The sequence below is a fragment of the Chitinophaga sp. sic0106 genome, assembly GCF_019219075.1.
Taxonomy (GTDB): domain Bacteria; phylum Bacteroidota; class Bacteroidia; order Chitinophagales; family Chitinophagaceae; genus Chitinophaga.
The window spans coordinates 403,418-461,088 of record NZ_JAHUWJ010000002.1 but is presented as its reverse complement, the minus strand read 5'-3'; the positions used below and the strand labels follow the sequence as shown (position 1 = coordinate 461,088).

Genomic DNA, 57,671 nt, shown 5'->3' with positions numbered 1-57,671 from the left:
CATCGGCACCGTCACCAACCAATATGGCTTTTACTCCATCACCCTGCCCGCAGGGGAGCAGGAATTGCAATTCAGCTATATCGGTTATACCAATTACAAAACTACTGTCAAACTTCAAAAAAATATTACCCTGGATGTGAAGCTGGAAGCCAGCTCCAGCCAACTCAATGAAGTTACCATCAAAGGTGATAAACAGGAAAAAGCCATTAATACCATCAATACCAGTATCAACCGCCTGGATATTGCACAAATGAAGGCCATGCCTACTTTCATGGGAGAAGTGGATGTATTGCGCGCCATTCAAACCCTCCCGGGCGTGGCTACCGTAGGGGAAGGTGCCTCCGGCTTTAACGTTCGTGGAGGTAACAGCGACGAAAACCTCATCCTGCTGGATGAAGCTCCGGTATACAACTCCACCCACATGCTGGGCTTCTTCAGCGTATTCAATCCGGATGCGGTAAAAAGCCTGAATCTGATTAAAGGCGGCTTTCCGGCCGAATATGGCGGTCGCACCTCTTCTGTACTTGATATACGTATGAAAGATGGCAACAACCAGAAACTTGCTCTAAATGGGGGTATTGGTAATATTTTCAGCCGCCTGTCCTTAGAGGCGCCTATCGTAAAAGATAAATCATCCTTTATCGTAGCCGCCAGAAGATCCTACATCGATGTGCTGATGAAACCTTTCGTAAAAGGAGATATGAAAGATACCAAGCTGAATTTCTATGACCTCACCGCAAAGGCTAACTATAAATTTAACAGCAATAATACCCTGTTCCTCAGTGGTTATTTCGGAAGAGATGTATTTGGTTTTGGGAAAGATGTAAATATGAACTGGGGAAATGCCACCGCCACCCTGCGATGGAACCATGTATTTACCAACAAACTTTTTTTAAACCTGACCTCCTACTATAGCAAATACGATTATAGTCTGCAGTTCAGCAATGGAAGTAAAAAATCAGACAGTGAGCCTTCACAGAGCTACGACTGGACCTCCAACATCATCAACTACGGCCTCAAACCATCTTTCACCTACTATATCAACTCCGCTAATACACTGCGTTTTGGCGTTCAGGGCATTTACTATACCTTCAAACCTGGTACCGGGATTGGCACAGAGGGGGATGACCAGCATATCAAAACCATTCCTGATAAACATGCACTGGAATCAGCTGTGTATGTGGATCATGAGTATAAACCAAACAAGCATTTCGGTATCCAGTACGGCGTGAGACTTTCCAATTACCAAACACTCGGAAGCGGTACTGAATACTATTATGCAGATACTACCCCAGGCATCAGAAAACGCCTGATCGGACAAAAAGATTTTGGCGCAGGAGAAAAAATGACAGCATACAGCTATCTCGAGCCACGTGCAAGCATCCGCTATGCGTTCAACGACTTACACGCTGTGAAAGTGGCCTTCAGCCGTACTTCCCAGTTCATGCACCAGCTCTCCAATACGGCATCTCCAACACCGCTCGACATCTGGACACCAAGCAGCAACAACGTAGCGCCAATGGTTTCTAATCAGTATACCATCGGTTATTTCTTTAATGCGCCAAACGATAGTTATGAGCTGTCCGGTGAAGTTTTCTATAAAACCACCGATAACCAGCTGGACTATATCGACAATGCCAACCTGCAACTCAATCCTCAAATTGAGGCCGACCTGCTGCCTTCACAAGGCCGTGCTTATGGTGTGGAATTATATGCCAAGAAAGATATTGGAAATACCACCGGCTGGATCAGCTATACCCTGTCAAGAACAGAGCGTAAAACGCCTGGAATCAGTCTGAATGAATGGTTCCTCAACCGCTACGATCGTACGCATAATGTAAACATCGTAGTGTCCCATACGTTCACAAAACGAATATCTGCCTCTGCTAACTGGGTATTTGCATCCGGCACACCGGCAACATTTGCAGATAACCGCCTGGAATTCCAGGACTGGGATATTCCATACAACAGTACAGAAAAACGTAACAACTACCGGTTGTCGCCCTACAACCGCCTGGACCTCTCCATGACGCTGAAAGGTAAGCAACTGAAACGCTGGAAAGGAGAATGGGTGTTCTCGCTGTATAACGTTTATGCACGCCGCAACGCATACACCGTTTACTTCCGTCAAAATCCGGATAACCCGGATGTTAAGGAGGCGGTTCGCTTTTCTATCATCGGTACCATCGTGCCTGGTATCACTTACAACTTCAAGTTCTAACTGCTAAACGTGTAGCCATGAAAAAGTTTCTCTTTTATATATTACTCATTATCGCCGGTGCTTTTACTGCCTGCGATGATCCTATCGACCTAAATGTGCCTGCGGGGCAATCCTTTCCAGTGCTGGATGGCTGGATTACCAACGAAGCAGGCGTGCAGAAAATCCGTATGACCATGAGCGTGCCCTATACCCAGCAGGACCCGGCACCGGTGGTAAACGACGCGAAGATCACCCTTCACGATCTTACCAGCGGAGAGAGCTACCCTTTTAATTACAACAACGGCTATTATACCTACGATGCCAGTGCAAAAGCCATTGGTGTAATAGGCCACGTGTATAAACTGCACCTCGAATACAAAGGAGAAATACTGGAAGGCCTGGATACCCTGAAACGTACCACCCCAATAGATTCCATCACCTATGAATACAAAACACAGGAAGAGTCTATTTCCGGTAAAGAAGGCTACTATGCACGCTTTTATGCAAAAGACCCCGCAGGTGCCGTGGACTATTACTGGGTAAGGTCCTACAGAAATGATACCACCGCCCGCCTCGAAGATGCCTTTTCAGTAGACGGAGGTTTTGATGAAGGAATTTATGACGGTGCTTCCTTTATTCTGCCAATTCAACAGAGTATTACCGATTACGATAAACCGTTCCAGGTCGGGGAAAAAATAATTGTAAGAATTAAATCTCTCTCTAAACCCAGCTATGACTTTTTAACCCAGGTAAATGAGCAGGTAAACGCAGGTGGACTGTTTGCTAAAGTATTGGAAAATGTGAAAAGCAACATGCAGAATACTACTGCAAACGGGAAAGTGAAAGTATTAGGTCGCTTTGGTACATCTGCGGTGAGCAGAGCCGAGGTTTCTGTGAAATAAAAGCCTCCGCTGTAGTCAGGGGCCCTATGTCCCTCCTACCCGGAAAAAGGTCGAAGCCGTTGGCTTCGACCTTTTTTTATGCCATCAAAATTCAGTAACTTAATGAAAATACTTCCACCTTATGCCTCCGCAACTCATCATATATGCTATTCCCGGTTTTGTGCTCCTGATTCTCGCGGAGATCATCATCACTACTATCGACAACCGGCACCGTTATCAGACAAAAGATGCTGCCAGCAGTATCGCGATGGGACTGGGCAATGTGTTTACCGGCCTGTTTACCAAAACAATCATATTAGGCACCTACATGCTGGTGTATGATAAAATCAGGCTGTTTACACTTGGTTTTGAATGGTGGGTGTGGGTTTTATGTTTTTTTGCAGATGATTTCAGCTACTACTGGTTTCACCGCATCAGCCATAGTGTAAGGTTTTTCTGGGCGTCGCATGTCATTCACCACTCCTCTGAGCAATATAATCTGGCTACGGCCCTACGCCAAACGTGGACGGGCAATTTCACCGGCACCTTCCTATTCTGGCTCTGGATGCCCCTGATGGGCTTCCATCCGATTATGGTGATGACCATGCAGGCTATCAGTCTCATTTATCAGTTTTGGATTCATACAGAAGTCATACATAAGCTGCCAAAGCCTTTCGAATATATCCTCAATACCCCTTCGCACCACCGGGTACATCATGGGTCCGACCTGAACTACCTGGATAAAAACCATGGTGGTATCCTTATTATCTGGGACCGGCTGTTTGGTACTTTCATGGCGGAGCAGGAACGGCCCACCTACGGACTCACCTCCAATATCAGGACTTATAATCCACTACGTATAGCCACACACGAATGGGTGGCCATCTGGCAGGATGTACGGCATGCCAAATCACTAAATGAGGCCTTACACTACCTGTTTGATTCCCCCGGGTGGAGTGCGGACGGGAGTCGCAAAACTACCAAGCAATTGCGACAATCACAACAAAATCAATGATTTACAATTTTACCTGAAAAATATTTTGCAATTACGAAAACTATCGTACATTTGTTTACGAAGATATTCGTAGATGTTCGCGCATCGTATTATCAAGTACACATTTCATCAACATAATCGCATAAAAGTGAAACAGCAAAAACCTACAGAAAGTGAGTTGGAGATCCTGGGGATTCTTTGGGAGAAAGGTGCCAGCACGGTTCGTGAAATTCACGAGAAGCTGGCCGAAACCAAGGACGCAGGCTACACCACTACGTTGAAGCTGATGCAGATCATGTTCGAGAAAGGCCTGCTTACCCGTGATGCCAGCAGCAAAACGCACGTATATGCGGCGGCGGTATCGCAGCAGGAAACACAACAGCAACTGCTCAGTAAAATGATAGACACCGTGTTCGGTGGTTCTGCAAGCCAGCTGGTGTTGCAGGCCCTGGGACACCATAAATCGTCGGATAAGGAACTGGATCAGATCCGTCAATACCTCAACGATATCGAAAAACAACAGCGATAACTATCTAAATCCTGCCAAATGACTTTCTTACCTCTCACTGCAGACCTGGTACGTGCGTTAGGATGGACCATTTTACATTCTACCTGGCAATCCCTGTGCGTATTTGCAGCCTTGCGGATCGTGCTGGCGCTGTGGCCGATGGCTTCTGCCAGGATAAAATACAACCTATCCGTGCTATCGCTGGGCGGAATTTTCACCTGGTTCGTGATCACGCTATATCAGCAGCTGACGGCTTTCCAGGCTGCCAGGGAGATAGTAGAAGCTGCAGTGGCCAACCTGCAACTGACGGCAGCAGTGCCCGAAGGGTTGGTGGTAGAAACCATGTATAAAAGTCAGGACGGACTCACCGGATTTTTTCCACAGATGGAGAACTGGTTCCCCGTGTTGGTAACGCTGTATGTGATCGGTTTCTGTATCATGACGATCAAATTATTTGCTGATCTGGCGCAGTTACAGCGTATCAGAACAGATAAAACGAGTCCGATGGACGCAAGCTGGGAACAAACCCTGGCAAGGCTTTCGGCTCAGCTGGACATTTCCCGCCCTGTAAAATTGCTTGTATCCGGATATATCCAGGTACCGGTGATGCTGGGCTTTCTGAAGCCTATTATTTTGCTGCCGGTAGCAATGGTCAACAACCTTTCTACCGAACAGCTGGAAGCCATCCTCCTCCACGAGCTGGCGCATGTTAAACGCAATGATTATCTGTTGAATATCTTCCAATCAATTGTTGAAACAATTCTGTTCTTCAATCCCTTTGTATGGCAGATTTCCAGAATTATCCGGCAGGAGCGCGAACACTGCTGCGATGATCTGGTGGTCAACTCCGTACATCCCCTGCATTATGCCAAAGCCCTGGTGGCACTGGAAGAATACCGGTTATCATCCAATTCACTGGCCATGGCTGCTGCAAACAACAAACAGCATCTGTTTAATCGCATTAAACGTATCATGGAAATGAAAACAAAAAATCTCAACTATAGTCAAAAATTTCTTGCAGTAATGATCATTGCCGCCGGCCTCGTTTCTATCGCCTGGTTAAATCCGGCGAAGGTGAAAGCCTCGGAGAAAAAGCCAGCTGCCATGGAGGCACCAGCCGCTGAGGTCATTACATCTGCCCAAACCACTACTACTGAAGCAATAGCAAGTGTGCACGAAAATGCCACTGAAAACACCGCAATAGCAGACACCCTGCCGCCTCTGCCGCCGCCGGCACCAGGAACACCGGCAGCTCCGCCAGTTCCGGATGCACCAGCCATACCGGCACCACCAGCACCACCAGTACCGGGAGATGCCGACTTCCCCGTACCTCCTGCTCCGCCTGCACCACCAGCAAGAGTAAAAGGCTCCTACGTATACACCACCAATGGCCTTTCACCTGCACAACAGAAAAAGCTCGAAAAGCAAATCCGTGACGCAGAACTTACTATCCAGAAAGCGATGGCCCAACTCAACGAGGTGGATATGAAAAAGATTCAGGCAGAATCTAAAGCAGCCCTCGATAAAGTGGATTGGAAACAAATGAATGCTGATATACTGGCCGCGCAAAAAGAAGCCAGGGAAGCACTTAAAAACATCAATTTCGATGAAATGATGGCTTCTGTAAAAAGCAGCGTTAATGTAAACGTGAACGTGGATTCCATTCGCAACTATGTGCACCACCAGGTGAGTAATTTCAAATACGGTGGGCAGCACCAGTATTATTACAGCACTTCCGGCGACACTACCGGCCTCGCTACCGCTGAAGCCGGACGCCTGAAAGCCGAACATGGCCGCCTGGCCGCTGAAAGGGGTCGACTGGCTGCTGAGAAAACCAGGATGGCTGCCGACAAACAAAGAATTGCCACTGACAGAAACCGGGAACTGGCGGATAGAAACAGACAGCTTGCTGAAGAAAACAGGGGCCGTGCTGAAAAGAACCGTGAAGTTGCCACCGCCCGCTCCAACAAATATCACGCTATCATTGATCAGATGGCTGCCGATAAGCTGCTGGATAAAAACAGCAACTACGAAATTGAATACAGCAACAATACCTTACGTGTAAACGGTGTTACGCAACCAGACAACGTTACCCGTAAATATAAATCCCTGATCGAAGAAGATAACCTGAAGATTTCAGGCGGTAAAGATCACCTGAGCATCTCCACTTCCAAATCCAATAATCAGTAAGAGGATTTACCGGCTGTACCATCAGGAAGCAGCACTGCTCCCCCCTAATGCTATAGCTACCAACTACTTTTTCAAATTCGTTCTTCATTTATAAAATAGCACTGTTTGCTAAGGCAGACAGTGCTATTTTTGCAGTAGCAACAATTAACTTTAGCCAACATCAGCAATCTACTGCATTATGAAATCAATCTTTCTCGCGTTTCTCTTAACCGGCACTGTGGCAGCTTATGCACAGGACAGCAGCCTGGTAAATGGAAAACTCAATGCCACCACTGCCGTAAAAAACCAACAGGCTACCGGCACCTGCTGGTGCTTTGCCACCACCTCCCTGATAGAGTCAGAGTGTATCCGTAAGGGTGAGTCCACTCCCGACATCTCCGAGATGTTTACCGTAAGAAATATCTACATCGAAAAAGCAAAAAACTATATTCTCCGTCAGGGATTCGCCCGCTTTGATGAAGGTGGTTTAGGACACGATGTGATCCAGGCCATCGCGAAATACGGTGCAGTACCTGAAAACGCGTATACCGGACTGACCAATGGCGCCACCTCTTTTAGCCACGGCAAAATGGTGAAAGAGCTGAAAGCTTACCTGGACTCCGCCCTGAAAAAACGCCGTCCGGTAAATGATAACTGGCTGGACAGCACCATCGTGATCCTGGACAAATACCTGGGTGCGCCTCCAGCTTCTTTCGAGTATAAAGGAAAAAGCTATACGCCGCAAACCTACGCCAAGGACATCCTTAAGTTTAATGCCGACGATTATGTGGGCCTGACTTCCTTCACACACCATCCATTTGATGAGCGCTTTGTATTGGAAGTACCGGATAATTTCAGCAATGGCGCTTACTACAATATTCCGCTCAATGAACTGGTGGAAGCCTGTAAATCAGCCGTGAAGAAGGGTTACACTGTTGCCTGGGATGCGGATGTATCCAACCGTGGATGGTCCATGGGTCGTGGTTACGCACTGGTACCTGCGGTGGATTCACTCATGCGCGCCAAACCACTTAACCCAGACCAGGACGAGAACGTGGTTACCCAGGAATCACGCCAACGGTTATACGAAGAACTGGTTACCGAAGATGATCACCTGATGCACATTACCGGTATTGGTCAGAGCCCTAAAGGCAAAACCTTTTTTGTGGTGAAGAACTCCTGGGGTCAGGCGGGGCCGTATCATGGCTACCTGAATGTTTCGGAGGCCTATTTCTCTAATAATACAATTTCGGTGGTAATACCCAAGGCTGCACTGGACAAGGCGCTGAAGGCAAGAGTAAGCAAATAGCATATCAGTACCAGTTCCCAAAGGGCCGGAACTAGTACTATAGTACTAGTTAAAAATGCGGTTTTCCTTCGGGCGGGATGTCATCAAACCGTCCGAAGGAAAACGCTCTGCCACAGCGCTGTGGCAGTTGAATACAATAATAATTTCGGGTGCTCCCGTGCTGTTAATGAAGGATAAGAAAGTCTTTAAGATGCAGTACATCTCCTGGCACCACCACCATTTCACTGACTTGTGCAGGTCTTGGCCCATTGCGGCACCATTTCAAAAAGGTTTCCATTACTTCTGCAGTAGCTTCTGCCACAATAGTGACGCTTCCATCGGATAAGTTTTTGACGCTTCCCTGAACACCCAATAAATCGGCGACGTGTTTGGCATTAGCGCGGTAGCCTACTCCCTGTACAAGACCTTTAATGAGGATCTTATTGTGTACAATTGAATTTGTTGCCATGGCAATAAAATAGGAAATAAAGTTACTAGCAAGAATCAACCAACAGGACAAATTTTACGCCCTCACACACTGTATGGTTACTTCAGTTTATGGGGAACAATTATTATCTCTTTATGGCTTTTTTGAGACTTTTGTAATACTAAAATCCAATAAGCGGAATTATGGTTGAATTATATTTCCACTAATTTAAGTCTAATTACAATACGTCTCAAAAGAATTCTGGCTATCATGGTTTCTAAAAAGGTTAATGGGGTAGTAAGTACTGCTTACTTTGAGGGTTGGGATCAAACAAACATGGATGAACAATGGACGCTAAAGTCGGCTTTGCAATAATTTTGAAAGCATTACTCCACAGGCCCTGACTGGAACCGGTAGGTAGTGATGGCTTTGGTTTTACAGGTATACGTTTATGCCCGCCCACACCCCACACCATGCAATGCATTCCCGTCCGCCATACTCCCGTACAGCAGGGCATATGATGCAATCCTACGCCAAGGCATGCAAAAATTCCAGACTTCCGGTCAGCGGAAACGTAGGCTGCCACTAAATTTAAAGGGCAGTAAAAGATAAAGGAGTTAACCGGGGATGTATTTAAGCAGCATAATTGAACAGAGAGCCTACCATATGCTCGATATCGCCGAAGACAAAATCGCGCACCCGCTCATACTTTCCTCCCGAAGAAGGACGACGGAGCAAACTGAAACAATGACAATTAAAACTACGCACAAACATTTGCTGGGACAGCTGCGGTAACAAACGGGATAAGCCCGGATGTTCAATACGACCTGCCACCATAATATGCGGCCGGTAATCCTGCTGAGGCAGATCAAAGCGCTGCAATAACGCACGCTGTAAACTAACAAGTGGCTTTACATTGGCCACATTTACGAAAATACTACTCCGCCCATCAGCATGCTGATGACTGTCGATCCGGGAGGTGTACACCGCAAACCCTCCCTGCTCCTTCGCAATCCCCTCCAACGTTTCCATGAACACCTCCTGGAAACGCTCCGGAAAAACAGAACGAAACAACGGAATCTGTACGGAAGGATTCACCATCCCCTCATCTCCGATCTCTCTCCCAATAAACTGCCGGATGCGAACGATATCCTTCGACACCAGTACATCTGGATTTACGACAACCAGATAATCATATAAGACTTCTGAATTTTCAATACTCGTATTCATAACAGTTTCTTTTAAATCTGTTTGTTAGAATGACAATACGAATATACAACCTTTTCTTTGAAATACTAATTTTTTTAGCATTTTTTACTAAAAAAATACGCAGACATATATAATCTGCGTATTCTCAATTTATTAAGCCAGTTTGCTGATAATGGCTGTAAAATCAGCCGCCACCAAAGAAGCACCACCGATCAATCCGCCATCCACATCCGGGCAGGCAAACAACTCCGCCGCATTACCCGGCTTAGCACTGCCACCGTACAGTACAGACATGCGCAGCGCAGCCTCACGGCCAAACTTAGCAGCAATCTGCGAACGGATGTAAGCATGCATGTCCTGCGCCTGCTGCGCACTGGCAGTTAAACCAGTACCAATAGCCCAGATCGGCTCATACGCAATCACCACATTTTTCAGCTGCTCCTCAGTCAGGTGATACAGACTCTCTTCCAGCTGCTTTGCCACATACTCATTCTGCGTTTCCGCCTGGCGGATTGCCAGCGGCTCACCACAACAGAAAATAGGCTTCAGCCCATAAGCCAGCGCCTGATCTACCTTCTTAGCCAGCATCTCATTGCTCTCCTGAAAATATTCTCTTCTCTCGGAATGACCAATAATCACATAATCCACACCAATTGACTGCAGCATCTCCGCAGATACCTCGCCGGTATAGGCACCGGATTTCTCGCTGTAGCAGTTCTGCGCACCTGTGAAAAAGCCAGGATAGTTCTTCAGCATAGACTTCGCCTTCACCAAATACGGGAAAGGTGTGGAAATCACCACTTCCTGACCTTCTCCCAGCTTCAGTCCTGCAGCCAGAATATCATTAATCAGTTGTTCGCCCTGTGCCAGCGTGAGGTTCATCTTCCAGTTCGCTGCGACAATTTTTTTTCTCATAGTATAAATTGTGGTATTAAGTTTTTAAAGTTCTGTACGATCGGTACGCTGATGCAATCCACGTAAAATAGCAGCATCCGCAGGCGTCAGTTCCTGCCCCTTCAGCTTCATCCAGGCAGCCGCATCTTTCAATGCTTCCTCCCCCCGGTAGCGGGATACAGTATCCCCCTGCGCCCAGCTGAAAGATGGCAGGTACTTCGGCGGCATCTGGCCACCAAAAATATTGCAGGAAACGCCAACCACCGTGCCTGTATTCAGGTTTGTACCAATGCCTGTGCGACTATAATCACCCATCAGTACCCCACATTTCAACCCCGCTGATTCAGTTTCATTCTTCGACTCCATCCATACACGTACGGCAGAAGCATTGTTTTTCATATTACTGCAATTAGTACCACCTCCCAGGTTACACCACTCGCCAATCACGGCATCACCCAGGTACCCCTCATGTGATTTATTGGAGTAACCAAACATCACCACATTCTTGATCTCCCCACCTCCTATACAATAAGGCCCCAGCGTGGTAGCCCCATATACTTTACTGCCCATTTTAAGCACGGCCCGCTCACCCATGGCAAACGGCCCACGCACCAGGCTACCTTCCATTACAACGGCATCCCTGCCTATGTAAACAGGCCCGGAAGAGGCATTTAACACACTACACTGCACACTCGCCCCCGGCTCTATAAATACCTGCTCCGCACCAAGCACCTGGTTACCCGCCGGCACCGGCTCTGAAACCCGGCCCTTCGTCAGCAACCGGAAATCCTCCCGGATCGCAGCATCATTGAGCGCAAAAATATCCCAGGGTTTATGAATTCCCAATACCTTGCCCGTATAATTTTTTCGGGCATTGGCCGGCAGCAGATGTACCTCCATCCCCCTGACTACCTTGGCAATCAGATGGTTGTCGTGATACAACTCCTCCTCCGGTTGCAAAGCCATTATAGCTGCCACCAGCTGCTCATCGGGCAGCAAATGCCCGCTGATCAATATATTAAGGGTGTCGGCAGTGCCCTGGTGTAATGGGAACTTTTCTTGTAGATGCTGTACGGTGAAATGACTAACTCCTGCACCCAGCCATTTTTCCCATTTCTCCTGTATGGTAAGTATACCTACGCGGCAGGCTGAAATGGGTCTGGTATGTGTAAAGGGGAATAACAAATCACGTACGGGCGTGTCAAATAGTATATAGTTACGCTCCATAGGTGCTAAAAATAGAAAATCCCATCGATTAACCGATGGGATTCTCTGAAAAAATATTTTCGAAAACTACTAAGCTTTCTTAGCGTAGCGTTTGTTGAATTTATCGATACGTCCTGCAGTATCCACCAATACATTCTTACCAGTGTAGAAAGGGTGAGAAGTATTGGAAATTTCCAACTTAATCAACGGATATTCGTTACCATCTTCCCATTGAGCAGTTTCTTTGGTAGGAGCGGTAGAACGGCTTAAAAAGCTAACACCGTTTGACATATCTTTAAATATCACAAATCTGTAACTTTCTGGATGGATTCCCTGTTTCATATCAAAATTTTGTAAATACAGAGTGCAAAGGTATATCTTTTTTCTTAAACACTCAAAGATTATTCAAAAAAAATCAGGATTTCATGTTGATATACTGTAAAGGAATTCCCAGGTTGGAGTTCCTCGCCAGTGCTATAACTTCCTGTAAATCATCGATTTTTTTACCAGTTACCCGTACAATATCGTCCATTATAGCGACCTGTACCTTTATCCCGGAATCTTTGATCATTTTCACGATCTTCTTGGCATCTTCCTGTTTGATCCCATTTCTTACAGGAATTTCCTTTTTGTAGACTTTACCACTCTGATAAGGCTCCTTGCTCTGGTCGTAAATGCTGGCATCCAGTCCCTGACGCATCGTGCGACTCACCAGTACATCCAGCACCTGCCCCAGTTTCATATCACTATCCACTTCCACCGTGAGCGACAATTCCTTCTTATTCAGCTCGATATTGACATGTGAATCCTTGAAATCAAATCGATTGGTAATTTCCTTTTTTACAGTGTTAATGGCGTTATCCAGTGTCTGTAAATCAACTTTGCTAACAATATCAAAGGACGGCATAATTGACAAATTTTATTTTATAAGCGGCTTTCTTACAGCAGCAAATATAAAGCTATTTGTCATTTTACCCTATATCCTGCTTACAGAAGCGCCTCCGGAGGTGGATTTGTTTACAGCAGGCTCTCCTTTATATCTTACATTACTGCCACCAGAGCAGCTTGCATTCAGGGATTTCACTGCATTCACTGATACAGAGGAACCGCCGGAAGTACCAGCATTTACCGCATCTGCACGCAGGTCAGTCGCTTTTACATTCGCTGCACCGGAAGTACCGAAATCGGCATTGGATGCATTACCGCTAACGTTTAATTGCGCTGCACCGGAGAGGCCGGCATTCAGACTACCAACAGCCACATCCAGTTTGCTTTGGGCTGCACCGCTCAGGGAAATCTTCAGCTTGTCACCCTTAATCTGATTGGTACCTTTAAAACCACTGGCACCGCTGGCTTCCAGTTCCGAAATGCTTTTGGCGGTTACATATATAGTAATGTCTTTTTTCGGTTCGATGTTATAGCCTCTTTTGGTGTGAATATCCAGGCGCCCACGGGATACTTCTGTTTCAATATATGGCAACAGGTTGTCCTCTGCTTCCACACGTACTTTCTCTTCATTACCCATGGTGAGCACCACGTGGTAAATCCCCGATGTACTGATTTTTTCAAACCCGGATACAGAACGATTTTCTTCTTTCACATTGCCACTACCTTTGATACGCTCGTTAAAGCCAATGGCGGGGATAGTTTTGAAAGCGGATAATACCATGGCTACGGCCAATACAGGTACTATCATCAGGCTGTATAATGCTACTTTTTTCATGACGTTTTTTTTATAAAGATGTTATTACAAATGAGGGTTATTCTGCTATTAATTTTACATCGCTGTTGGTGCCAGCCACACGGAGGATGCCTGACTGCTCTCCTGCGCCACCAGCATAGGCGCTATAGGAAGTATTAACGCCATTTCTAACTGACTGTACATTCTTCACATCCAGTCCATTCACTTTCACATCTCCTAAAGTCATCTTCAAATCGAGTCGCAACGCTAGTCTGCGGGAAACTCCCATCTTTGCATTTCCAAATGTCAGCTTTACATCTCCTCCTTTAAAGGCACTGGTTAGCTGCTCAATTTTCAGATCACCATATGTTAATTTCGCATCCAGTTGTTCTTGCAAAGTCCCGATCGTAAAATCGGAGTAAGTACCTTTTGTTATCAGGCCAAATACGTTCTGCACTTTATAATTATCATAAGTGGCTTTGATATCTGCCTTACCAATAGTTTCTGCTTCAATATTACTGTAGGTAGATGAAACCGTTAAGGATTTCAGTTCTCCGCTTTTTACATCGGAGTAGTTACTGTTCATTTTCACACGATTGGCTGTACCTATTTTACCTTTTGAGCAGTAATTAAGACCCAGTTGCAAATCTTCTGCATCGCGAATATCGAAGTTGCAATAGTTCAGCTTCATAATAGCCGGAAAAGTCAGCTTCTCTACTGCCAGTACATCACCGAAATTATTTTCAATGTAGGCCATCGCCAGCGATTGCGGTAAATACACTTCGTAGTCGATGTTTACATAATCTTTGGAGTCTTTTCCACCGCCGAAGTTGAACCACCTGCTGCTGGATTTCGGACTGTAGTCCGTTGCCAGCGATACACTGTTATTGCTACCACTGCTGTTAATATTTACAGCGGATACAATATTCTGTGCCTCTGTGTCGTTTTTACCGAAACCTGTGATGGTTACCGTTGCTTTGATTTCGTTTTTATTCCAGGTGTGAATAATAATTTGTCCGTACTTGTTGGTTAATTTGAATTGTGCACCGGAGGACACTTTAAACTCTTTTACTTCTGTTCTCTTGAAAGATACTTCCCCACGATTTGCAAGTGACAGCAAGGGAAGGAGGAGGCATAACAGGAAACTAAATTTTCTCTTCATATTGCTTTTTTAAATCTCCCGGAGTGGCATTTTTAGCCTCGAGCTCCTCCAGGATTTTGTCTAGTAGATCCAATTTCAATTGATAGTACCGGATAATGGCCGCGCGGATTCTTTCATTGCCCGGATTATTTTTCAGCTCTTTTTCGAGCATCTTATAAGTATCGTTTTTCAGTTCCAGTTCGCGCATGGCGGCACTGTCCAAGCCAATCTCACCGGCGGGGTACATCCTGATGGAATCAAGGCGGGCTTCAATTTTGGAGCTATAGTAGACCTGTGCTTCCTGCATTTCCGGGATCATCAGTGCGAGGTCATTTTTCTGATGCTGTTTGCTCTTTACAAATAAGAACAGTACGCCGGCGTTAATAATAAGTAGTGCTATCACGGCTGCTTTAAACCAGTTTGAAGACAGCATACTAACTACCCGGCCTTTTTTCTCTTGCCCCAATTCTTTCTCCAGCGCATCCCATACTCTGGGAGATGGTCCGGGCTGCTCAAAGGCTGCCCTGTTTTGTTGAATAAATTGTTCGAAATTGTCCGACATTAATTCATGATGTTTTGCTGATTCACAATCTGTCTTACTTTCTCTTTAGCCCGCATATACTGTGTTTTGGCAGTAGATTCGGATATTCCCAGCATGTCTGCTATTTCCTTGTGGGAATAATTTTCAAAGAGATAAAGATTGAGCACCGTACGATAACCTGTAGGAAGCGCTGTAATAGCCGATTTAACAGCTGTTACCGTGTAACTGAACTGCGCTTCATCCAATCCTGTGTCCTCTGATATCTCCATCTCTCCTACTTCTTCGAAGTAGACTTTCTTGCGGCGAAGATAGTTAAGACAATGATTGACTACAATTCTCTTGATCCAGGCACTTAAACTGGTGTCTTTCTCCAGTTTGCCAATACTGCGGTAAACCTGTATAAACGCCTCCTGTAAAACATCTTCTGCATCACTAACCTGGTTGGTCATACGAATACAGATATTATACATGGCTGCGGAATAGGCATCGTAGATTTCGCGAAATGCGCGAACATCCCCTTTCTTACAGCGGTCTACTACATTCTCGGCTAATGGCGTCTGATTCAAGTTGTTTTCTGATGCTTTCATTATAAAGACAATGATTGTGTGAAAGGTTGCACGCTTTGGTTCAAATGTTCAGGCAAGAGGGTCACTTATCAGGGCTTTCCAAAGCGCTGCACAACTATACTAAATTGACTGTCAGATTTCTATAGATATTTAAAAAAACAAATTCCTGTCGAAGATTTTTTTTCAAATGTAGATGCAATCCCGTTCAGTAACCAGTGAAATTCCACCAAACACCATTTTTTTGTGACGAAATGAAAAAAACGCGGTCCAATTATCTTGTAACCGCGCTTTTTCATCCTTATATATACCTAATAAACCTTTCGGGATGGCGTGGTATTAATTGCTGCTGGCCTTACTGCGGCTTTGTTCCGCTTCCAGACCGGTTTTGCGGCTACGGGCAGCTTTCACATTGGTATTACCGAAGCGGTAAGAGAAATTCAGTCGCACCTGACGGGCATCCCAGCTGCTTCTTACCCTGGTGTCCATACCTGCATTAGCAAAGGAACCTCTGAAATTCTGTGTACCCAGCACATCGGTTACATTCAGTTTAAGACTACCTTTTCCTTTCAGCACTTTCTGTTGTAAGCCCAGGTCCAGTGCACCCATCGACTGCATTCTGAACAACTCCCCATCGGAGATACCAGGAGCAACGTAGAAGTAAATCGCTTCGGCAGTCAGCGTTTTAGTGAGGGTGAATGTATGCTGCGTACGTCCAAAGAATCCTACTGCATTCATTTTAACGTTGTTATCGTTTACGAACGCACTGTAACCGGTGTAGTAAACAGAGAGCGTAGTGAAAGTACTCCACCATTTTGCGATTGGAAATGGCGCAGAAACATTGAAGCTCAGGTTATCGGACTTCGCTACGTTCATATACTTGTAACGGAGCAGAGAAGAATCACCGGTAGCGGGATTTTTATCTGTTTCGATGATACGCATCATCAGGTCCGTAGTATGAATGTAGTTCACAGAGGTCATCAGGAAATCTTTAAAAGTATGTGATACTTCCAGGTTATGAGAATACTGTGGTTTCAGATTTGGGTTACCAGCCTGAATGGTATAGCGGTCCATATAAAACTCAAACGGGTTCAGATCTTCATAGCTCGGGCGCTGAATACGGCGGCTGTAGCTGAATCCAAGGGTATTATTTTTATCCGCTTTATAGCTCAGTGCCATGCTTGGAAACAGGTTGAAGTAGGAAGTATCATTTTTCACCATGCCTTTCTGCGATACACGCAGAGAGGTGGACTCCCCTGTTACGTTCGTTTGCTCAGCGCGGAGGCCTACCTGCAACGTCAGTTTCTTAATTTGCTTATTGAAGTTTACATATGCGGCATTTACATTCTCTTTATAAATAAAATGGTTAGAGCGCATGGTATCCGCCTGCCAGTTATTCATCCGGAGTGAATCGAAACGGGCGTCATTATCAGAAGTCACGAAACTTATTTTAGCACCTATTTCCAGTTTACCTTGTTTGCCTAAAGGCTGTGTGTAATCGGCCTTTGCGGTTTTGATGGTGATGATAGACGGCTGATTGCTGCGGGAAGTATCTGCATTCAACAGCTTGTTGAACACCGGCTCACTGGTGGATGCAAAGATGTTTGCATACTGCCTGTCTGAACTTCTGGAATAGTCAAGGTCCACATTCAACTCCTTACCGGTTGAATCCAGTACACCACGATAGTTGATGTTGTAGGCCCCTCTTTTCCAGGTACCATTGTTACCACCATAAGTTTGAAGGATAGAATCCAGCACTTTGCCATAGCTAATATTGGTGATGGCATCGGTTGGATTGGTATATTTATTCTGCGCCAGGTCAACCAGCACACCCACCGTATGATTTTTTGCAACGAAGAAGTCGGCCCCTACTCTTCCACCCTGGTAGTTATTTTCATGATGCGATTCATTCCTCTGATCAAAGATCTGCTGGCCATTTTTGTCGTCCACTGTTCTGTAAAGCTTCAGTGACTGCTGATTCTCCCTATGACTATAATTATATGAACCAAAAACATTCACAAATTTGCTGCGTGAGTTCAGGTTCAGCGCACCGTTATAGCGTGGCCAGGTACCGTAGGCGCCGCCGAGGGTAAGGTTACCATTGGTACCGTAGTTACTGTTTTTCTTCAGTTTCAGGTTGATCACACCGGCGTTACCGGCAGCATCGTATTTAGCGGAAGGGTTGGATATCAGTTCGATCTGATCCAGGCTGGTGGCCGGCATGGATTTCAGGAGTTCTGCAATATCCTGGTTCGACATACTGGTTTGTTTACCATCGATCAGGATCATCACTCCTCCTTTTCCTTTCATGGAGATGTTACCGTCTTTATCCACCGTGATGTTCGGTGATTTTTCGAGTGCTTCCATGGCTGTACCGCCGGCGGTGGCGATATTGGCTTCCACGTTTACCACGAGGCGGTCCACTTTCTGTTCAATGAAAGGTTTACGTGCGGTAACATCAATGGCTTTCAGGTTTTTGCTGTTAACAGTCAGTTCCAGGGGTGGTACCGTGAATGAACCACCTTTAGCGTCAAAGGGGCTGCTGTATACTTTGTTCATACCCACGAAGGCAGCGGCAATGATATATTTACCATTCTTAATCTGTTCGAATTCGTATTTACCTGCGATATCGGCTATAGCACCTTTAACAAGTGATGAGTCGGTGGCCTTTAAGAGTGTTACGGTGGCAAATTCTACTGGTTTGCTACCCGCCTGGATTACCTGGCCGGAAATGTGGGTTGGGGTTTGAGCCTGAGAGCTGAAGGAAGCGCCTATAACACTGGTTGTCAACATAAACGCTTTTACAATTGCTTTCATACAAGGGCGGTTTAGGTATTTTTAGATTGATTTAGTACTTATCACTGATTCAGAACCTTGGTTTAACAACTACAATACTTTATCAGCTACAATGTAAAAGTAGGTATTATGCTTTACATAGTACCTTTTTCTACACAAACGGTCTGTAGATAGGGATGATTGGTAAATGTTGATTTTTCAGGTTAAAGACGACCCAGCTTTCGGTAAGTTGCAGAAGGCTGCAAAAAATGCAATTTTGTCGGATTATGCCCTAAAAGGGACTTATTTGGGAAGATGTAGGGATTACTGGGGACCAGGTGGAGCTATTAATGGTTAGTATTACGGCTGAATTTGCTTTACGAGCTATCGGTTTGCCGGAATCCCTATGGATACACAGGTGGTGTTACCAGGTATTTTTATGGGGAGATATCACTGGAAGGGATGAAAAAACGAACCGGCCAACCGGGAACCAACGACCTCCGTATCTCCCGGAAAATCTCATGAATATACAGGAGCTGCCTGATTTTTTGGGGAGATGTTATTGGAAGAGATAAAAAACGAACCGGCCAACCGGGGACCAACGGCCTCAGAATCTCCCGGAAAATCTTATAAATATACAGGAGCTGCCTGATTTTCTGGGGAGATGTTGTTGGAAAAGATAAAAAACGAACCGGGAAACCGGGGACCAACGGCCTCCGTATCTCCCGGAAAAAAAACAGTGTAGGTAATAATATATATAGGATAGAAAGGATCAGTTCAGGTGCTCATCAATGCGGAACATAGAATGCCCGTTTTTTCTGCGCTGGTGAATAAACTGCATCGTATATACGAACAACACCATCAGCAGGCATACTACCACAAACAACCAGCTATTAAAAATGGACTGCAGGAAATCAGGCGTACCCATGGTACCCAGCGCGGGATGTGGCATCCAATCAGCCAGTTTATCAGTATGAATGTTGAAAGCGGTATAACTGGCATCCACCGCCGGCTGCAACGACCCGGCAATCAAAGGCACCGCCGCCATTAATTTTCCCACACTCGGCTTGTTGCCGAAAATATTAAAACATAACTGCCCATGACGGGTAAGAAACCGCAATTCATAGTTAATGATGGTGCCACCGCCAGCCTTTTGCTGAAAAATTAACGGCCAGTGGAATACATGCCTAGCAGCATCATAAAAAGGCGACACCAGCCAGTTGACCCGTATTTGCTGCCCGGCGTGCTCCTTACGGCGACTTGCCAGCAACTGATCATAATCCATATGAACAGCATCAGTTTCCGCAAGATACCCGGAGTTTTCATACACAATAGTGGCTCCCCAGGCTTCCGCCGAAAGCAGATCCACATTTTCAGGTACCAGCATTCCCTGCAAACCCGGATGCACCTCGTTGTGCCACAGGTCATGTAATAATTTATAACTATCACGCTTGTTTAAAAAACGGAAACGATCCGGTACATGTAACAGATGCCCTTCGGTAAGCACCTGGCTCCTGGTTTGCCAGGAAAAGGAAGACAAAGCATTATCATAACCTGCTGCGCCCACAGCGCATTGGCAGATTAACAGGCATATTACCCAGCAAAAACTACGCATACAATACTTATTGGCATTAAGAAACGTGGATTAAAGCAAAAATGAACAGTATCGTTGAGGTATAGCAATAAGTGGTTAATAATTATTACGGTAATGAAGATAAAAAACTTCGGGGAAGAACACAATAACACAAAGCTGGTATCTTTTCTTATCAAGTTTGGAGACAAAAAAGACGGATGTCTCAGACATCCGTCTTTAATGGCGCCTTCGGCGCCAATGGTAGTGGTTCCGTGCTTCGCACAGAACAAAGCGGGCTTCCCCTTAATCCAGTTTCAGGTTATTTAAAATCGCCGGAAGCTCCTTTTGAATTAGCTCAAAAAATTCCCTTTCCTCTTTGCGGATATGTGCTTCCAGGCTGGTGGCCAGGGCATCCATATCCTCCTCCAGCCGGGTGCTGTCGTTCAAGGCAGCATACATGCGGGAAATAATGTGGTGTTCCTGCTGCAGTTCTGCAATGGCCGCATCTACCAACGGATGGTGGCCGGCACATTTATCAAAAAGGTGATCCTCCTTTTGGATATGTGGCACCATCACTTCCTGGAAAATGCGGACCACATATTCAAACTTTGCCTGTGTTTCCAAAGGGAAACCTTCATATGGTGCGGCGTCTATTTTCAGATACCGGCATACGAACAACAGGCGTTTATGCTCATGCGAGAGCGGTATTAAAGTGGAATGTCTTTGCATATCTCTATTCAATCGCCCCTATCAGGATACTGTGGTGGCAGTATTTTTATGCTTACGGCAGTACCAGATCAGTACCAGCCCACCGATAACCATCAATGCAGAAATGATTTCCGCCTGTGTAGGATGGAAACCAAAAATATTATACTTGGTATTCACACGGATCTTTTCAATAAAGAATCGTTCCGCACCATTCATGATCAGGTAGATACCAAATATCACTCCCGGCGTGGTGATGCGCTTGCGTATAGCCCACAAAACGAGGAACAGCCCAATACAGGCAATAATCTCATATAACGGTGTCGGATATACGGCGATCGGCAATACTTTACAATACTGACCTTCACAACCGGCAATCTGCACCCCTTCTCTGATTACATTATGCGGGTAGCCATAAGCGAAAAACCAGTCGGGCAGGAAGCCCAGGGAGGCCGGCTTTTCAAATGGGATATGCGGGATCTGGTCCAGGCTGGGGTATTGGTTCAGGAAGAATTGCGCATTCCTTTCTACTTCCGCGGAAAACTGTGCCGGCGCCACTTTTACCACTCTTCCGGCAGCATCTGTGGAATAGGCGCTGTTGTAAACGCCCCAGTCACCATCTCCAGAAAAATGACAGCCCATACGACCGATACCGTAAGCCAGCATCAGGGCCGGCGCAGCACTGTCGATCAGATGACGGATAGTAATTTTTTTCTTGCGGGCATAGTTGATGATCACAATGGCGGCAACGATCAGGCCACCATAAAAGGTGAGGCCGCTGAACGACAACAGCGCCCCGATAGGGTCCTGGACAAAGTCGTTCCAGTTTTCCAGGTTATGGAAAATCTTTGCGCCGATCAATCCTGCGATGGCAGCCATTACGGTGAAGTCAGGCACCCGCTGGTGTGGCATCACAGTAACAATCTCTTCCTTTTGTGTAGTTTTTTTGAGGGTTTGTTGTCTCTTATATATTTTATAACCGGCAAAAACAGCAGCCAGGATAAATCCGGCAGCCAGACTTCCCTGACCGGAAAACATGTAAGATTGCAGGTCCTGCATGGCAGTGTCCCACTGGAAAAACAAACCTAATATTTTGAAACCGAGGAGAAAACCGATGAGGGCATTGACGATAATTTCTGCGTTGGTAGCGGGTTGGCCTACCAGTACTTTCTCTTGTACTCCCTGCAGCCATCCCAGTTTTTCGCGGCGTTTAAGCTCTAACGTCAGCACATAGGCAGCTGCAAGAAAAGCGATAGCAACAAAAAAACCAAAAGTTTGGAACAGCTTAAAGAAAGGGATTTCCAGGCCTAACAGGTCCTTAAAAGCGTAATATAAATTTGGATACATAGCCAAAAAAAATTGGTGATCTGAGTTTTCCTATGAACAAAGCCGAATTATCAAGAGGAAAATCAAACCACCAAAGTACGTTGCAAATTTGAATTTAAGAATTCAAATTTCTTTAAGATTAGGTTAGCAATATTGTTCGAATGCATCTGCGAGGTTCGCTGCAATCATTTGAGCAGAGCGACCTTCGATCATATGACGTTCGATGAAATGAACCAGCTGACCATCTTTAAACAGGGCGATTGCCGGTGAGGACGGAGGATAAGGTAACAGGTGTTCACGAACAGCAGCCACACCTTCCAGGTCAAAACCTGCAAAGCTGGTAGTCAGTCTGTCTGGTTTCTTTTCACTGTGGGCAACAGCCAGCAACGCACCCGGGCGGGCAGTACCTGCGGAACAACCGCAAACAGAATTAATGACAACCAGTGTTGTTCCTTCTTTCTTCAGTGTATCGTCTACCTGTCCTTTTGTGAGCAATTCCTCAAAACCATAATCGGTCAGCTCGGCCTTTCTAGGCATTACTAATTCCGCTGGATACATATAATTATTATTTTTTTTAGTTGAAATTATACCCAAAGTTAAATAAACCAAGCCAAAATATAAAAAAATGGAATGCTAAGTGGACTTTTTGACACTCAACAAACAATCAAACTGACAACTCGTCATAATCTGTAACGTTTTTACTAACAAAATAGCAGTTTTGATGGCATGGTATCCGATTTGATCTGCATAGGGTGTAAAACAAAATTTAAAAAATTAACACCAAAAAATAATTAAGACTATGACACACGTAACATTTGGACCTAGAACTATCAATGGACTTGTTGGCGATATCTTGAATAATGGCTGGAACAAAGTAGCAAAAGATGATTTCCTGACGAACGATTTCTTCACTGCACAGCCGCCGGTAAATATCACTGAAACCAAGGAAGGCTTCACCCTGGATGTGGTGGCACCAGGCTTCAGCAAAGAAGATTTCAAAATTAATACTGACGCAAAAACATTAACCATCAGCGCGGAAAAGAAAGCAGAAGAAAAAAATGAAACCGACAAACAGGTACGCCGTGAGTATACCTTCAAGTCATTCAAACGCTCTTTCACCATCAGCGATGCGATTGATACTTCTAAAATTGTTGCAAAATATGATAATGGTGTCCTGAAAATTGCGCTTCCTAAAAAGGAAAATGCACAGGATACTCCGAAATCTATAGTAGTTGAATAAGGGTTAGTAGTGATTTCAAACGGAATTGCTAATAACATGGGGGTTTAAAAAACAAAAGGGCCGCATTTTGCGGCCTTTTTTCATTTTTTCGTATAGGCGATGCAGAAATACTTCACTAATACAAATTTCACACGAACGTTTCATCAATCCTTACTTTTTATACAATAATTTGCCATTAATAAGCTTGGATAATGGCAAACTTTTTCAGGAATACCTGGATATTTATCAAAGGCATTTACCAACGTGCCGAAAGAGCTGCTCTGGGAAATATTGTTAACCGCAGCGCCGATTTGTACGAACACGCAAAAGCCAAACTGATTTTTGACTACGCCTTTTACTATACCATGGCCCTGATTCCGGTGGCCGTGCTGGCTATTGTTACCTCTAATGAGGTCAACCTGATTGTGATCCCATTCTTGGTGGGCATGCTGTTTATATGCCTGGCGCTACTGCGCAACGGCATATCCGCAAAGGTGGTGGGCGCGCTGACTTCCCTTACCACCCTCATCATGCCTATCCTGTCTTCGTTTTTCAACAACCAGGATATTTCGCCGAAATACGCCACCATCTGGATTGTAAGCATACTGTTCTGTTACATCACCGTCAACCTGCTTACCGCCATCCTTTGGTCCGCCATTATAGTAGCCTACCTGGTACTGGTCGCCTATATCAAACTGAATGGCATCTCCCTCTACGTATCGTCCGGTTTCTCCAACAGCTACCTTTACATCTCCAATCCAATCGTCATCACCGTTTACCTGCTTTTCATTATCAGGTCCATGGGTATGTACTATCAGAATGTGATCCGCATGGAAAGGAAACGCACGATGCAACAGCAGAAACAACAACTCAGCCTGATACACCAGCATCTCACCAAACAATTTATGCTGGTAAAAGGATTCTCCAGATCAGGCCGGTCCGCCTTCCAAAATGGTGAGCTGGAGCTGTTGGAAGCCTGTTTCACAGAAATAGAAAAACAATGTGGCATCGCCATCAGTTACCTCGACGAATCAAGCGAACAAAAGCATAACGGTGAAAACTACACGGATGTGTGACACAATAGATTGGTTAAACCATTCGTTTACTATGCTTTAGGAAGCAAATTCCGGAAGACCTCCAATACCAACGGGCATTAACCACCCATTCGGGTGATTGTATCATATCAATATCGCATTAAAAAAATTACAACTTTTTGGGCTTACACACAATAATCCCTAATAGTACCTTTGTACTGTTAGAAAATATTCCTATTGTCCTTATACTACGAAATTAGCTAAATCTAACCTATGCCGTGATCGGCCTTCATCTCAAATGAAGGCCATTTTTTTGCCCATACTATATCGTCAGGTATTCCATGGGATCATGGGTCCGGACAGGGCATAAAAAAAGAAGGTGTGTCTGGTGACACACCCTCTTGCAAAGGATTACTAACCCATTATTTTAATAACCCAAAATCTTCAACATGCTTTGAGCAGACTGTTCTTTTGCGTAGAGCCAGTCTTTCAACTGCCCGTTTTTGTCGGCGCCTACAATCACGTGTTTAGGAGAAGGAATCAGGCAATGCTTGATACCTCCGTAGCCGCTCAACTGGTCCTGATAAGCACCGGTATGGAAGAAACCAATGTAAAGTGGTTCAGTACTTCCACCCTGCTTGGGCAGGAACACAGCATTTATATGCTCTTCAGATGTATAAAAGTCGTAGCCGTCACAGGTGAGGCCACCAAGGTGCACCTCCTGGTATTCCTGGTCCCATTTATTAATAGGCAGCATCAGGAATTTTTCACCAATCCCCCATGTATCCGGCAAGGTGGTAATGAATGAGCTGTCGATCATGTACCAGATCTCACGGTCATTCTGCATTTTTTCACCAACCACACTATAAATAACTGCACCACTCTCCCCTACGGTAAAGGAACCAAACTCAGTGTAGATGTTAGGTACTGGTACTTTATTCTTTTTACACATGGTTTTGATATTGGCTACAATCTCGTTTACGATGTAGTTGTAGTCGTAGTCAAACCCAAGGGAGTGTTTGATAGGGAAACCGCCACCTATATTTATACTATCCAGTTCAGGACAGATTTTCTTCAGTTGGCAATAAAGGTTGATGGATCTGTTAAACTGGCTCCAGTAATAGATATCATCTTTGATACCTTTATTCATAAAGAAGTGGAGCATTTTCAGCTCGAACTTCGGATTACCTTTCAGCTTGTCCACATAAAACTCCAGAATATCTCTGGAAGCAATACCTAACCTGGAGGTATAGAAGTCAAAGGTAGGTTCTTCCTCTGCAGCTATACGGAGTCCGATTTTTACACTATCCTTTGCACGTACGTTTTTCTGGTAATCTTCCAGTTCATCCTTATTGTCCAGCACAGGGATTACATTTCTGAATCCGGAGTTGATCAATTTAGAAATTGCCCTGGTGTAAGGCTTGGTTTTGAAGCCATTACAGATAACATAAGTATCTTTTGTAACCTTCTTACGTTCATACAGCTTATTGATAATATCAATATCGTATGCTGAAGAAGTTTCAATATGGATGCCATGCTTGAGCGTTTCTTCCATAATGAAAGAAAAGTGCGAGCTTTTCGTACAATAGCAGTAAAAATACTCGCCATCATACCTGTTCTTCTTAATGGCATCGTTGAACATTTTCTTAGCCTTATTGATCTGCATCCCGATTTTGGGCAGATAAGTCAGCTTGAATGGTGTCCCGTACTTGTCGATCAACGCCTTAATATCCAGACCATTAAATTCCAGGTAGTTTTCTTTTACATCAAACCCTTCCTGGGGAAATTCAAAAGTCTGGTTAACGAGGTCTGTGTAGGTGCTATTCATTTAATGCTGAGAATGAATTTTAGGAATGAGTAATAAAATTTAAACTTCAGGATAAATGCTCCTTTCCCCTCGCTGGAAAACTCCTGGTTTACACACCTACGTCAGTTCGAACCCCAGCAAAATTGGTTGCAAAGCTAAATATTTTGTCGATTGCTCCGCTAATTTTTTTGTTAAATCAGATAGGTGCAAACCGCAAATATACAAACTATTACTAATCAGATTTTTAAATAACAATGATTAATATTTTATTTAGTCCCGCGGAGTACTTCCAGGGCCTGTTTTCCTTCGCAGAAAAGCAGATCGAGGATACTCATTCCCGGCAGGAATCCGGTGCGGTCTTCAAAAACCTGAGCATATTGAATACCAGGGAACTGTACGGTACCAGGCTGCAGTTTGTCTCTCATATCTGTAACGCCGGTCACCTCTTTCTGATAACCATCCGTAAATAATATTGTTTGCTGCAATCCAAGTTTGTTGTTGGCCCATTCCAGGCAGGCCAGGTTCCAGTCGAGCAGGTAATCAAACTTCCTTTCGTAGAGCTCTTCCAGTTCCGGCTCAAAGTATTCAAACCAAGGAGAGCGTCGGTAGGCAGACACGAGCGTTTTCCAGTGAAGCGACTGCCACCGTTCCTCGTTGCTGATGCGGACATCCTTCATCACGGTCCGCTGATTCTTCCCTTTAGTAAGCGGAACACTCAGGATCATTTTGCCATTGGGGCCTGCGAGGTAACAACGGTTACGGTAGCTCACCTTTTGGTAGTGCTCATATTTTTCCAATAATAATATATCATGCTCAATTGAAGTTTTATAAAAATCAATCGATGGAAAATACTGAGACTCAATCAACAAAGTTGAATTATTTGCACTCACTGACATACTGTCAAATTTTCGGTTCGGAGGGTACGAAGCCATGGTTTCGTACCCTCCTGGTACTTAAAGTTTTGTACTTAATAATTTACTTTAAGCAAATGACTAACAATTCATAGAAAATAAATAAATATGCTAATGCAGTTAGTATTTTACTTAAAGTCCAGCTTGCCTGGGAAAATGCAAATTTACTAAAGAAATTAGTCGCTTACGAATTGATTTTTAGCGAACTGTGGAGGTATTTCAAAGATATCGGATTTTTATAAAAACAGGAGTTTTTTATATAAATTTTTAATTTTAAGCGAGATAGCCATTTCTTCCCGTGCGTTAATTGTTTCCTAAATTGCCCACCCCCTTTTGAGATATTTTTCTTTTAATGTAGGTTTGATAAAATTTTTAGTCAGCCGTTATTAGCATGAAATACATCCGACTCATATTAGCAATTTTCATTACCTGGGGCATCTTCTCTTCCTGCGAAAAAAATAAGGATCTACAGTTTGTCAGAGTAGCCGGATTCAGTTTGGGTGAGCTCGGTATGTCCAAAAGCATCGTAAACATGACGCTGGCATACTATAACCCAAACAACTATCGCCTTCAGTTAAAGGATGCGGATTTCGATCTTTTTATAGATGATACCGAAGTCGGCCATTCCATCCAGGATACAATCATTAACATCCCTGCCCGGGATACTTTCTATTTTCCGGTGAAACTGGAAGTAAATATGGGTAATGTCTTCAAAAACGCCTTTAGCGCATTCAGTAATAAAGAGGTAACTATAAAAGCAACGGGTAAGTGCAAAGTTGGAAAAGGCGGGGTGTATCTGCCGTTTCCGATTAAGTGTGAGACAAAACAGGCGCTGAAGTTCTTCTGATTTTTTCCCTACTGAGATAATCGTTTGCATAAAAAAGCCAGTCCCACGGGACTGGCTTTATATTTAATTAATGTTTTTTATCAGGCATTCCACCACCATCTTCCGGCTTCTTGCAGCAAAGCGGCAGGCGCTGGTAAGATTCGTTGTTGGCAGTAACATTGTCGGCATCATAACCACAATTAGCAATGGCAGTTTTGATGTTTTCAACGTTGGTACGATCTGTCCAGTATTTAACTGTCGTTACGTGTTTTTTGAAATCCACTTTGGAGGTTTCTACGCCCTCTTCTCTTGACAGGTATTTTTCAATACGGTTTTTGCAGGACTCGCACTGTACAGTTGGCGTAGAGATTTTAACGGTAGCCAGTGATTTCTGCTTCTGCTGGGCAGATGCAATACCAAAAGTGGTCAGCATCAGCACCAGTACTAATTTTAAGGTACGCATAGTTTTCAATTTACAGATCCAATATACTGATTTTCCATTATACATCTGGATGCCCATTTGTTAAATTCAGACGCCAAACCGAAGGGTTTTTACCATCGGAAAGTTCATGCATTGCGCTGCATTTCCATAAAAATTGCCTGACTATTTACCCCAGGTATCCGGAGAAGTTCTCCATGACTGCAGTGTAGCGATTTCATCTGCATTCACAATACCCTTTTCCTCTGCAAGCGCAATCATCGCATTGTAATTGCTCAGAGAATGAAATGGCACCCCGGCGGCCTCGAAAGCTTTCACCGCCACATCAAAACCATAGTTGAAGATAGATACCATACCTACCACTTCCCCGCCGGCAGCGCGGATAGCTTGTACAGCTTCCAGGCTGCTTTTGCCGGTAGAAATCAGGTCCTCTACTACCACCACCTGCTGGCCTGGCTGCAGCACACCTTCAATCTGGTTGCCCATGCCATGCTCTTTCGGCTTGGAACGCACATAAATGAATGGCAGTTTCAGCTGATCAGCCACCAGTGCACCATGCGGGATACCCGCAGTAGCCACACCCGCAATTACGGCTGCATCCGGAAATGTTTCAAATACCACATTGCACAACTCGGATTTAATATAGTCGCGCACGTATGGATAAGACAAGATCTTCCGGTTATCACAGTAGATCGGAGATTTCCAGCCGGAGGCCCAGGTAAAAGGCTGCGCCGGACTCAACTTTACTGCCTGCACCTGCAGCAGTTTTTCTGCAACTTGTTTTTCGCTTATTTTAGTCATACAAGCGCCAAAATTATTGATTTAATTTCTAATTAGAATGTCCACGAAATAATTCATCCGTATTACTTTTGCATTCATGACCACAAACATCAATATATATCTGAACGAACGCCCGCTCCTGCTTAGTGCGGACCGCGCATCCATTCCTGCCGGCTTCGAAGATGCCGTTGTATACGAAGATCCTAACACCGAAACGATAGATCAGGTTTTGCTGGAACTGGAAGAAGGAGAACGCCAGTCAGCTGTTTTTATCAGGGAAGACGTAAAGCAATTGCTGAAAAAAGTTTCCCTGCACTTCACCGTGCTGGTGGCAGCAGGTGGCCTGGTAACCAACGAAGAGCAGGAAGTGCTGATGATGTTCCGCCGCGGCAAATGGGACCTGCCAAAAGGTAAACAGGACCCGGGCGAGGATCTCGAAACCTGCGCCCTGCGCGAGGTAGCCGAGGAAACCGGCCTGCACAATATCAAACTCACAGGGAAAATCACGGAAACATTCCATTATTACCCCATGAAAAATAAAAAGGTACTAAAGCATACCTACTGGTACCGCATGGAATTTACCGGCACTGAGCTTACCGTACCACAGATTGAAGAAGATATTATGGATATCCAATGGGTGAAACCGCATAATGTTGGCAAATACCTGCAGTTCTCCTATGAAAATATCAGGGAGGTCTTCAAAGCAACTAATATGCTGACGAAGGGAGCACCAGGTTTTATCCTTTAAACATTACTTGCCTGCTGCCCGGATGCTGATCAGATATGGTGCAAGTGCCAGGTTATCACCTGTGCGAAAGCCTTGCCCTACCATCAGCTGGTATTCCTTACCGGGCAGCAGCTCCGTTTCAAAGGAAAATGCTGTTCCGGTTTCATCAAAACCAATAACTTTTTTTACCTGCAATACTGCCGCCTGTACGTCCGGTCCTTCGGTAAAATTGCTAAAACGCTTGTCCATACCTGCAGAGAACCGGATGGTTACGATATGTTTCCCCGGAGCCACTACGCCTGTAGATTGATCCAGGCCACTAATTTCCTTTACCACCGGTCTTGCAGCCAGGTAAGCCTGTTTATAAACCGATACCGGTTGATCAAAATACTGCGCGCTGTCGATCATCCGGAACAGTGCCGGCTCATTATTATACGGCAGGGTGATCAACTCACGTATGGCAGCTTGTTTATTGGCAGCACGATTGTAATAACTTTCACAAATGGCATATCCCATGTAATAGCCGAGATCGCGCATACCAAATGGATTAGCACGATTACTATACAGCCAGTAGCTGCTATGCGGGGAAAACATGGATTTCACAAATACTGCCTTCAACGCGCTGTCGTTCGCTTTGCCATAGGCAATCGGCGGATTGGGCGAAGCCACACCCAAAGCCTTTTCTGCTACAAATTCCGCCACTCCTTCCAGCACGCACTGCGACAATAAATAATTCCCTATAGTGGTTACCTGCTGCGTATGTACGTATTCGTGCACATTGAGGAACACCAGCTGCTGCACCGGATTTTGGCTGAAATAGGCTTTGAGGTGTTGAAATTGTGCAGGAAATTCATCCGTAGCGGTCTTATCGTCTGCGAGCGACAATTCACTGCCGATCAGCACCTTGTTTTCAAGGGTAGTTCCGTTGGAGCGCATGGCCCCTACCGTGAAATAGATATGAGCCGGCCTCATGGAGGGGTATAGCTTGCGCAGTGCAGCAATACCCTTATTGATATCAGCAGCATAAGTAGTTACCCGTTGCATGTTTGGCCTTACAGACGCCCAGAACTTTGGATAGTCCTTAATTGCGTTAACGTAATCTGCTGCTGTGTATTCCCTTACTTGTCGCAGCGCCTTAAAGCCTTCACCCGCCTTGTCAAAATACAGGGTTTGAATCAGTTCCAGCTTTCTGGCGCTGTCAGTCGTATTTGAAATGGCATCATAAGCTTTCCAGAACAGGGGGATGTCAGTAGCACTTACCAGTGCGGTGTGTTGGGCCATCAGCGGGGCCGCCGGCATTAGCCAGATCAGTATAGGGATAAGATAACGCAAAGCAGTACAGTATTGGTAATAATGTTAACGTTTGTCCAGGATAGCCACTGTAAGGCGGCTCACACATATAAGGCGGTGTTCATCGTCTGTAATACGGATATCCCACACATGGCTGGTAGCTCCCATATGCAAAGGCTTTGCAAACGCATGCACGTACCCGCTTTTCACGCCACGGATATGGTTGGCATTGATCTCCATGCCCACACAAATAGACTTAGCCGGGTCAATGATCAGGCCTGAACCCACACTGCCAATGGTTTCGGCGAGGGCCGCCGAAGCACCGCCATGTAGTAACCCGTACGGTTGCACGGTGCGCTGATCCACCGGCATCATCATCTTCAGGTAATCGGGACCAATTTCAGTAAACTCCATGCCCAGGCAGGCTGCCATGGTACTGGCGCCCATTTCATTTAACTGATCCAGGGATACATTCAGGGAATGCCAGATCGCTTTCATATACAATCAATTTATTTTTTCAAACGATTCATACCTTCTAATACAGCCGGGGGCACAAAAGCGTTCACTTCGCCACCATGTCTGTAAATATCCCGCACCAGTGTAGAGGCGATGCTGGCATATAAGGGCGAACAGGTAAGGAAAAACGTTTCTACGGTCGGTTCTATCGTCCGGTTCACATCTGCAATGGCCTTTTCATACTCGAAATCCCCCACACCACGTATGCCACGAAGAATAAACCGGGCTTTTATCTCTCTGCAAAAATCAATGGTAAGCCCCTGGTAAGAAGCTACTTCCACCCTGGAATCATTTTTATAATGCTCCCTGATCCACTGCATTCTTTCTTCCAGCGGAAACATAGGCTGCTTATTGCTGTTGTAGCCAATGCCTATCACCAGCTTATCGAAAAGGTCCAGCGCACGGTCGATCACATCGGTGTGACCGTAAGTGATGGGATCAAATGTGCCGGGGAAAAGACAAATCTTCATATGGGTTCTATTTGTAAAGGTCCGCAGGTACTAGCGTTTCAGCTCTTCCCGGTTGATAAACACCGAAAAGATGGTGGCGCCGTAATTCCTGTCTGTGCGGAAGTAAGAATATTTACTGAAGTTATTATGATTGGTATGCTCAATCACCAGCCAGCCTTCTGGTTTCAGCAGCTGTTTTTCGAACACCACAAGGGGCAGCTGATCCAGCGTGTCCATAGCGTATGGCGGATCAGCGAAGATAAAGTCGAACTGCTCCGTGCACTGCTGCAGGTATTTAAACACATCCATTTTCACCACTTTCAGGGTGGTAATGTCCAGTCCACGGGCTGTTTTACTGATGTATTCCGCCATAGACGGATCTTTTTCCACAACCGTCATATCAGTAGCTCCCCTGCTGGCCAGCTCGTAGCTGATACTGCCGGTGCCGCCAAACAGGTCGAGGGTTTTTAACGTTGATATATCCAGGTTATTTTCGATGATATTAAATAAGCCGCCTTTGGCAATATCTGTAGTAGGCCTGGTATTAGGCATCTTTGCCGGTGGCTGAAATCTCCTGCCCCCACTCGCTCCTCCGATTATACGCATAATGCTAACGCATACAAATTATGAAAATAATATCCCGGTATTTCCTGCATCTTGCTGATATAGGAATAACCCGGTAGTCGTTGTGCCCATTCCAGGTTAGGTATGAATTTATACATTTCCTGGTATACGGCATTGTCTTTCACCAGGGCTCCGGACAACTTCACTTTTATCTCTTTTTCATCCAGTCCCAGCAGTCGAAGGGTATTTACGACGGTGTACACCACATCCAGTCCGCTCTGGTATTCTGCCGATTGATGTATCAGCAGCTTACCGGCTTTATAAATGGTGATGGTGATGGCGTTACGCTGTACTTCTACAAAGGTCACTCCTTTCTCATGGCCGAAATCGAGGTCCATCGGATATGCCAGCAGCAGTGCGGAGCTGGCATGGATCACCAGGTCGGAGGAAAACTCCTTTCTGAGGAAACCTACCAGGTCTTTATCCAGGCTGTAAACATTCACGAATGGCTGTCCATATATCAGGTCCGACAACACAGCTTCCTGCATTTTTTCCGGCTGTACCAGGTGCAGGTACTCTTTTTTCAGGCCGGCGTTAAAATGCTGCTGTGGCACCAGTACACCGGTGCCGGTGTCAAAGGCCAGCAATACGGAACGGAAAGCGGTGAACAACAGTTTATCTACCTCAAATACTTCTTCGATCATTTCCAGGTCCGCCAGTGCTAATTTCTGGGGTTGAAAATGATAGGATTTCAATGCCAGGAATTTCTTTGCAACAGGCTCATACACCACATAGCTGAAGGTACCGCTGCTTACCAGCACCAGCAGGTGACAGGCGGTAAGATCGGTTTCCAGCAGCGTTTCATCGTCTACTGTAAATGCAGGATGGATGTTATAGGCCACAGGCATATTATAGAGTTCAAATGAATTACAATAATAAACTTTTTACTTTAATTGCCTTGCAGGAAGTATATCTTTGCCTGCATCAAGACCCGAACCCGTACCATGCAACTGGAAGTTTCGAACAGAGATATTATAAAGATTGCAGCCCCTATATGTCTGGCACTGATCATACCGCAGGTTAATCACATGACGAATACTGCGTTTCTGGGCCGGCTGGGGGAATTTGAGCTGGCGGCCAATGGCATTGCGGGTATATATTACCTGGTCATGTACATGATTGCCTATGGGCTTAACAACGGGATGCAGGTGCTGATAGCCCGGCGTGCCGGCCAGCAACATTATGCGGGGATAGGCCAGCTGTTTTCCAATGGTTTGATGTTGGGGCTTTTCTGCTCTCTGTTGGCGATTGGAATCACTTTATTATTTGCACCCTATTTCTTTTCACACACCTTACATAACAAGGCGATTTACGAAGCGGCGGTTTCGTTTATCCGTATCCGTATCTGGGGCCTGCCGATGCTGATGTTGCTGAGTATGGCCAATGCCTTTTATATTGGCAGCGGACATTCGCGGGTACTGGCTATTACTTCCCTTTGCCAGGAGGTGGTGAATATTTATTTCGATTACGGGCTGATTTTCGGTAAGCTGAATATGCCGGCCATGGGGCTCAATGGCGCTGCGGTGGCCAGTATCATAGCGGAAAGCACCGGTTTTGTGGTGGCTTTCAGCATCCTGTTTATCCGCAGGTTTCATCGCAGATACAGTTTATTTAGCTACCTGAAGCCCGCCTGGGGCGTGATGCAGAACATCCTGAACGTTTCTGCTCCCATCATTGTGCAATTCCTTTTCAGCATTGGTGGTTGGTTTGTGTTCTTTATTTTCATTGAGCATATGGGTGAAAGACCGCTGGCAATTTCCAATATGTTACGCAGTATTTTCGGGTTCTTCGGGATATTTACCTGGGCGCTGGCGGCAACCTGCAATACGATGGTGAGTAACCTGATCGGGCAGGGCAGGCAGGATCAGGTACTACAGGCTATTAAGCGGATCATCCTTTATTCGGCGACCTGTTCGGTGGTGGTCTGCATACTCGTTAACGTGTTCCCTTATACGTTATTACATATTTATACGGCAGATGCCAGTCTTATCAGTGATTCACTGCCGAGTATCCGGGTAATTACGCTCAGCACTATTCTCATGGCGGTATCGGCGGTGGCGTTGAGTGGCGTAACCGGCACGGGGAACACGCGTATGAACCTGATTACGGAAATAGTGGCGGTGGTAGGATACCTGATTTATTGTTATATCGTGATAGAGCGGATGCGGAGCCCGTTGCACTGGGCCTGGGGAGCGGACTTCTTTTACTGGACGATCATTTTCGGGATTAGTGCGTGGTATTTGCGGAGTGGCAGGTGGAAAGGGAAAGAAATTTAATTTAATATTTGCCGGCATCCTGTTGCCAAAGGCAAAGGGAGGCCGGCAAAAACAAGTTACTGCAGATCATCTAACATCTTCTTCACATCAGCTTTTATGCTGGGATCATCATAAGTAATATTTCTAAGTGTGAGTGCTTTCTTTAGCACTTCTACTGCTTTATCTTCCTGGTCATTTTCTTTATAGGCGCGGGCCAGTTCGTAATAGTTGAGAATAAAGCCGGGGTCCAGCTGGCGGCATTTCTCATAATTAGCGATGGCGGTGGTGAGGGTCCCTTCGGGGATACCGCCGAATAGCATTTTAGCGGCGCTGCGTTCAAATACGTTGAGTGTGGCTACCTCATAATTCCATTTTCCCAGTACGTGGTAGGCCGGACCAAATTTAGGGTCCAGTTTAATGGCCAGGTCGGCGTATTTTTTCACGTCTTTGGAGGCGGCTACTTTATCTTTTGCGCCGGAGATGAGGGCCATGCGGCCCATGGCCACCGACATGGCATAATTGGCCATGGCGCTGTTGGGATTTACTTTCAGTGCAGCATTGGCGTAGTCCTTTGCCTGGTTGAAGTAATTGGTTTTAGCTTCTTTATCTTTCTGGCGGTTGCCGATGCGGGAGGCCATTTCACTGGCCTGTATGAGTGCATCCAGCTGGGTAGGTTGTATTTTAAGAATTTCCTTATCCTTATCAAAAGCTTCCTGCTCTTTCATTTGTACTTCCAGTTGCTTGGCCTGAGCTACCATTTCATCTACTGATTGGGCTTGGGAGATGAGGGCGCCGAGGAGGAACATGGATGCCGTTATGATCTTTTTCACCATAGGACAGGTTTTAGTTTAAGTATAAATATTGATTAGCTTATAGATATAAATATACTAAAATTACAAATTTAAAACGGCAAGGTTGCGTTAAAAAAATCAGTAGTCTTTTTCGAGCGACACCATAGAATTGCGGATGGGAGCGCCCATTGGCGGGTTCATTTTACGGAGGGCAACGTGGCTGTGGGTGATATTGGGGTATCGGGCTTTGAGGGCGTCGGTGATGGCGTACACCACTTCTTCGAGGAGGGGTTTGGGGATGGCCATTACGGCTTTGGCAATTTCGTATATGCCCTGGTAATTAACGGTTTCGGAGAGGTCATCCACGGGCACGGTGCCGGGTATACGAACGGCGATATCGAGGATAAATTCGTTGCCGATGATGGTTTCTTCCGGGTAGTAACCGTGGAAGGCGTGAAAGGAGGCTTTTTCCAGTGCGATGGTAAGCATAATCAGTTGATTTAAAGCAAATGCCGGGCTGGTGGTATTCCGGCCCGGCATTGAAATAATTGATTGCAGGATTAGTGGTGCTCTTTTGCAGAGAGGTATCTTTCTGCATCGAGGGCTGCCATACAACCGCTACCGGCGGCGGTTACTGCCTGGCGGTAGATTTTATCCTGTACGTCGCCGCAGGCAAAAACGCCTTCTACTGTGGTACGGGAGGAACCAGGTACGGTAACGATATAATCTTGTTCGTCCAGCTCCAGGTAATCTTTGAAGATCGCGGAGTTAGGCTGGTGGCCGATGGCTACGAAGAATGCGCTCACAGGCACTTCTTTCTTTTCACCGGTTTTATTGTTGTGGATGCGGAGGGCTTCCACTTTGTTTTCACCCAGTACTTCATCTGTTTCTGAGTTCCAGTACACGATGATATTGGATGTTTTAAGTACGCGGTCCTGCATTACTTTGGAGGCGCGCATTTCGTCGCGGCGTACGAGCATATGTACGGTGCTGCACATTTTAGAGAGGTAGAGTGCTTCTTCGGCGGCGGTATCACCGGCACCAACGATGGCTACCTCTTTACCACGGAAGAAAAAGCCGTCGCACACAGCGCAGGCGGAAACGCCGCTACCGTTGAGGCGCTGCTCAGACGGGAGGCCGAGCCACTTGGCGGAGGCGCCGGTGGCGATGATGATGGCATCAGCGGTGATTTCTTTTTCTTCGTCGATGATTACTTTATATGGCTGTTTGCTAAAGTCAACTGAAGTCGCCAGTCCATAACGGATATCGGCGCCCATGCGGGTAGCTTGTTTTTCGAAGTCCACCATCATTTCCGGGCCCTGGATACCTTCCGGGTAGCCTGGGTAGTTTTCCACTTCCGTGGTGATAGTAAGCTGACCGCCTGGCTGGATACCCTGGTACAGTACTGGTTTGAGGTTAGCTCTTGCGGCATAGATTGCGGCGGTGTAGCCTGCTGGGCCTGAACCGATGATCAATAGATGCACATGCTCTTGCTGGTTCTTGTTTTCCATACTTCTAAGTTACTGTGTAATATTATTGCTAATGATTGGTGTATGATGATTTTAGCCTGCAAAAATACGAGGCTTGGGTCAATATAAAAACACCGGCCATGTAATTACAAGGCCGGTGTTCTTATAGAATAAAGAGGATATGTAGATTTCTTTATTATCTGATGTAAGAAACTGGGCATTGTGCCAGTTATCAGGATCGAGAGAATTCCAAAATGAATTATCCAAGATAGGATTTTAAAGCACCACTATAGCGGGCTTTCTGGAGCCTTTTGATAGCGCGTTCTTTAATTTGCCTGATTCTTTCCTTAGTCAGATCATATTTCTGACCAATTTGTTCGATTGTTGCTCCGTTTTCACCATCCAGACCAAAGTAAGCGTTCACGATCTCTGCTTCACGAGGGCTGAGAGATTTCAGTACCCTACGGATCTCTTCACGTAATGAATCGCGCATAACATCATCATCGGTAATATCGCCACCTTCCAGGAGGTCACCCATTGCTACGTCTTCAGCTTCATGTACTGGTGCGTCCAGTGACATATGGCGGGTATTGCTCTGGAAGATATTGTTGATTTCCGATTCAGACATTTCCAGGATTTCTGCGAGTTCCTCGGTAGAAGGCTCACGCTCGTTTTCCTGTTCAAAAGCCATGTAGGCTTTGTTTGCCTTGTTATAGGTGCCAATTTTATTCTGCGGCAGACGAACAAGGCGACCTTGTTCAGCTAACGCCTGTAAAATGGATTGGCGAATCCACCATACAGCATAAGAGATGAATTTGAAACCTTTTGTTTCATCGAATCGTTGCGCCGCTTTAATCAAACCGAGATTACCTTCATTGATAAGGTCACTGAGGCTGAGCCCCTGATGTTGATATTGCTTCGCCACAGAAACTACGAAACGAAGGTTTCCTGTAGTCAATCTTTCAAGAGCCTTTTGATCGCCCATTTTTATACGCTGCGCCAAAACGGTCTCCTCCTCAGGTGTTAACAAAGGGATCTTCGAGATTTCCTGCAGGTACTTTTCTACCGCCTGCGAATCACGGTTGGTGATCTGGGTGGCAATTTTAAGTTGCCTCATATGAAAAATTGTATTGGTTTATAAATAAAGTAACAGAGAAAGAAATATTTTGTTTTGTTCGAACGTCGAAAATTATATAACTTACAAATTTTCCTGCTCTATCTGTTCTTTTGTTTCAAATTAGCCTGCAAAGATCGTGCTAACCGATCACATCTCCAAATCTTCTTCTCGCTGCCAATCTACTAACAAAGTACCCTATATAAACGAAATATCATAGCCCTTTAGTTCTCTCATAACGCAGCTTTAGTCAAATTTTAACAATTGATAAGTATTTATCATAAACCCAATTGTATTCACTAATTTTCAGCGACGGAATTTGCAAATTATCCAATAATATGATCGATTTTAGAAGCGACACTTTCACACGTCCCACCCATGGCATGTTACAGGCGATGAACTCGGCGGAAGTCGGCGACGACGTTTTTGGCGAAGACCCCACCGTCAATAAACTGGAAGCCATCCTGGCAGACTACTTTGGCAAAGAGTCAGCCCTTTACTGCCCTTCCGGCACAATGTCTAATCAAATAGCTATCAACGTACATACGCGACCGGGCGATGAAGTCATATGCTCCAACCTGGCCCACGTATACGTGAGCGAAGGAGGTGGTATCGCCTTTAACTCCGGCGCACAGGTGCAAACACTGGTGGGTGACCGTGGCCTCATCACTGCCGCACAGGTGCAGGCTGCCATTCAGCCCGATGATGTGCATAAACCGCATACCAGCCTTGTAAGCCTCGAAAACACCTCTAACTTCGGAGGAGGCTGCTGCTATGATATGCAAGACATCCTCGACATCAGCGCTGTTTGCGACCAGCACAACCTGGCCCTCCACCTCGATGGTGCCCGCCTCTTCAATGCACTGGTAGCCACCGGACAAGATCCGAAAGTCTACGGACAAGCATTCGACTCCATCTCCGTATGCCTCAATAAAGGTATGGGCTGCCCTATGGGGTCCGTACTGCTCGGCAGCAGCGAATTTATCAAGGCAGCACGCCGCGTACGTAAAAAGCTCGGCGGGGGTATGCGCCAGGCCGGCTATATGGCAGCTACCGGTATCTACGCCATGGAGAACAATATAGGAAGACTCGCTGAAGACCACCTGCATGCGAAAAAAATTGCGGACGTTTTAAGAGAAAAATCCTTCGTCGGTGAATTTCTCCCGGTAGAAACCAATATCATCATCTTCGAGGTTAAAGGACGGTTTACACCTAAAGACCTTACCACCTACCTGAAAACCGAAGGCATCCTCGTGATCCCGATTTCTGCTACGCAGGTAAGAATGGTACTACACCTGGATGTTACGCCTGAAATGGTGGAACGCACGTGTAAGGTGCTCGAAGCGCTCTAAAATGCCACAAAACCATAAATGCTGTAGAGGCGCAATGCTTGCACCTCCTCGCTTAGATCCCCCTGCTTAGCGGGATCTAAGCGATTGACCATACCGGAAGATTTTCGCGGGGAGGCGCAAGCATTGCGCCTCTACGATAATATACGACAATGCAAACGCCAGGGTTGCCTCGTAACGCGTCTACCGGAGAAAAAGATTAGCAGCGCCGCCGCAATCCAAAAAACGTTCCCTTACTTGCAAAATGGCCGCAGGCGCGGTAAATCTCTCTCTAAATAAAATATAATAACCTGACAATCAAAAAATTAAACCAGCCTCACAAATATTGGGATATAATTTCCATCTGTGGTCAATCTCCTTTATTTTTGCAGACTTATATTTAATAGCATGGAACTTTCAAAGAACTACCAACCTGGAACGGTTGAGGAAAAATGGTATCAGCATTGGATGGATAAAGGCTACTTCCGCTCTAAACCGGACGGTCGCCAACCCTTTACAGTCGTCATCCCTCCGCCAAATGTGACCGGTGTACTCCACCTGGGCCATACCCTCAACGAAACCGTACAGGATATCCTGGTGCGCCGTGCCCGCATGAGCGGTTACAACGCCTGCTGGGTACCAGGTTCCGACCACGCGTCCATCGCTACGGAAGCCAAAGTGGTAGACATGCTCAAACGCGAAAAAGGGATCGAAAAATCCCAGCTCACCCGCGAAGAGTTCCTCAAATACGCATTTGAATGGAAAGAAAAATACGGCGGTATCATCTACCATCAGATCAAAAAGCTCGGCTGCTCCTGCGATTGGGACCGTGTGACCTTCACCATGGACGACCACTACTACGAAGCCGTAATCAAAGTTTTCGTAGACCTCTATAATAAAGGACTGATTTATCGCGGTGCCCGCATGATCAACTGGGACCCGAAAGCTAAAACAGCCCTCAGCGACGAAGAAGTAGAATACAAAGACATGCAGGGGAAACTGTATCACGTGAAATACGCCCTCACGGATGCAGCAGGAAACACTACCGGCGAGTTTATCACCATCGCCACACAGCGCCCGGAAACAATTATGGGCGACTCCGCGATCTGCGTGAATCCGGAAGATGAGCGCTATACTCACCTGAAAGATTGCTTCGCCATCGTACCGCTGGTGAAACGCCGCATTCCAATCATCTTTGATACCTACGTAGACAAAGAATTTGGTACCGGCGCCCTGAAAGTAACGCCAGCACATGATCTGAACGACTATAACCTCGGCCTGAAACATAACCTGGAAATCATTGATACCCTCAATGAAGACGGTACCCTCAGCGCCGCAGCTCAGGTATTTGTAGGTGACGACCGCTTTGTGGCCCGCAAAAAAGTAATCGCTGCCCTCGCGGAAGAAGGCCTGCTCGAAAAAGAACAGGAATACACCACCCGCGTGAGCTACAGCCAGCGTAACCCTGACACCGTAGTAGAACCTCGTATCTCTACCCAGTGGTTCGTGAAAATGGCCGACCTGGCGAAACCAGCACTGGACGCTGTGGTAAATGGCGACGTGAACATCCACCCGGGCGACCGCTTCCTGGCCACCTATAAATACTGGATGGAAAACGTGAAAGACTGGTGTATCTCCCGCCAGCTCTGGTGGGGACAACAGATCCCTGCCTGGTACGCTGCCGACGGTACCTTCGAAGTAGCTGCCACCGCAGCCGAAGCCGTTGCCCAGTTTGCGAAACGTGGTATTACCGTTGCAGCCGCCGACCTGTCACAGGACGAAGACTGCCTCGATACCTGGTTCTCCTCCTGGCTCTGGCCAATGGAAGTGTTCAACGGTATCTCCCAGCCGGATAACGCAGACATCAATTATTATTACCCGACTTCTGTACTGGTAACAGGACAGGATATCATATTCTTCTGGGTAGCCCGCATGATCATGGCCGGCCTGGAATACAAGGACGTAAAGCCTTTCAGCGACGTTTACTTCACCGGAATGGTGCGCGATAAACTTGGACGTAAAATGAGTAAACAGCTCGGTAACTCACCGGACCTGCTGGAACTCATTCACCAATACGGTGCCGATGCCGTACGCTTCGGTATTATGATCGCCTCCCCTGCCGGTAATGACCTCCTATACGATGATGCCAGCTGCGAACAAGGACGTTTCTTCAATAACAAAATCTGGAACGCCCTCAAGCTGGTAAAAATGTGGGAAGCACGCCAGGAAGTGGATCAAACCAACATCGCCGCCAGCCACTTTGCGGTGAAATGGTTCCAGAGCCGCCTGCGTGAAGTACAGGCTGAAGTAGAAGGTCTGCATAAAGACTTCCGCCTCAGCGAAGGACTGAAAGCCATATACAGCCTCATCTGGGACGACTTCTGCTCCTGGTACCTGGAATGGGTGAAGCCTGGTTTTGAACAACCAATTGCCGCGTCCCTCTACCAGCAAACGATTCAATTCTTCGAAGAACTGATGCAACTGCTGCACCCGTACATGCCATTCATCACCGAAGAAATTTACCAACTGCTGAAATTCCGTAATCCGGAAGATTCCCTGATGCTCCTGCAGTTTACTGCGCCGGAAGCACCCGATCAGGCAACCCTCACAGAAGGTACCCTGCTGAAAGAAGTAATCAGCAGCATCCGTGAAGCAAGACAGAAACATCAGATCAAACCAAAAGATCCGATCGTTTTGCATATCGAAACCAAAGACGAAAATGCTTTTAAACAAATCGAAAGCATCCTCGTAAAACAGGTGAACGCAAAAGCGGTGATCTATGTAACAGAGGCAGTTCCCGGCTGTATCACCCTGGTAATACAAAAAGATAAGTTCTACCTGGGCACTGAATCAGAACTGGATACCACCGCTCAAAAAGAAGCACTGGAAAAAGACCTGGTATACCTGCAAGGCTTCCTCGCATCGGTAGAAAAGAAACTTTCCAACGAGCGCTTTGTAGCCAACGCCAAGCCTGAAGTAGTAGACGTAGAACGCAGAAAGAAAGAAGACGCCGAAGCCAAGATCAAGGTGATTGAGGAAAGTCTTAAATCTTTATAATTTTTCTAATCGCCCGGTCGTTAAATACCGGGCGATTTTTTTTGCCGCTTAAACTATGATCAAACACCTGTTACTGATTACCTGCCTACTGGCCACCATCCACAGCTTTGGCCAAACTGCCAAACCCGCTGCCAAAAAGCCTGCCACCACTGCCACCAGCAAGCGACCTGCCAAGTTGGTGAGTACCTGGGGCAACTTCCTCAGCGACTCTCTCCCTAAAAATGAACTGATTAAATTAATCGACTCCGCACTGATTGTACGGGATGAAAAAGGGGTGAAATACCCGGTGATTTCGTTTGCATTTACCTACGAAACCACCGAAGCTTACCTAAACGACACTACCGGAAAACCCGGCCTGTACAAGGATTACATCGGTAATAACTTCCAGGACGCCCGTATGGACAGCGTTTGGCGTAAAGGCATGAAAGAGAAACTGGACAAAGGGAATGTGCTGTATTTTGATGAGATATTGATTCAGTATAGTGCAGATAAGATTTATAAGGCGCCGGCACTGAAGTTTATAGTAAGGTAATAGCTTATTGCCTGGTAGGACTGAGCGAGGAGCCGCCAGCATGGCGGCTCTACACGCGAATCAATAAAGCCGCCACCATTGGGCGTCCCCATTTTCTAGTACGCAAACAACTGCTGCAACGGAATAATAAACTCCACCCTCGTTTTCGCATTATCTGCCGGGTCCGGATCAATCAGGTAACTCACCCGCATCCCAAACGTAAACGGAATCACATTGCCTATTTTAGTATCGAAGTATAACTCGCCACCTGTGGAGCGATACAGGTTATCGCGTTTCACCAGGTAATTGTGTGCACTGCTGTAATCATAGAAAGCATTGGCACGGATACGGGTAATATACAGGAGTTGCGCAAATCCCCAATCCGGGTACCAGAGCGGGAAATGGTAGTTAGCCCCCAATTTATAAATGCGGTTGTAAAACGGCGTGTTATACCCTCTCGCATATACGAAGCGATCGGTAAAACTATAGTTACCTAAAGTATCACGCTGCTGATAAGTGGCCTGCAACTGGAGACTGTGATTTTTTGCGATGCCTGGCAGATTCAGGTCAAAACGGCCATACAGCTGCTCTCCCTTTAACGCACCAATGGAATGATTGTATTGCAACACCAGGTATTGCCCGAAATGACTCAGAATATTCTGGCTGGCACGCAGGCGCTGATTATTAAACACCAGCGAGCTACTGCTGTACTGTTGCGGGTTTACGCGGAATCGCAGGTTATCCGCATATAATTTCTGAATGTAATAATTAGAAGATAGCGACAAGGAACGGCTATACATACCGGACGATAGCTGCAGCGGTATAGTGAAGCCGGCATGCCAGCTCAGCTGGTTCCAGTAATAGCGTTTGCCTTTGAGCAGGGCGCTTTTGTTGAGCGTATAGTCGAACCCGGTACCCAGCCAGGGGAACCAGGCGCCGTACATAAAGTTGGCGCCCACCGTGGACGTTCCTTCGTTGCGGTTGTACGTATAGCCGATGGAGGTAGACGTAGTATTCAGGATATTGTTTCCCAGCAGGCTGATACTATATTCCGGATCATTAAACGACGGTACCCAGCTATGAAAATTGAAGAAACCGGTAGTTTTCCGGTAATTTTTCAAAGAAAAGGAGTCGGCCGGTACTTTATCAAGGATGTTCCCACCTTCTTTAAAGTCGGGGTTCAGCCAGGCGCTATGCTGGTTTTGTGTTATATCTGTTTGTTTCCAGGGAGATGTAAGAGCGGTAGTGTGGAGCTTGTATCCTTTAGCTGTAAACTCGCTGAACACCAGGCTATCTGCCACCGGCGCCATGAACAACGCGGAATTTGGACGATCTGTTAGTTGCCAGGTTTTACGGTCGGATAACGTCATCGCATATACGTTATTTACATCTTTTACGCTGGAGGTGAAATAAACCGTATCACCTGCTATGGCCGGTGCTCCGATGATGTTAAAGGAAAAGTCCGACAGTTGCGTGATCTGGCCGGTGGCCAGCGACTGGCTCACCAGCGCCATCTGGCCCTGGTGGTTTCTTACGGCGCTGATCACTGCATCGTTGTGCTGGTTGAACCGTGGATTGGTATAGTAGTAGTTATTTGGGTTTGGCAGTATTTTTTCCACTTCCCCGTTGCTGGTATTGATCAGCCGGAGGCTATACTGCATATCCGGCGTGGCTGATAAAGCTATTACTTTTGTGCCGTCTGTATTTATATCGGGAGAGAAGTATTTGCCTTTGCCGGGTACGGTGGAGGTACGGCCCGTGGCTCTGTCATAAATACGGATGGCAGAAAAATCCTTCCATCCCCAGCGCGCATCAAATCGCGCGGCTGCCCATACGATGCGGTTATTGCGGTAACTGAAGTAATCGTCGAACACGAGGCCGGGGCGGGTAAGCAGCGAGGTGCTGCCATCGGGCTTGAGCAGGTAAAAGCCGGCAACGGTATTCCAGCTGGCTTTCAGTATTATAAATTCGTTGGGGGTACCTGCCGGGTAGAGGTATTTATAATTGGTGAATACTTTTTCGACAGGCAGCAGCTGCTGTGCCGGTGTGATGTGGGGCCGCTGCGCATTGGCCGTCCATAGCGAGTCGTAATACCGCATGGTAGCATGGTAGAAACCAGTAACGTTCATGCCTGTACGTTTTTTCAGGCTGTGCGACATAGGATAGAACACACCTCTGAAGCGTACCGCGTCTGTGGTAACATCTTTCCAGAAGGTGGTACCGTAATGTTCGCGGCCATAGGCGCTCATCAGGTAACCGAGCGGATAATGGTCCGGCGTATAGTCGCGGTAGGACCCGTTACGGATCTTCATGTATTTATAATCCTTATGGGCCAGGTCCAGCGCACGGAAGCCATCGAAAAAGGCTGGTAGTCTCCCCCGCCCCTGTGGACTCAGTGCTGTTTCCATGGTCACGGCGTCCCCTTCCCAGAACCAGTTGGGCACTGCGATATTGGTAGCGGCGGCCTGTCCCATTTCTCCTCCCAGCCAGGAGATTACTTTGGAGGCGCCCTGGCGGAAGTTCATGTTTTGAAGTACGTGGCGGTATTCGTGCAGGGAGAGTTGATCTACCCAATTGAGTGAGCCCAGGTTATAGGAAGCAGGCGGCGGTGCCAGAAAAAATTCGGAGCGGAATGGCCCCAGCGCCACGTAGCCGTTGGACTCCATAGTTTGATTCTGCAGTACGATGTTTACTTTTTTTTGCAGCGGGCCTATGGAGAGGCGGTTATTTCTGTTGAGATAAGTAACGATATTGGCTACACGCTCGCCGGCATTTCCCAGGCCGGCAGGGAATATCACCCTGACAGTGTCGGTGTTGATCTGTTGCCACTTCAGGCTGGAAGGGTTTCCTCCAAATTGTTGGGCAGAGAGTTGCAGGCATGTCAGCGTCAGTAATACGACGGGTAAATAGCGCATAGGAGTTAGATGAGAAGGGAAATTAGAGTTTTTTTTGGTTCTCACAAAGCTGGGGCAGACTAAAAAAGGATACACCCGCCCGGGCAGGCGATGGAAGCAACACCGCATTTTATAGCTCCTTCATTTTACTTTTTAACAGTGAAAAGCCCTCGCCATTGGCGAGGGCTTTTCACTGTTAAATTATTCAGGCAGGTATTAGCACTCACTCAGGCTGATCGGGATATTCACCGCCAGACCGCCATCAGAGGTTTCTTTATACTTTGAGTTCATATCCAGCGCGGTTTCCCACATGGTTTTCACTACCGCATCCAGGGATACTTTTGCCAGTTCAGGGTTACTTTGTAGTGCCAGCTGCGAAGCAGTGATGGCTTTAATGGCACCCATGGTGTTACGTTCGATGCATGGCACCTGTACCAGGCCACCGATAGGATCGCAGGTAAGGCCGAGGTGATGTTCCATGGCTATTTCTGCGGCCATCAGCACCTGTCGCTGTGAGCCACCCAGACACTCTGTCAGGGCTGCAGCCGCCATTGCGGACGACACCCCTATTTCTGCCTGACAACCACCCATGGCGGCTGAGATAGTGGAGCGTTTTTTAAAGATGCTGCCGATTTCAGAAGCGGTGAGCAGGAACTGCAGGATTTTATCCTCGTGCAGGCCATCGCAGAACGCAATGAAATACTGGAGTACAGCAGGGATAACGCCTGCGGCACCATTGGTAGGTGCGGTAACCACGCGGCCAAAGGACGCGTTTTCTTCATTTACTGCCAGGGCAAAACAGCTTACCCAGTCCAGTGTATAGGTGAAATGTTCCCCACCAGCGCGGATAGCTTCAATCCACGAAGTATAATCCGTATAGGTGCGGCCTTTCAGCAATTTTTTATTGAGGGCGGCAGCGCGGCGGGCCACTTTAAGGCCTCCGGGCAATTCACCGGTAGTATGGCAACCGCGGTAGGTACAATCCTGCATTACCTTCCAGATGTTGAGCACACCGGCACGTGTTTCCGCTTCCGGGCGCCAGGCATGTTCATTTTCCATTACCAGTTCAGAAATGCTGTAGCCTGTCTTAATGCACCATTGCAGCAACTGGCGGGCAGTATCGATTGGAAACGGTAAGTCTACCTGGTTGGCAGCGTTGCCATTTTCACCTTCCTGCACAACAAAGCCTCCACCTATGGAATAATAAGTGGCTGCGCGTTGTTCACCGTCATTAAAGGTAACGAGGAACGTGAGTGCATTGGGATGGAAAGGCAGTGATTCTTCGAAGAGGAAAGTGACATCTTCCATAGGATCGAAGTCAATTTCGTATTTATCGGCTACCGTCATTTTACGACTGCGACGGATAGCATCTATTTTAGGGGTGATCTGGTTTACATCGAAGGTAACGGGATCATCGCCACAGAGGCCCAGTAAAACGGCTATGTCGGTACCGTGACCATGACCGGTTTTAGCAAGGGAGCCATACAGCAGCACCTGCAGGCGGGATACGGCGGGCAGGCGGCCGGCAATTTCAAGATCGTGCAGGAATCGCAGTGCTGCGCGCCATGGGCCTAAGGTATGGGAGCTTGAAGGGCCAACGCCAATCTTAAAAATATCGAATACTGAAATACATTCGTGTGCCACTAAGTTGGATTTATTTATCTGTAAAATTAAGGCAACTTGGGCAGATAAAATGAATGTGTTTTTAGTAGCTTTTCTGCTCGTTCCGCACGCACGGCGCAGGGGGAATAACGGGGGTATTCCATTGTGTTCGCATCCTTACGTAGCATGCATCACCTTCGGGGCGTAGTGCCCGATGTACCGGTAGCAGGCAGATATGAGATATTGGGCAAGGCTTTGGAGCTGGCGAAACGTAGCCTGCTGAAAGTAAAAAGCCTCCGGTAATCAGTTACCGGAGGCTTTTTACTTTCACCGCGGTAAGGATTAATTACCTACGGAAAAGTCGATCAGTCGGATATCAAAGATCAGGACCGAGTTGGGTGGAATTATTCCTGAACTTTTAGGGCCATATGCCAGGTAAGAAGGTATATAGAGCCTTACGATACCTCCTTTTCTCACATAACGAAGGCCAATATACCAACCTGGTATCAGTTTTTTCATTTGTAATTCCAAATTGAAATTAGTGGAATCAGAACCATCAAATTTCGCACCTTGCTGCGTGCCGTTCATTAAGTATCCTGCGTAACCTACGGTTGGGTAGCTGGTCCATCTGATGGTATCGTTACCGGTTCCCTGTTGTTTTATTTCAATAACAACACCGGTGGTGTCTTTAATTACGTCAGTGATGTTATTAGCTTTCAGGTATGCTTCAATCTTTGTAGAATCGATTACATATTGGGCTTGCTCATCGAAGTTATCCACTTGACTATCTTTCTTACATGCGGTGAGGATACCAATAATGGCGAGTCCCACGATCAGAAGTTTTTTCATCTTAATTTGTTTGGCTCTTTTTAGTTGTGGTGAAAATATAAAAACTTACTTAATATCCACGAGTTCTACTTCGGAGATCAGAATTGCGTTGGGTGGAATGCTCTGGGTGGGCACACCGGCGGTGCCAAAAGCCAGTTCAGGCGGGATGTACATACGGATGCGGCCACCTTTGGAGATTTTGCGCAGGCCTATTTGCCAGCCGGCAATATGATTTTTAAGCTGCATATTGTCAAAATCGGTGGGGCCGAATGAGCTGGCCACTATGCTGCCGTTGAGGAGCTGGTATGAATATGATACGATGGGAATGGAGGTAGCGGTTAGGTAATGGATGGAATCACCTGGTTTAAGAATATTGTAATATAATCCTGACGGATCTCTGTAGGCCGATTCATTCTTTTGTGTGATAATGCTTCTGATAGTACTATCAGAGGCCCATGCGTCGCGATAGATGGCTTCGAAATTAACGTCATCTCTTTTGGTGCAGCTGGTGCCCAAAGTGATTATAGTAAGGGAAGTTATGAGTAAAAGTAAATATTTCATCCGCATCTGTGATTTTATCTCTTCTGGCTGTATAAACGCCTGAGAATTCAGTAAAGTTACAGTATTCGGAAAAATACTTGACTCGGTGTAGGCAACTAAACGGTACTATGTGTTGAAAATAGCGGGACTCAAAGCACTTTTGAGCCCCGCTATTTTCACACCCTATCTCATTGGTTTATATCCATTTAAATGCAAATTCAGTCCCAACACCAGTTATATATGCTTTGAACATAAATGGACGAACGGGAATTGGTGCCTCTTCGATCACGAGGCTCATCCAGTAATAATTATTACCCATTGTCTGCATATCCAGGCCAGACGGTGTAATGTCATTAAACAAATAATCAGCACAGAGTGGGTCTGCACCGTACCTCATGATGAGTGCTGGTAAAGAGCCTCCTGGTACAATAATCTCACCAGGACTTGGATGTTTAGCCAATTTTTCAGAAATACCCAGGAAAATAGTCCCGTTCCAGGTAGTATAATAGTTATCATATACGGTATCTGTATACCTGAAATTATTGTAACTAAAATTTTTACGATAGTTTGCCATTGGCACGGAAGGCGCCGGAAATATCACGGTGGACATCCCGTCAACGGTAGGATTAATTACCTTCTCTGTTACGCTGTTAAGAAACGTTTTTCGTTCCGCCCAATAGGTGATGCTAGTATACCCATACATAACATTGTTTCTTCTCACACTGATAATGCCCAATTGAGCATATACCGTGTAGTTACCACTTTTATAGGATTTGACCGAACTAACATTGCTTCTTGCTTCATTACTTCCAGGATTACCACACATCAACGAATATTCCAGTGGTATAGTCATAGCACTTTGTCTCGGGATGCCGTTACTGTCCATAAATTTTACCGCATATGCATTGCCATCGACGTTTGTTGTCATCAACCTGGCTTTGGCCAGCGTAGCCTTATTTCCAGAACGTAAGGTTATTTCACGGTCATAAGAAAATTGATGAATCTCATTACCAATCTTAACAATACCATTGCCGTTAATAAGTGTCGCGATTAAAGGGTTGTGGCAGTTCAAACGTATTACATCTGTATCACTGTTATAATGCAGTGCAGGTGCAAACTGCCTTTTGAGGTCAGCCCAACCGGTACTGTCATTGCTTTCCAACATTCGGTTCATTCTTTTATCAAACCGGCGATGCAGCTCATACATGGAAACGAAGCCGGCCGGTCTTGACACAGAATTGTCTTTATTTGCACCATTTAAGAAATGCTGTTCTTGTTGTTTAAGTGCATAATTGAACGCGTCCTTTGTAGGATACGATAGATAAACACCCAACGAGTCTATTGAGTCAAATTCAATTTTTTGTACAGCATTATCAATTGGCACCTCGTTTTTTGTACAGGATGTACAGAAATAGGTCATGGACAGCAGAGCTAGCCTAAAATAGAGTTTCTTCATAGTTTATATGATTGTGGATTAATAAACAAAATCAGGGCTGCACTATAGGTTTAATATGCCTGACCACAAACCAGGATAATTGTTACATAATTTTTTATCCAGGTTAGGTTAATAAGTGGCCGAATTATTCTGGAATCACTTTTAGGTGCCAATCAAAATACTAAATTATTTTAGGTTGGATGCCAAGGTTAATTAATTCTCCTCCCAACCTTACAGAATTATTGACTGAAAATGAATTGTTTAGACCACAATATTTGTTAAAATATTCGTTTCGCTTTAATTATCAAAATAATTATAGGGGTAGATTATTCTTTTCTAGTTCACAATCACTGAAGATATATTGTAATTAAAAAAGCTCTTCCCGCTGAGGGAAGAGCTTTTTCAATATGCTGATTATGAATCAGATTAGTAATCCATACCCATACCGTGGCCACCTGGCATAGCAGGAGCAGCGGATTTAGGTTCTGGTTTGTCGGCGATTACGCACTCGGTGGTCAGCAGCATACCAGCGATGGATGCAGCGTTTTCCAGGGCGATACGACCTACTTTAGTAGGATCGATTACACCGGCAGCCAGCATTTTTTCGTAAGTTTCGGTGCGGGCGTTGAAACCGAAGTCGCCTTTACCTTCTTTTACTTTCTGCACAACGATAGAACCTTCGATACCAGCGTTAGCGGTGATCTGACGGAGAGGCTCTTCTACTGCGCGTTTAACGATAGCGATACCAGTTTGTTCGTCTTCGTTGTCGCCTTTCAGTTTTTCGATGCTTTCGATAGCGCGGATGTAAGCTACACCACCACCAGGCACGATACCTTCTTCAACGGCAGCGCGGGTTGCGTGCAGGGCATCATCAACGCGGTCTTTTTTCTCTTTCATTTCTACTTCGGTAGCAGCACCTACGTAGAGAACGGCAACACCACCGGACAGTTTAGCCAGGCGTTCCTGCAGTTTTTCGCGATCGTAATCGGAAGTAGTTACTTCGATTTGTGCTTTGATCTGGCCGATACGAGCCTGGATATCTTTTTTCTGACCTTTACCACCAACGATGGTAGAGTTGTCTTTATCGATAGTTACGGATTCAGCGCGACCGAGGTAAGTCAGGTCAGCATTTTCCAGTTTGTAACCTTGTTCTTCAGAGATAACGATACCGCCGGTGAGGACAGCGATGTCCTGCAGCATATCTTTTCTTCTGTCGCCAAAGCCAGGAGCTTTAACAGCAGCAACTTTCAGGGTACCGCGGAGTTTGTTTACCACCAGGGTAGCCAGTGCTTCACCTTCCAGGTCTTCAGAGATGATCACCAGTGGAGCGCCTTGCTGAGCTACTTTTTCCAGGATGTGCAGGATATCCTTCATGGTGCTGATCTTTTTATCGTAGATCAGGATGTAAGGGTTCTGCAGTTCAGCCTGCATTTTTTCGCTGTTGGTGATGAAGTATGGAGAGAGGTAACCACGGTCGAACTGCATACCTTCTACTACTTCTACAGTAGTGTCAGTACCTTTTGCTTCTTCTACAGTGATAACGCCATCTTTGGTAACTTTTTTCATCGCTTCAGCGATCAGTTTACCGATTTCGTTGTCGTTATTAGCGGAGATGGTAGCAACCTGTTCGATTTTTTTGGTATCGTTACCAACTTTTTCAGATTGTTTTTTCAGGTTTTCAACGATGCCTTTAACAGCTTTGTCGATACCGCGTTTCAGGTCCATTGGGTTGGCGCCTGCGGCAACGTTTTTCAGACCTTCGCTGATGATGGACTGAGCCAGAACGGTTGCAGTGGTGGTACCGTCACCTGCCAGATCAGCAGTTTTAGACGCTACTTCTTTCACCATCTGAGCACCCATGTTCTCGATAGGGTCTTCCAGTTCGATTTCTTTTGCAACGGAAACACCGTCTTTAGTAACAGCAGGAGCACCGAATTTCTTTTCGATTACCACGTTACGGCCTTTAGGACCGAGGGTAACTTTTACTGCATCCGCCAGAATGTCAACGCCTCTTTTCATTTTATTGCGGGCGTCTATATCGAAGAATATTTGTTTTGCCATGATTCTTTAAAGTATTTAAGAGTTTTGATACAAATTACCGTATATCGGATAGAGACGGGCTTAAACCACCGCCAGGATATCGGATTCACGCATGATTAAGTAGTCACCACCTTCGATGCTGATTTCAGTACCGGAGTATTTACCGTACAGTACAGTATCACCCACCTTAACAGTTACAGGCTCATCTTTTTTGCCAGGACCAGCTGCCACAACAGTACCTTTCTGAGGTTTTTCTTTTGCGGTATCCGGGATGATGATACCACCAGCTGTCTTTTCTTCTGCTGCTGCAGGTTTCACAATTACCCTGTCAGCTAAAGGTTTAATACTTAATTTTTTAGCCATAGTAGTTTTTATTTAAAGAAGTAGTTGAATTTTTATAGTGTTGACAAGGCCCACGAGAATTATGCCAAGGGGCAATATGGGTCAAATTTTCAGACTTTTCTGTGCTTCTGTGCCATTCATACTGACAAATCATCCCTGTGACCACGTAAAAATGACAGAGCGCCATGCTTTATGCTGAATTTAACGCCCGTGACAGGTCCGGAATCCGTAAATATCGATTTTTTTCTCTAGTTTTGCGCCCTTATACCAGTTCTTTTTTATACGATGATCAGTAGAAGAAATATCCGGGTAAAAGTAATGCAAACACTTTACGCCCTGGAAACGATGGAGCAAAGCAGTATTAAGCCGGGTACGGCTACCAGACTTTTAAACGAAAAGCTGGATCAGACCTGCCAGATCTTTACTTATTTACTTTATTCGGTAGCGCAGGTAGCGCAATACGCAGAGATTGACTCGGCTGCCCGTGCTTCCAAACATTTGCCTTCCGCAGCAGACCTGCAGGTAAATACCAAAATTGCAGGAAACGAATTCCTTTATCAGATTATTAATGACAAAGGATTTCAGGTAAACCTGGAACAATGGAAGATGAGACACCTGGCAGAGGAAGAGTTGACACGTAAAATGTACAACCTCCTGGTGGCTACTGACACCTATAAGTCCTATATAGCGGACGACCAGCGTAGCAAAGCAGGTGAAAAGGAAATACTGGAGTTCATCTATAAAGAGATACTGGCGAAAAGTGAATTGTTCCAGCAGCACCTGGAAGATACCTTCCTGCACTGGGGCGATGATGCTGACATGATGAATATCCTGCTCGGCAACTACTTCAACAAACCGCACCTGTTTAATTTTATGCAGCTGATCAGCAAGGAGAAACTGGACTATGCCAAAGAACTGCTGCTGACAGTGATCGATAAAAAAGAATACTGCCTGGAGCTGATCAAGCCAAAACTGCAGAACTGGGACCCGGAACGTATTGCTGCTGTAGATATGTTGCTGATGGAAATGGGCGTATGTGAATTCCTGTACTTCCCTACCATCCCTACCAAGGTGACCATCAACGAGTATATAGACCTGGCAAAAGCTTATAGCACGCCACAAAGCGGCCAGTTCATCAATGGTATCCTGGATAATATCCTGAAAGACCTGGAAAAGGAACAGCTGGTAAAAAAACAGGACCGTCCGAAAAAATAACCGGAATAGCTATTTTTACGCAAATTGCATCATCATGAAAGCACTGTTCTATGTCCTTGCCGCAGGTTGCCTGGTTATGACCGCCTGTAACGGAAGCGAAGGCCGCAAAGCCGCTGCCATCGACTCCATCAAGCAAAAAACCATCAACAGCAACGACATCGCTATTACCTTTGAAGAAAAAACCCACGATTTCGGTGAAATCGTACAGGGCGAAAAAGTGGAATACTCCTTCAAATTCACCAATACCGGCAAGGCCGACCTGGTAATTGAAGATGCCATTTCCAGCTGTGGCTGCACCGTACCGGAATGGCCTAAAGAACCGTTGAAACCAGGCCAGTCCGCCTATATCAAAGTAATTTTTGACAGCGCCGGCAAAGAAGGATATACGCAAAAAGAAGTAGCACTCAAACTTAATGATGGCGCCGGTTACCATGTAGGCCCCATCATCCGATGCAATATTGTAAAGAAATAATTTTTATAAACTATTAAATCAATTATAGATGAATATGCTGAATGTTTTATTAGCAGCTCCTGCACAAGGCGGTGGTAGCGCGCTCCCACAGATGCTGATCTTTGGTGGTATGATCGTGGTAATGTACTTTTTCATGATCCGCCCTCAGACTAAAAAAGCCAAAATGCAGAAACAGTTTACCGAAAACCTGAAAGAAGGTGATAAAATCGTAAACATTGCTGGTATCCACGGTAAAATCAAAAAATTCAATGACGATGGTAAAACCCTCGTTATGGAAGTAGCACCAGGCACAACCCTGACTATCGAACGCTCCACTATCAGCATGGAGTACTCTGCTGCACTCAACGCGCCAGCAGCCAACGTAAAAGCGTAATATTCGTACAAACTCATATCAAAAGCCTGTGCAGGGAATTTTCTTGCACAGGCTTTTGTTTTTCTCAATTTTTGCTAACTTGGTCAGGTTATGTTAAAGGTTGGAATTACAGGAGGCATAGGCTCCGGCAAAAGCACTGTCAGCAAGATTTTCGAACTGCTGGGTATCCCCGTTTACTATGCCGATGATAAGGCTAAAGACATTCTGGTAAGAGATCAGGAACTGGCAGAACAAGTGAAGCATCACTTTGGTGCGGATATATATGAAACGGATGGCACCCTTAACCGGAAGCGCCTGGGAAATATCGTATTCAACGATAAAGACAAACTGGCACTGCTCAACTCCCTCGTACATCCGGCCACCATCCGGGATTCCAACAATTGGGCCGCCGAACAACAAGCCCCCTATGTGCTCAAAGAAGCAGCGCTGCTGTTTGAAACAGAATCATTCCATCACCTCGATAAAATTATAGGCGTGAGCGCTCCCCAGCCACTACGCCTGCTGCGCGTTATGAAGCGTGATAACGCATCCCGCAACGATGTCCTGGCACGTATGCATAAACAAATCGATGAAACCATTAAAATGCGTTTAAGCGATTACGTGATCTATAATGATGAACAGCATATGGTGATCCCACAGGTGCTCGCCCTGCATCAGACCCTGCTGGAGCTGGCCGCTCAAAAAGCCTGACAGATCTATGAAACAGGCATATTCATCAATTAGCTACCTTTGTTGAAAATTCAGAGAAATGGAAGCAGGTTTTAATGTAGCATTGCAGTTTACACCTGCGGCGCAAGCCATGGTGAAGGAACTGCTTCATTCTATCGCAACAGCCCCTTACCTGCGTGTAGGCGTAAAAGGTGGTGGTTGTTCCGGTATGGGCTATATGATAGGATTTGACGAAAAAGCAGCAGACGATATCCAGGTAGATATCGCTGGTATTCCTGTGATTATGAAAAAGGCACATACCATGTACCTGGCAGGCATGCAGATTGATTATCAGCAACAGGAGGATAGCAGCGGTTTTGTATTTAGTACTCCGCAATAATATTTTTTTTAATAATCGTTCGCCGAAGGCGAACGATTATTAAAAAGGGTCAGGACCTGAGGTCCTGGCCCTTTTTAATACCTGATACAAAAAGTAAAGGCTGGCTCAATTGAGCCAGCCTTATTATTATCAAACATTTTTCCAGTTAAGCTTACTTAGCAGCCACTTCTTTTTTAGAAGCAGGCACTGACTCGCTTTCGTTGGACAGTTGGTTGTGCTTGTCGAAGTCAACCAGAACCGGAGCCGCTACGAAGATGGAAGAGTATGTACCGGTGATCACACCTACGAGCATAGCGAAGGCAAAACCACGGGTAACTTCACCACCGAATACGAACAGGATCAGGATGGTCAGGAACACTGTCAGGGATGTCATTACGGTACGGCTGAGCGTATCGTTGATCGCCTTATTGATAACGGTGTCACGGTCTTTACCATGTGCGCCGGTACGGAAGTATTCACGGATACGGTCGAACACGATAACGGTATCGTTCATGGAGAAACCGATAACGGTGAGGATCGCCGCAATGAAGTGCTGGTCAATTTCCAGGGTGAATGGTACGAAGCTTCTGCACCAGGAGAATACTGCCAGGGTAACGAGTACGTCGTGCAGCAGGGAGAAGATGGTACCAACAGAGTACTGCCATTTGCTGAAGCGCAGCAGGATGTACAGGAAGATCACCACGATGGACAGGATAGTTGCTTTAATCGCACCTGAACGGAGGTCATCAGAGATAGTTGGAGAAACCGTCTGTGAACCTACGATGTAACGGTTAACGAATGCATCTTCTGTTACGGAGGCATCATAGAATTTCTGCAGACCATGGAACAGTTTAGCAGTAACTTCCTTATCTACTTCCAGGCTCTGCTCTTCGATTTTGTAAGCGGTAGTGATGCTCAGCTGGTTGGTGTTACCAATTGTTTTCACATAAGGCTCGGAACCGAATTCAGTGTGCAGGGCTTCTCTCACTTCATCGGATTTCATTGGGTGGTCGAAACGCACGGTGAAGCTACGGCCACCGGAGAAGTCGATACCATGATCAAAACCATGGAAGAAAGAAGATACACCGGCTACCATTACGATAGCAGAGATGATGTATGCATATTTACGTTTGCCTACGAAGTCGAAAGCAGCGTGTTTAAATACTTTACGGGAAATTGGTGTGAAGTATTCGAAGTGACGTTTTTTCTTCATCCAGAAGTCAGTCACCATACGGGAAACCAGGATACCGCAGAACAGGGACAACAGGAGACCGATGATCTGAGTGGTAGCGAAGCCCAGTACAGGACCAAGACCGAAGTAGAACAGGATGCAGGCGGTGAGCAGGGAGGTAACGTGACCGTCCAGCACCGGAGCGAGGGAACGTTTGTAACCTTTTTCCACTGCGTCAGCGTATGACAGTCCGTGGGTGAGTTCGTCCTTGATTCTTTCGAAAATGATTACGTTCGTATCTACCGCCATACCGATGGTGAGTACCAGACCGGCGATACCAGCCATGGTGAGTGTAGCACCGAGGGAAGCGAGGATACCGAAGGTAAACAGCAGGTTGAGGATCAGCGCGATGTTGGCTACCCAACCGGCAGTGTTATAATATACCAGCATCAGTACGAAGATGATGGCAAAGGAGATCAGGAAGGATTTAGCACCTGCGGCGAT

General features: G+C 46.0%; 55 protein-coding genes (2 of these 55 running past the window's edge). 19 read left to right on the top strand and 36 right to left on the bottom strand.

The window, feature by feature from the left end; genetic code table 11:
• The 6 genes from KW844_RS04670 to KW844_RS04645 form a co-directional block, all read left to right on the top strand.
• Positions 1-2,221, top strand: the 3' portion of a protein-coding gene (locus tag KW844_RS04670; protein WP_218375547.1) for a TonB-dependent receptor. The gene continues 161 nt to the left of window position 1, outside the view; 2,221 of the gene's 2,382 nt are visible here — the last part of the coding sequence; its start codon lies off the left edge, out of view; the stop codon is at positions 2,219-2,221.
• A gap of 17 nt (positions 2,222-2,238) precedes the next feature.
• A complete protein-coding gene (locus KW844_RS04665; RefSeq protein WP_218375546.1) occupies positions 2,239-3,102 on the top strand; it encodes a DUF4249 domain-containing protein in 864 nt (287 codons plus the stop codon).
• Positions 3,103-3,223: 121 nt separating this feature from the next.
• Positions 3,224-4,096 carry a sterol desaturase family protein gene (locus KW844_RS04660; protein WP_218375545.1) on the top strand — a complete coding sequence of 291 codons (873 nt, stop codon included), beginning with the start codon at positions 3,224-3,226 and terminating at the stop codon, positions 4,094-4,096.
• A gap of 127 nt (positions 4,097-4,223) precedes the next feature.
• Positions 4,224-4,604 (top strand): BlaI/MecI/CopY family transcriptional regulator, encoded by a 381-nt coding sequence (locus KW844_RS04655; RefSeq protein ID WP_370626471.1) that lies wholly within the window; start codon positions 4,224-4,226, stop codon positions 4,602-4,604.
• An 18-nt stretch (positions 4,605-4,622) separates the two neighbouring features.
• Complete coding sequence (locus KW844_RS04650) at positions 4,623-6,773, top strand: M56 family metallopeptidase (protein ID WP_218375543.1); 2,151 nt, start codon at positions 4,623-4,625, stop codon at positions 6,771-6,773.
• A gap of 178 nt (positions 6,774-6,951) precedes the next feature.
• On the top strand, positions 6,952-8,061 hold the full coding sequence (locus KW844_RS04645; protein WP_218375542.1) for a C1 family peptidase: 1,110 nt from the start codon (positions 6,952-6,954) through the stop codon (positions 8,059-8,061).
• A 163-nt stretch (positions 8,062-8,224) separates the two neighbouring features.
• Here KW844_RS04645 and KW844_RS04640 read toward each other — a convergent pair whose 3' ends face one another.
• The 15 genes from KW844_RS04640 to KW844_RS04570 all read right to left on the bottom strand — a co-directional run bounded on the left by KW844_RS04640 (position 8,225) and on the right by KW844_RS04570 (position 22,639).
• A complete protein-coding gene (locus tag KW844_RS04640; protein ID WP_218375541.1) occupies positions 8,225-8,509 on the bottom strand; it encodes an acylphosphatase in 285 nt (94 codons plus the stop codon).
• Positions 8,510-9,100: 591 nt separating this feature from the next.
• Positions 9,101-9,697, bottom strand: a complete 597-nt coding sequence (locus KW844_RS04635; protein WP_218375540.1) for a 2'-5' RNA ligase family protein — start codon at positions 9,695-9,697, stop codon at positions 9,101-9,103.
• A 132-nt stretch (positions 9,698-9,829) separates the two neighbouring features.
• Positions 9,830-10,591 carry a triose-phosphate isomerase gene (tpiA, locus tag KW844_RS04630; protein ID WP_218375539.1) on the bottom strand — a complete coding sequence of 254 codons (762 nt, stop codon included), beginning with the start codon at positions 10,589-10,591 and terminating at the stop codon, positions 9,830-9,832.
• A gap of 24 nt (positions 10,592-10,615) precedes the next feature.
• Positions 10,616-11,797: a putative sugar nucleotidyl transferase gene (locus tag KW844_RS04625; protein ID WP_218375538.1), complete on the bottom strand. Its 1,182-nt coding sequence runs from the start codon at positions 11,795-11,797 to the stop codon at positions 10,616-10,618.
• A gap of 69 nt (positions 11,798-11,866) precedes the next feature.
• Positions 11,867-12,118, bottom strand: coding sequence for a type B 50S ribosomal protein L31 (locus KW844_RS04620; RefSeq protein ID WP_073079106.1), 252 nt, complete (start codon positions 12,116-12,118; stop codon positions 11,867-11,869).
• A gap of 73 nt (positions 12,119-12,191) precedes the next feature.
• Positions 12,192-12,683 (bottom strand): YajQ family cyclic di-GMP-binding protein, encoded by a 492-nt coding sequence (locus tag KW844_RS04615; RefSeq protein ID WP_218375537.1) that lies wholly within the window; start codon positions 12,681-12,683, stop codon positions 12,192-12,194.
• A gap of 69 nt (positions 12,684-12,752) precedes the next feature.
• Positions 12,753-13,499 carry a head GIN domain-containing protein gene (locus KW844_RS04610; RefSeq protein WP_218375536.1) on the bottom strand — a complete coding sequence of 249 codons (747 nt, stop codon included), beginning with the start codon at positions 13,497-13,499 and terminating at the stop codon, positions 12,753-12,755.
• 37 nt (positions 13,500-13,536) lie between these two features.
• On the bottom strand, positions 13,537-14,619 hold the full coding sequence (locus tag KW844_RS04605; RefSeq protein WP_218375535.1) for a hypothetical protein: 1,083 nt from the start codon (positions 14,617-14,619) through the stop codon (positions 13,537-13,539).
• Complete coding sequence (locus KW844_RS04600; RefSeq protein WP_218375534.1) at positions 14,603-15,160, bottom strand: hypothetical protein; 558 nt, start codon at positions 15,158-15,160, stop codon at positions 14,603-14,605. The genes KW844_RS04605 and KW844_RS04600 overlap by 17 nt, the downstream gene beginning before the upstream one ends.
• Complete coding sequence (locus tag KW844_RS04595) at positions 15,160-15,726, bottom strand: RNA polymerase sigma factor (RefSeq protein ID WP_218375533.1); 567 nt, start codon at positions 15,724-15,726, stop codon at positions 15,160-15,162. Before KW844_RS04595 ends, KW844_RS04600 begins: the two co-directional genes overlap by 1 nt.
• Positions 15,727-16,041: 315 nt before the next feature.
• Entirely contained in the window at positions 16,042-18,519 is a 2,478-nt protein-coding gene (locus KW844_RS04590; protein ID WP_218375532.1) for a TonB-dependent receptor domain-containing protein, read from the bottom strand.
• 730 nt (positions 18,520-19,249) lie between these two features.
• Positions 19,250-20,092: a DUF2167 domain-containing protein gene (locus tag KW844_RS04585; RefSeq protein ID WP_218375531.1), complete on the bottom strand. Its 843-nt coding sequence runs from the start codon at positions 20,090-20,092 to the stop codon at positions 19,250-19,252.
• Between the two features lie 261 nt (positions 20,093-20,353).
• The gene (locus KW844_RS04580; RefSeq protein WP_218375530.1) at positions 20,354-20,779 is read right to left on the bottom strand and encodes a hemerythrin domain-containing protein; all 426 of its coding nucleotides are present in this window, start codon (positions 20,777-20,779) and stop codon (positions 20,354-20,356) included.
• 21 nt (positions 20,780-20,800) lie between these two features.
• Positions 20,801-22,102 carry a prolipoprotein diacylglyceryl transferase gene (locus tag KW844_RS04575; RefSeq protein ID WP_218375529.1) on the bottom strand — a complete coding sequence of 434 codons (1,302 nt, stop codon included), beginning with the start codon at positions 22,100-22,102 and terminating at the stop codon, positions 20,801-20,803.
• Positions 22,103-22,225: 123 nt separating this feature from the next.
• Positions 22,226-22,639, bottom strand: a complete 414-nt coding sequence (locus tag KW844_RS04570; protein ID WP_218375528.1) for a BrxA/BrxB family bacilliredoxin — start codon at positions 22,637-22,639, stop codon at positions 22,226-22,228.
• A gap of 241 nt (positions 22,640-22,880) precedes the next feature.
• Between KW844_RS04570 and KW844_RS04565 the strand changes: the two genes are divergently transcribed.
• Together KW844_RS04565 and KW844_RS04560 are read left to right on the top strand one after the other, a co-directional pair.
• Positions 22,881-23,321, top strand: coding sequence for an Hsp20/alpha crystallin family protein (locus tag KW844_RS04565; protein ID WP_218375527.1), 441 nt, complete (start codon positions 22,881-22,883; stop codon positions 23,319-23,321).
• 191 nt (positions 23,322-23,512) lie between these two features.
• Positions 23,513-24,376, top strand: a complete 864-nt coding sequence (locus KW844_RS04560; RefSeq protein WP_218375526.1) for a hypothetical protein — start codon at positions 23,513-23,515, stop codon at positions 24,374-24,376.
• Between the two features lie 385 nt (positions 24,377-24,761).
• On the opposite strand, the gene KW844_RS04555 is transcribed toward KW844_RS04560, so the two are convergent.
• Both KW844_RS04555 and KW844_RS04550 read right to left on the bottom strand, forming a co-directional pair.
• Positions 24,762-26,162 carry an arginine decarboxylase gene (locus KW844_RS04555; protein ID WP_218375525.1) on the bottom strand — a complete coding sequence of 467 codons (1,401 nt, stop codon included), beginning with the start codon at positions 26,160-26,162 and terminating at the stop codon, positions 24,762-24,764.
• Between the two features lie 245 nt (positions 26,163-26,407).
• Positions 26,408-27,037 (bottom strand): WbqC family protein, encoded by a 630-nt coding sequence (locus KW844_RS04550; protein ID WP_218375524.1) that lies wholly within the window; start codon positions 27,035-27,037, stop codon positions 26,408-26,410.
• A 406-nt stretch (positions 27,038-27,443) separates the two neighbouring features.
• Between KW844_RS04550 and KW844_RS04545 the strand changes: the two genes are divergently transcribed.
• On the top strand, positions 27,444-27,899 hold the full coding sequence (locus KW844_RS04545; protein ID WP_218375523.1) for an LEA type 2 family protein: 456 nt from the start codon (positions 27,444-27,446) through the stop codon (positions 27,897-27,899).
• Between the two features lie 67 nt (positions 27,900-27,966).
• Here KW844_RS04545 and KW844_RS04540 read toward each other — a convergent pair whose 3' ends face one another.
• Together KW844_RS04540 and pyrE are read right to left on the bottom strand one after the other, a co-directional pair.
• On the bottom strand, positions 27,967-28,341 hold the full coding sequence (locus tag KW844_RS04540) for a heavy-metal-associated domain-containing protein (protein ID WP_218375522.1): 375 nt from the start codon (positions 28,339-28,341) through the stop codon (positions 27,967-27,969).
• A 141-nt stretch (positions 28,342-28,482) separates the two neighbouring features.
• Positions 28,483-29,118: an orotate phosphoribosyltransferase gene (gene pyrE, locus KW844_RS04535; RefSeq protein WP_218375521.1), complete on the bottom strand. Its 636-nt coding sequence runs from the start codon at positions 29,116-29,118 to the stop codon at positions 28,483-28,485.
• Positions 29,119-29,194: 76 nt separating this feature from the next.
• Here pyrE and KW844_RS04530 point away from each other — a divergent pair, with 76 nt between their 5' ends.
• Entirely contained in the window at positions 29,195-29,845 is a 651-nt protein-coding gene (locus tag KW844_RS04530) for an NUDIX hydrolase (protein ID WP_218375520.1), read from the top strand.
• A gap of 3 nt (positions 29,846-29,848) precedes the next feature.
• On the opposite strand, the gene KW844_RS04525 is transcribed toward KW844_RS04530, so the two are convergent.
• The 5 genes from KW844_RS04525 to KW844_RS04505 are packed head-to-tail and all read right to left on the bottom strand — an operon-like array spanning position 29,849 to position 33,551.
• Positions 29,849-31,156, bottom strand: coding sequence for a hypothetical protein (locus KW844_RS04525; RefSeq protein WP_218375519.1), 1,308 nt, complete (start codon positions 31,154-31,156; stop codon positions 29,849-29,851).
• Positions 31,157-31,180: 24 nt separating this feature from the next.
• Positions 31,181-31,612: a hotdog fold thioesterase gene (locus KW844_RS04520; protein WP_218375518.1), complete on the bottom strand. Its 432-nt coding sequence runs from the start codon at positions 31,610-31,612 to the stop codon at positions 31,181-31,183.
• A gap of 11 nt (positions 31,613-31,623) precedes the next feature.
• Complete coding sequence (coaD, locus tag KW844_RS04515) at positions 31,624-32,100, bottom strand: pantetheine-phosphate adenylyltransferase (RefSeq protein WP_218375517.1); 477 nt, start codon at positions 32,098-32,100, stop codon at positions 31,624-31,626.
• 30 nt (positions 32,101-32,130) lie between these two features.
• A complete protein-coding gene (locus tag KW844_RS04510; RefSeq protein ID WP_218375516.1) occupies positions 32,131-32,685 on the bottom strand; it encodes an RsmD family RNA methyltransferase in 555 nt (184 codons plus the stop codon).
• On the bottom strand, positions 32,676-33,551 hold the full coding sequence (locus KW844_RS04505; RefSeq protein ID WP_218375515.1) for a DUF3822 family protein: 876 nt from the start codon (positions 33,549-33,551) through the stop codon (positions 32,676-32,678). The genes KW844_RS04510 and KW844_RS04505 overlap by 10 nt, the downstream gene beginning before the upstream one ends.
• Before the next feature lie 96 nt (positions 33,552-33,647).
• On the opposite strand from KW844_RS04505, the gene KW844_RS04500 reads away from it, so the two are divergent.
• Positions 33,648-34,979: an MATE family efflux transporter gene (locus KW844_RS04500; protein WP_255578212.1), complete on the top strand. Its 1,332-nt coding sequence runs from the start codon at positions 33,648-33,650 to the stop codon at positions 34,977-34,979.
• Positions 34,980-35,035: 56 nt separating this feature from the next.
• Here the strand turns inward: KW844_RS04500 and KW844_RS04495 are convergent, their stop codons facing one another.
• The 4 genes from KW844_RS04495 to KW844_RS04480 all read right to left on the bottom strand — a co-directional run bounded on the left by KW844_RS04495 (position 35,036) and on the right by KW844_RS04480 (position 38,335).
• Positions 35,036-35,791 (bottom strand): tetratricopeptide repeat protein, encoded by a 756-nt coding sequence (locus KW844_RS04495; protein WP_218375513.1) that lies wholly within the window; start codon positions 35,789-35,791, stop codon positions 35,036-35,038.
• A 96-nt stretch (positions 35,792-35,887) separates the two neighbouring features.
• On the bottom strand, positions 35,888-36,238 hold the full coding sequence (locus tag KW844_RS04490; protein ID WP_218375512.1) for a dihydroneopterin aldolase: 351 nt from the start codon (positions 36,236-36,238) through the stop codon (positions 35,888-35,890).
• Positions 36,239-36,309: 71 nt separating this feature from the next.
• Entirely contained in the window at positions 36,310-37,260 is a 951-nt protein-coding gene (gene trxB / locus KW844_RS04485) for a thioredoxin-disulfide reductase (protein WP_218375511.1), read from the bottom strand.
• Between the two features lie 217 nt (positions 37,261-37,477).
• Entirely contained in the window at positions 37,478-38,335 is an 858-nt protein-coding gene (locus tag KW844_RS04480; protein WP_012793808.1) for an RNA polymerase sigma factor RpoD/SigA, read from the bottom strand.
• Positions 38,336-38,622: 287 nt separating this feature from the next.
• Here KW844_RS04480 and KW844_RS04475 point away from each other — a divergent pair, with 287 nt between their 5' ends.
• The 3 genes from KW844_RS04475 (at position 38,623) to KW844_RS04465 (ending at position 43,249) form a co-directional block, all read left to right on the top strand.
• Positions 38,623-39,684: a low specificity L-threonine aldolase gene (locus tag KW844_RS04475; RefSeq protein ID WP_370626468.1), complete on the top strand. Its 1,062-nt coding sequence runs from the start codon at positions 38,623-38,625 to the stop codon at positions 39,682-39,684.
• Between the two features lie 384 nt (positions 39,685-40,068).
• Positions 40,069-42,717, top strand: a complete 2,649-nt coding sequence (locus KW844_RS04470) for a valine--tRNA ligase (protein ID WP_218375509.1) — start codon at positions 40,069-40,071, stop codon at positions 42,715-42,717.
• Between the two features lie 55 nt (positions 42,718-42,772).
• The gene (locus tag KW844_RS04465; protein ID WP_218375508.1) at positions 42,773-43,249 is read left to right on the top strand and encodes a hypothetical protein; all 477 of its coding nucleotides are present in this window, start codon (positions 42,773-42,775) and stop codon (positions 43,247-43,249) included.
• Between the two features lie 95 nt (positions 43,250-43,344).
• Here the strand turns inward: KW844_RS04465 and KW844_RS04460 are convergent, their stop codons facing one another.
• The 7 genes from KW844_RS04460 to groES form a co-directional block, all read right to left on the bottom strand.
• Positions 43,345-46,143 (bottom strand): hypothetical protein, encoded by a 2,799-nt coding sequence (locus KW844_RS04460; RefSeq protein ID WP_218375507.1) that lies wholly within the window; start codon positions 46,141-46,143, stop codon positions 43,345-43,347.
• Positions 46,144-46,338: 195 nt separating this feature from the next.
• A complete protein-coding gene (locus tag KW844_RS04455; protein WP_218375506.1) occupies positions 46,339-47,766 on the bottom strand; it encodes an L-serine ammonia-lyase in 1,428 nt (475 codons plus the stop codon).
• A gap of 300 nt (positions 47,767-48,066) precedes the next feature.
• The gene (locus tag KW844_RS04450) at positions 48,067-48,573 is read right to left on the bottom strand and encodes an FKBP-type peptidyl-prolyl cis-trans isomerase (protein WP_218375505.1); all 507 of its coding nucleotides are present in this window, start codon (positions 48,571-48,573) and stop codon (positions 48,067-48,069) included.
• 45 nt (positions 48,574-48,618) lie between these two features.
• Entirely contained in the window at positions 48,619-49,113 is a 495-nt protein-coding gene (locus KW844_RS04445) for an FKBP-type peptidyl-prolyl cis-trans isomerase (protein ID WP_218375504.1), read from the bottom strand.
• A gap of 175 nt (positions 49,114-49,288) precedes the next feature.
• A complete protein-coding gene (locus tag KW844_RS04440) occupies positions 49,289-50,548 on the bottom strand; it encodes a hypothetical protein (RefSeq protein ID WP_218375503.1) in 1,260 nt (419 codons plus the stop codon).
• A gap of 405 nt (positions 50,549-50,953) precedes the next feature.
• Positions 50,954-52,588 carry a chaperonin GroEL gene (gene groL, locus KW844_RS04435; protein ID WP_218375502.1) on the bottom strand — a complete coding sequence of 545 codons (1,635 nt, stop codon included), beginning with the start codon at positions 52,586-52,588 and terminating at the stop codon, positions 50,954-50,956.
• 60 nt (positions 52,589-52,648) lie between these two features.
• On the bottom strand, positions 52,649-52,930 hold the full coding sequence (groES, locus tag KW844_RS04430) for a co-chaperone GroES (RefSeq protein WP_073079175.1): 282 nt from the start codon (positions 52,928-52,930) through the stop codon (positions 52,649-52,651).
• A gap of 264 nt (positions 52,931-53,194) precedes the next feature.
• Here groES and nusB point away from each other — a divergent pair, with 264 nt between their 5' ends.
• The 5 genes from nusB to KW844_RS04405 all read left to right on the top strand — a co-directional run bounded on the left by nusB (position 53,195) and on the right by KW844_RS04405 (position 56,017).
• Positions 53,195-54,124, top strand: a complete 930-nt coding sequence (gene nusB / locus KW844_RS04425; protein ID WP_218375501.1) for a transcription antitermination factor NusB — start codon at positions 53,195-53,197, stop codon at positions 54,122-54,124.
• A 34-nt stretch (positions 54,125-54,158) separates the two neighbouring features.
• Positions 54,159-54,596 (top strand): DUF1573 domain-containing protein, encoded by a 438-nt coding sequence (locus KW844_RS04420; RefSeq protein WP_218375500.1) that lies wholly within the window; start codon positions 54,159-54,161, stop codon positions 54,594-54,596.
• 28 nt (positions 54,597-54,624) lie between these two features.
• Complete coding sequence (gene yajC, locus KW844_RS04415) at positions 54,625-54,969, top strand: preprotein translocase subunit YajC (protein WP_255578211.1); 345 nt, start codon at positions 54,625-54,627, stop codon at positions 54,967-54,969.
• Between the two features lie 90 nt (positions 54,970-55,059).
• Positions 55,060-55,659: a dephospho-CoA kinase gene (gene coaE, locus KW844_RS04410; protein ID WP_218375499.1), complete on the top strand. Its 600-nt coding sequence runs from the start codon at positions 55,060-55,062 to the stop codon at positions 55,657-55,659.
• Between the two features lie 58 nt (positions 55,660-55,717).
• Entirely contained in the window at positions 55,718-56,017 is a 300-nt protein-coding gene (locus tag KW844_RS04405; RefSeq protein WP_218375498.1) for an iron-sulfur cluster assembly accessory protein, read from the top strand.
• Between the two features lie 151 nt (positions 56,018-56,168).
• On the opposite strand, the gene secDF is transcribed toward KW844_RS04405, so the two are convergent.
• On the bottom strand, positions 56,169-57,671 hold the 3' end of the coding sequence (gene secDF / locus KW844_RS04400; protein ID WP_218375497.1) for a protein translocase subunit SecDF. Its footprint extends 1,659 nt past the window's final position; the window shows 1,503 of its 3,162 coding nt (coding positions 1,660-3,162); its start codon lies beyond the right edge, outside the window — the gene reads right to left on this strand; the stop codon is at positions 56,169-56,171.

What these genes read in the sequence shown, in the direction of transcription:
- KW844_RS04665 (WP_218375546.1), top strand. Translation starts at nt 2,239, where the DNA reads ATGAAAAAGTTTCTCTTTTATATATTACTCATTATCGCCGGTGCTTTT.
- KW844_RS04660 (WP_218375545.1), top strand. Translation starts at nt 3,224, where the DNA reads ATGCCTCCGCAACTCATCATATATGCTATTCCCGGTTTTGTGCTCCTG.
- KW844_RS04650 (WP_218375543.1), top strand. Translation starts at nt 4,623, where the DNA reads ATGACTTTCTTACCTCTCACTGCAGACCTGGTACGTGCGTTAGGATGG.
- KW844_RS04645 (WP_218375542.1), top strand. Translation starts at nt 6,952, where the DNA reads ATGAAATCAATCTTTCTCGCGTTTCTCTTAACCGGCACTGTGGCAGCT.
- KW844_RS04640 (WP_218375541.1), bottom strand. Translation starts at nt 8,509, where the DNA reads ATGGCAACAAATTCAATTGTACACAATAAGATCCTCATTAAAGGTCTT.
- KW844_RS04635 (WP_218375540.1), bottom strand. Translation starts at nt 9,697, where the DNA reads ATGAATACGAGTATTGAAAATTCAGAAGTCTTATATGATTATCTGGTT.
- tpiA (WP_218375539.1), bottom strand. Translation starts at nt 10,591, where the DNA reads ATGAGAAAAAAAATTGTCGCAGCGAACTGGAAGATGAACCTCACGCTG.
- KW844_RS04625 (WP_218375538.1), bottom strand. Translation starts at nt 11,797, where the DNA reads ATGGAGCGTAACTATATACTATTTGACACGCCCGTACGTGATTTGTTA.
- KW844_RS04620 (WP_073079106.1), bottom strand. Translation starts at nt 12,118, where the DNA reads ATGAAACAGGGAATCCATCCAGAAAGTTACAGATTTGTGATATTTAAA.
- KW844_RS04615 (WP_218375537.1), bottom strand. Translation starts at nt 12,683, where the DNA reads ATGCCGTCCTTTGATATTGTTAGCAAAGTTGATTTACAGACACTGGAT.
- KW844_RS04610 (WP_218375536.1), bottom strand. Translation starts at nt 13,499, where the DNA reads ATGAAAAAAGTAGCATTATACAGCCTGATGATAGTACCTGTATTGGCC.
- KW844_RS04605 (WP_218375535.1), bottom strand. Translation starts at nt 14,619, where the DNA reads ATGAAGAGAAAATTTAGTTTCCTGTTATGCCTCCTCCTTCCCTTGCTG.
- KW844_RS04600 (WP_218375534.1), bottom strand. Translation starts at nt 15,160, where the DNA reads ATGTCGGACAATTTCGAACAATTTATTCAACAAAACAGGGCAGCCTTT.
- KW844_RS04595 (WP_218375533.1), bottom strand. Translation starts at nt 15,726, where the DNA reads ATGAAAGCATCAGAAAACAACTTGAATCAGACGCCATTAGCCGAGAAT.
- KW844_RS04590 (WP_218375532.1), bottom strand. Translation starts at nt 18,519, where the DNA reads ATGAAAGCAATTGTAAAAGCGTTTATGTTGACAACCAGTGTTATAGGC.
- KW844_RS04585 (WP_218375531.1), bottom strand. Translation starts at nt 20,092, where the DNA reads ATGCGTAGTTTTTGCTGGGTAATATGCCTGTTAATCTGCCAATGCGCT.
- KW844_RS04580 (WP_218375530.1), bottom strand. Translation starts at nt 20,779, where the DNA reads ATGCAAAGACATTCCACTTTAATACCGCTCTCGCATGAGCATAAACGC.
- KW844_RS04575 (WP_218375529.1), bottom strand. Translation starts at nt 22,102, where the DNA reads ATGTATCCAAATTTATATTACGCTTTTAAGGACCTGTTAGGCCTGGAA.
- KW844_RS04570 (WP_218375528.1), bottom strand. Translation starts at nt 22,639, where the DNA reads ATGTATCCAGCGGAATTAGTAATGCCTAGAAAGGCCGAGCTGACCGAT.
- KW844_RS04565 (WP_218375527.1), top strand. Translation starts at nt 22,881, where the DNA reads ATGACACACGTAACATTTGGACCTAGAACTATCAATGGACTTGTTGGC.
- KW844_RS04560 (WP_218375526.1), top strand. Translation starts at nt 23,513, where the DNA reads ATGGCAAACTTTTTCAGGAATACCTGGATATTTATCAAAGGCATTTAC.
- KW844_RS04555 (WP_218375525.1), bottom strand. Translation starts at nt 26,162, where the DNA reads ATGAATAGCACCTACACAGACCTCGTTAACCAGACTTTTGAATTTCCC.
- KW844_RS04550 (WP_218375524.1), bottom strand. Translation starts at nt 27,037, where the DNA reads ATGTCAGTGAGTGCAAATAATTCAACTTTGTTGATTGAGTCTCAGTAT.
- KW844_RS04545 (WP_218375523.1), top strand. Translation starts at nt 27,444, where the DNA reads ATGAAATACATCCGACTCATATTAGCAATTTTCATTACCTGGGGCATC.
- KW844_RS04540 (WP_218375522.1), bottom strand. Translation starts at nt 28,341, where the DNA reads ATGCGTACCTTAAAATTAGTACTGGTGCTGATGCTGACCACTTTTGGT.
- pyrE (WP_218375521.1), bottom strand. Translation starts at nt 29,118, where the DNA reads ATGACTAAAATAAGCGAAAAACAAGTTGCAGAAAAACTGCTGCAGGTG.
- KW844_RS04530 (WP_218375520.1), top strand. Translation starts at nt 29,195, where the DNA reads ATGACCACAAACATCAATATATATCTGAACGAACGCCCGCTCCTGCTT.
- KW844_RS04520 (WP_218375518.1), bottom strand. Translation starts at nt 31,612, where the DNA reads ATGAAAGCGATCTGGCATTCCCTGAATGTATCCCTGGATCAGTTAAAT.
- coaD (WP_218375517.1), bottom strand. Translation starts at nt 32,100, where the DNA reads ATGAAGATTTGTCTTTTCCCCGGCACATTTGATCCCATCACTTACGGT.
- KW844_RS04510 (WP_218375516.1), bottom strand. Translation starts at nt 32,685, where the DNA reads ATGCGTATAATCGGAGGAGCGAGTGGGGGCAGGAGATTTCAGCCACCG.
- KW844_RS04505 (WP_218375515.1), bottom strand. Translation starts at nt 33,551, where the DNA reads ATGCCTGTGGCCTATAACATCCATCCTGCATTTACAGTAGACGATGAA.
- KW844_RS04500 (WP_255578212.1), top strand. Translation starts at nt 33,648, where the DNA reads ATGCAACTGGAAGTTTCGAACAGAGATATTATAAAGATTGCAGCCCCT.
- KW844_RS04495 (WP_218375513.1), bottom strand. Translation starts at nt 35,791, where the DNA reads ATGGTGAAAAAGATCATAACGGCATCCATGTTCCTCCTCGGCGCCCTC.
- KW844_RS04490 (WP_218375512.1), bottom strand. Translation starts at nt 36,238, where the DNA reads ATGCTTACCATCGCACTGGAAAAAGCCTCCTTTCACGCCTTCCACGGT.
- trxB (WP_218375511.1), bottom strand. Translation starts at nt 37,260, where the DNA reads ATGGAAAACAAGAACCAGCAAGAGCATGTGCATCTATTGATCATCGGT.
- KW844_RS04480 (WP_012793808.1), bottom strand. Translation starts at nt 38,335, where the DNA reads ATGAGGCAACTTAAAATTGCCACCCAGATCACCAACCGTGATTCGCAG.
- KW844_RS04470 (WP_218375509.1), top strand. Translation starts at nt 40,069, where the DNA reads ATGGAACTTTCAAAGAACTACCAACCTGGAACGGTTGAGGAAAAATGG.
- KW844_RS04465 (WP_218375508.1), top strand. Translation starts at nt 42,773, where the DNA reads ATGATCAAACACCTGTTACTGATTACCTGCCTACTGGCCACCATCCAC.
- KW844_RS04460 (WP_218375507.1), bottom strand. Translation starts at nt 46,143, where the DNA reads ATGCGCTATTTACCCGTCGTATTACTGACGCTGACATGCCTGCAACTC.
- KW844_RS04450 (WP_218375505.1), bottom strand. Translation starts at nt 48,573, where the DNA reads ATGAAAAAACTTCTGATCGTGGGACTCGCCATTATTGGTATCCTCACC.
- KW844_RS04445 (WP_218375504.1), bottom strand. Translation starts at nt 49,113, where the DNA reads ATGAAATATTTACTTTTACTCATAACTTCCCTTACTATAATCACTTTG.
- KW844_RS04440 (WP_218375503.1), bottom strand. Translation starts at nt 50,548, where the DNA reads ATGAAGAAACTCTATTTTAGGCTAGCTCTGCTGTCCATGACCTATTTC.
- groL (WP_218375502.1), bottom strand. Translation starts at nt 52,588, where the DNA reads ATGGCAAAACAAATATTCTTCGATATAGACGCCCGCAATAAAATGAAA.
- groES (WP_073079175.1), bottom strand. Translation starts at nt 52,930, where the DNA reads ATGGCTAAAAAATTAAGTATTAAACCTTTAGCTGACAGGGTAATTGTG.
- nusB (WP_218375501.1), top strand. Translation starts at nt 53,195, where the DNA reads ATGATCAGTAGAAGAAATATCCGGGTAAAAGTAATGCAAACACTTTAC.
- KW844_RS04420 (WP_218375500.1), top strand. Translation starts at nt 54,159, where the DNA reads ATGAAAGCACTGTTCTATGTCCTTGCCGCAGGTTGCCTGGTTATGACC.
- yajC (WP_255578211.1), top strand. Translation starts at nt 54,625, where the DNA reads ATGAATATGCTGAATGTTTTATTAGCAGCTCCTGCACAAGGCGGTGGT.
- coaE (WP_218375499.1), top strand. Translation starts at nt 55,060, where the DNA reads ATGTTAAAGGTTGGAATTACAGGAGGCATAGGCTCCGGCAAAAGCACT.
- KW844_RS04405 (WP_218375498.1), top strand. Translation starts at nt 55,718, where the DNA reads ATGGAAGCAGGTTTTAATGTAGCATTGCAGTTTACACCTGCGGCGCAA.